The organism is Xanthobacter pseudotagetidis (genome assembly GCF_043194795.2).
In the GTDB taxonomy this organism is placed as follows: domain Bacteria; phylum Pseudomonadota; class Alphaproteobacteria; order Rhizobiales; family Xanthobacteraceae; genus Xanthobacter; species Xanthobacter tagetidis_A.
The window spans coordinates 2,625,928-2,681,501 of sequence record NZ_CM195534.1 but is presented as its reverse complement, the minus strand read 5'-3'; the positions used below and the strand labels follow the sequence as shown (position 1 = coordinate 2,681,501).

55 protein-coding genes and 1 tRNA gene (2 of these 56 only partly in view) are annotated in these 55,574 nt (G+C 68.9%); 18 read left to right on the top strand and 38 right to left on the bottom strand.

Translation table 11 applies throughout. The annotated features are described in order from the left end of the window. The 8 genes from V5F67_RS12235 to V5F67_RS12200 all read right to left on the bottom strand — a co-directional run. A protein-coding gene (locus V5F67_RS12235; protein ID WP_394017588.1) for a porin crosses the window boundary here: on the bottom strand, positions 1-600 show its start. Its footprint begins 876 nt before the window's first position; the window shows 600 of its 1,476 coding nt (coding positions 1-600); its start codon is at positions 598-600; the stop codon falls past the left edge of the window. Positions 601-952: 352 nt separating this feature from the next. Beyond that, positions 953-1,044, bottom strand: a tRNA-Ser gene (locus V5F67_RS12230). Positions 1,045-1,208: 164 nt separating this feature from the next. Then, positions 1,209-1,616, bottom strand: a complete 408-nt coding sequence (locus V5F67_RS12225; protein ID WP_394017589.1) for a DUF6165 family protein — start codon at positions 1,614-1,616, stop codon at positions 1,209-1,211. Next, positions 1,613-3,586 carry a tetratricopeptide repeat protein gene (locus V5F67_RS12220; RefSeq protein WP_394017590.1) on the bottom strand — a complete coding sequence of 658 codons (1,974 nt, stop codon included), beginning with the start codon at positions 3,584-3,586 and terminating at the stop codon, positions 1,613-1,615. Before V5F67_RS12220 ends, V5F67_RS12225 begins: the two co-directional genes overlap by 4 nt. A 30-nt stretch (positions 3,587-3,616) precedes the next feature. Further along, positions 3,617-4,330 carry a glutathione S-transferase N-terminal domain-containing protein gene (locus tag V5F67_RS12215; protein WP_394017591.1) on the bottom strand — a complete coding sequence of 238 codons (714 nt, stop codon included), beginning with the start codon at positions 4,328-4,330 and terminating at the stop codon, positions 3,617-3,619. A 238-nt stretch (positions 4,331-4,568) separates the two neighbouring features. After that, positions 4,569-6,104: a glycosyltransferase family 39 protein gene (locus tag V5F67_RS12210; protein ID WP_394017592.1), complete on the bottom strand. Its 1,536-nt coding sequence runs from the start codon at positions 6,102-6,104 to the stop codon at positions 4,569-4,571. Between the two features lie 67 nt (positions 6,105-6,171). Continuing rightward, positions 6,172-6,480 (bottom strand): acylphosphatase, encoded by a 309-nt coding sequence (locus tag V5F67_RS12205; RefSeq protein WP_394017593.1) that lies wholly within the window; start codon positions 6,478-6,480, stop codon positions 6,172-6,174. Beyond that, positions 6,480-7,313, bottom strand: a complete 834-nt coding sequence (locus V5F67_RS12200) for a cell envelope integrity EipB family protein (protein ID WP_394017594.1) — start codon at positions 7,311-7,313, stop codon at positions 6,480-6,482. Before V5F67_RS12200 ends, V5F67_RS12205 begins: the two co-directional genes overlap by 1 nt. Before the next feature lie 113 nt (positions 7,314-7,426). Here V5F67_RS12200 and V5F67_RS12195 point away from each other — a divergent pair, with 113 nt between their 5' ends. The 4 genes from V5F67_RS12195 to V5F67_RS12180 all read left to right on the top strand — a co-directional run bounded on the left by V5F67_RS12195 (position 7,427) and on the right by V5F67_RS12180 (position 10,826). After that, positions 7,427-7,891, top strand: coding sequence for a RidA family protein (locus V5F67_RS12195; RefSeq protein WP_394017595.1), 465 nt, complete (start codon positions 7,427-7,429; stop codon positions 7,889-7,891). A 28-nt stretch (positions 7,892-7,919) separates the two neighbouring features. After that, positions 7,920-8,663: a glycerophosphodiester phosphodiesterase family protein gene (locus V5F67_RS12190; protein ID WP_394017596.1), complete on the top strand. Its 744-nt coding sequence runs from the start codon at positions 7,920-7,922 to the stop codon at positions 8,661-8,663. Between the two features lie 73 nt (positions 8,664-8,736). Then, positions 8,737-9,909, top strand: a complete 1,173-nt coding sequence (locus V5F67_RS12185; RefSeq protein WP_394017597.1) for a GNAT family N-acetyltransferase — start codon at positions 8,737-8,739, stop codon at positions 9,907-9,909. A gap of 125 nt (positions 9,910-10,034) precedes the next feature. Beyond that, complete coding sequence (locus V5F67_RS12180; protein WP_394017598.1) at positions 10,035-10,826, top strand: proteasome-type protease; 792 nt, start codon at positions 10,035-10,037, stop codon at positions 10,824-10,826. A gap of 6 nt (positions 10,827-10,832) precedes the next feature. On the opposite strand, the gene V5F67_RS12175 is transcribed toward V5F67_RS12180, so the two are convergent. After that, positions 10,833-11,069 (bottom strand): Lrp/AsnC ligand binding domain-containing protein, encoded by a 237-nt coding sequence (locus tag V5F67_RS12175; RefSeq protein WP_394017820.1) that lies wholly within the window; start codon positions 11,067-11,069, stop codon positions 10,833-10,835. Between the two features lie 156 nt (positions 11,070-11,225). Here V5F67_RS12175 and thiD point away from each other — a divergent pair, with 156 nt between their 5' ends. Both thiD and V5F67_RS12165 read left to right on the top strand, forming a co-directional pair. After that, positions 11,226-12,059 (top strand): bifunctional hydroxymethylpyrimidine kinase/phosphomethylpyrimidine kinase, encoded by an 834-nt coding sequence (gene thiD / locus V5F67_RS12170; RefSeq protein WP_394017599.1) that lies wholly within the window; start codon positions 11,226-11,228, stop codon positions 12,057-12,059. Positions 12,060-12,165: 106 nt separating this feature from the next. Further along, on the top strand, positions 12,166-12,780 hold the full coding sequence (locus V5F67_RS12165; RefSeq protein ID WP_394017600.1) for a helix-turn-helix domain-containing protein: 615 nt from the start codon (positions 12,166-12,168) through the stop codon (positions 12,778-12,780). Positions 12,781-13,037: 257 nt separating this feature from the next. Here the strand turns inward: V5F67_RS12165 and V5F67_RS12160 are convergent, their stop codons facing one another. From V5F67_RS12160 to V5F67_RS12100, 13 genes are all read right to left on the bottom strand, one after another. Continuing rightward, entirely contained in the window at positions 13,038-14,180 is a 1,143-nt protein-coding gene (locus V5F67_RS12160) for a hypothetical protein (RefSeq protein ID WP_394017601.1), read from the bottom strand. A gap of 256 nt (positions 14,181-14,436) precedes the next feature. Continuing rightward, complete coding sequence (locus tag V5F67_RS12155) at positions 14,437-14,913, bottom strand: MaoC family dehydratase (protein WP_394017602.1); 477 nt, start codon at positions 14,911-14,913, stop codon at positions 14,437-14,439. Beyond that, positions 14,906-16,120: a CaiB/BaiF CoA transferase family protein gene (locus tag V5F67_RS12150; protein WP_394017603.1), complete on the bottom strand. Its 1,215-nt coding sequence runs from the start codon at positions 16,118-16,120 to the stop codon at positions 14,906-14,908. Before V5F67_RS12150 ends, V5F67_RS12155 begins: the two co-directional genes overlap by 8 nt. Next, positions 16,117-17,016: an HpcH/HpaI aldolase/citrate lyase family protein gene (locus V5F67_RS12145; RefSeq protein ID WP_394017604.1), complete on the bottom strand. Its 900-nt coding sequence runs from the start codon at positions 17,014-17,016 to the stop codon at positions 16,117-16,119. The genes V5F67_RS12150 and V5F67_RS12145 overlap by 4 nt, the downstream gene beginning before the upstream one ends. After that, complete coding sequence (locus V5F67_RS12140; protein ID WP_394017605.1) at positions 17,006-17,476, bottom strand: MaoC family dehydratase; 471 nt, start codon at positions 17,474-17,476, stop codon at positions 17,006-17,008. Before V5F67_RS12140 ends, V5F67_RS12145 begins: the two co-directional genes overlap by 11 nt. A 99-nt stretch (positions 17,477-17,575) precedes the next feature. Beyond that, positions 17,576-18,610 carry a TRAP transporter substrate-binding protein gene (locus tag V5F67_RS12135; protein ID WP_394017606.1) on the bottom strand — a complete coding sequence of 345 codons (1,035 nt, stop codon included), beginning with the start codon at positions 18,608-18,610 and terminating at the stop codon, positions 17,576-17,578. Between the two features lie 36 nt (positions 18,611-18,646). Next, a complete protein-coding gene (locus V5F67_RS12130) occupies positions 18,647-19,018 on the bottom strand; it encodes a cupin domain-containing protein (protein ID WP_394017607.1) in 372 nt (123 codons plus the stop codon). A gap of 18 nt (positions 19,019-19,036) precedes the next feature. Then, on the bottom strand, positions 19,037-20,323 hold the full coding sequence (locus tag V5F67_RS12125; RefSeq protein WP_394017608.1) for a TRAP transporter large permease: 1,287 nt from the start codon (positions 20,321-20,323) through the stop codon (positions 19,037-19,039). Positions 20,324-20,384: 61 nt separating this feature from the next. After that, on the bottom strand, positions 20,385-20,885 hold the full coding sequence (locus V5F67_RS12120; RefSeq protein WP_394017609.1) for a TRAP transporter small permease: 501 nt from the start codon (positions 20,883-20,885) through the stop codon (positions 20,385-20,387). Beyond that, positions 20,882-21,637 (bottom strand): IclR family transcriptional regulator, encoded by a 756-nt coding sequence (locus V5F67_RS12115; RefSeq protein ID WP_394017610.1) that lies wholly within the window; start codon positions 21,635-21,637, stop codon positions 20,882-20,884. The genes V5F67_RS12120 and V5F67_RS12115 overlap by 4 nt, the downstream gene beginning before the upstream one ends. Positions 21,638-22,000: 363 nt before the next feature. Next, positions 22,001-22,435, bottom strand: coding sequence for a DUF1489 family protein (locus V5F67_RS12110; RefSeq protein WP_394017611.1), 435 nt, complete (start codon positions 22,433-22,435; stop codon positions 22,001-22,003). Between the two features lie 151 nt (positions 22,436-22,586). After that, complete coding sequence (locus V5F67_RS12105; protein WP_394017612.1) at positions 22,587-23,567, bottom strand: hypothetical protein; 981 nt, start codon at positions 23,565-23,567, stop codon at positions 22,587-22,589. Between the two features lie 289 nt (positions 23,568-23,856). Further along, a complete protein-coding gene (locus V5F67_RS12100; protein ID WP_394017613.1) occupies positions 23,857-23,982 on the bottom strand; it encodes a hypothetical protein in 126 nt (41 codons plus the stop codon). 358 nt (positions 23,983-24,340) lie between these two features. On the opposite strand from V5F67_RS12100, the gene V5F67_RS12095 reads away from it, so the two are divergent. Further along, a complete protein-coding gene (locus V5F67_RS12095) occupies positions 24,341-24,670 on the top strand; it encodes a DUF3253 domain-containing protein (RefSeq protein ID WP_394017614.1) in 330 nt (109 codons plus the stop codon). 6 nt (positions 24,671-24,676) lie between these two features. Here V5F67_RS12095 and V5F67_RS12090 read toward each other — a convergent pair whose 3' ends face one another. Then, entirely contained in the window at positions 24,677-25,474 is a 798-nt protein-coding gene (locus V5F67_RS12090; protein ID WP_394017615.1) for a YdcF family protein, read from the bottom strand. A 113-nt stretch (positions 25,475-25,587) separates the two neighbouring features. Then, complete coding sequence (locus V5F67_RS12085; RefSeq protein ID WP_394017616.1) at positions 25,588-26,760, bottom strand: isovaleryl-CoA dehydrogenase; 1,173 nt, start codon at positions 26,758-26,760, stop codon at positions 25,588-25,590. Positions 26,761-27,101: 341 nt separating this feature from the next. Here V5F67_RS12085 and V5F67_RS12080 point away from each other — a divergent pair, with 341 nt between their 5' ends. Then, positions 27,102-27,503, top strand: coding sequence for a hypothetical protein (locus V5F67_RS12080; protein WP_394017617.1), 402 nt, complete (start codon positions 27,102-27,104; stop codon positions 27,501-27,503). A 16-nt stretch (positions 27,504-27,519) separates the two neighbouring features. On the opposite strand, the gene V5F67_RS12075 is transcribed toward V5F67_RS12080, so the two are convergent. From V5F67_RS12075 to yajC, 9 genes are all read right to left on the bottom strand, one after another. Continuing rightward, on the bottom strand, positions 27,520-28,458 hold the full coding sequence (locus V5F67_RS12075; protein WP_394017618.1) for an AEC family transporter: 939 nt from the start codon (positions 28,456-28,458) through the stop codon (positions 27,520-27,522). Positions 28,459-28,779: 321 nt separating this feature from the next. After that, entirely contained in the window at positions 28,780-29,328 is a 549-nt protein-coding gene (gene ruvX / locus V5F67_RS12070) for a Holliday junction resolvase RuvX (RefSeq protein WP_394017619.1), read from the bottom strand. 259 nt (positions 29,329-29,587) lie between these two features. Beyond that, on the bottom strand, positions 29,588-31,408 hold the full coding sequence (gene recQ / locus V5F67_RS12065) for a DNA helicase RecQ (protein WP_394017620.1): 1,821 nt from the start codon (positions 31,406-31,408) through the stop codon (positions 29,588-29,590). Positions 31,409-31,552: 144 nt separating this feature from the next. Continuing rightward, entirely contained in the window at positions 31,553-32,266 is a 714-nt protein-coding gene (locus V5F67_RS12060) for a metal-dependent hydrolase (protein ID WP_394017621.1), read from the bottom strand. A 91-nt stretch (positions 32,267-32,357) separates the two neighbouring features. Beyond that, positions 32,358-33,233 carry a phytoene/squalene synthase family protein gene (locus V5F67_RS12055; protein WP_394017622.1) on the bottom strand — a complete coding sequence of 292 codons (876 nt, stop codon included), beginning with the start codon at positions 33,231-33,233 and terminating at the stop codon, positions 32,358-32,360. 5 nt (positions 33,234-33,238) lie between these two features. Next, positions 33,239-33,637, bottom strand: a complete 399-nt coding sequence (locus V5F67_RS12050) for an Mth938-like domain-containing protein (RefSeq protein WP_394017623.1) — start codon at positions 33,635-33,637, stop codon at positions 33,239-33,241. Continuing rightward, positions 33,634-34,911: a protein translocase subunit SecF gene (secF, locus tag V5F67_RS12045; protein WP_394017624.1), complete on the bottom strand. Its 1,278-nt coding sequence runs from the start codon at positions 34,909-34,911 to the stop codon at positions 33,634-33,636. The genes V5F67_RS12050 and secF overlap by 4 nt, the downstream gene beginning before the upstream one ends. An 11-nt stretch (positions 34,912-34,922) precedes the next feature. Further along, complete coding sequence (secD, locus tag V5F67_RS12040; RefSeq protein ID WP_394017625.1) at positions 34,923-36,530, bottom strand: protein translocase subunit SecD; 1,608 nt, start codon at positions 36,528-36,530, stop codon at positions 34,923-34,925. A gap of 39 nt (positions 36,531-36,569) precedes the next feature. Beyond that, complete coding sequence (gene yajC / locus V5F67_RS12035; protein ID WP_121622183.1) at positions 36,570-36,926, bottom strand: preprotein translocase subunit YajC; 357 nt, start codon at positions 36,924-36,926, stop codon at positions 36,570-36,572. Between the two features lie 260 nt (positions 36,927-37,186). On the opposite strand from yajC, the gene cobS reads away from it, so the two are divergent. The 4 genes from cobS to V5F67_RS12015 all read left to right on the top strand — a co-directional run bounded on the left by cobS (position 37,187) and on the right by V5F67_RS12015 (position 40,144). Further along, on the top strand, positions 37,187-37,987 hold the full coding sequence (gene cobS / locus V5F67_RS12030; RefSeq protein WP_394017626.1) for an adenosylcobinamide-GDP ribazoletransferase: 801 nt from the start codon (positions 37,187-37,189) through the stop codon (positions 37,985-37,987). A 30-nt stretch (positions 37,988-38,017) separates the two neighbouring features. Further along, on the top strand, positions 38,018-38,299 hold the full coding sequence (locus V5F67_RS12025; RefSeq protein WP_509210568.1) for a DUF1289 domain-containing protein: 282 nt from the start codon (positions 38,018-38,020) through the stop codon (positions 38,297-38,299). Beyond that, complete coding sequence (locus tag V5F67_RS12020) at positions 38,289-39,011, top strand: TIGR02281 family clan AA aspartic protease (protein WP_394017628.1); 723 nt, start codon at positions 38,289-38,291, stop codon at positions 39,009-39,011. The genes V5F67_RS12025 and V5F67_RS12020 overlap by 11 nt, the downstream gene beginning before the upstream one ends. Before the next feature lie 215 nt (positions 39,012-39,226). After that, positions 39,227-40,144: a cation diffusion facilitator family transporter gene (locus V5F67_RS12015; protein WP_394017629.1), complete on the top strand. Its 918-nt coding sequence runs from the start codon at positions 39,227-39,229 to the stop codon at positions 40,142-40,144. A 6-nt stretch (positions 40,145-40,150) separates the two neighbouring features. Here V5F67_RS12015 and V5F67_RS12010 read toward each other — a convergent pair whose 3' ends face one another. Then, the gene (locus V5F67_RS12010; protein ID WP_394017630.1) at positions 40,151-40,984 is read right to left on the bottom strand and encodes an aldo/keto reductase; all 834 of its coding nucleotides are present in this window, start codon (positions 40,982-40,984) and stop codon (positions 40,151-40,153) included. A 183-nt stretch (positions 40,985-41,167) separates the two neighbouring features. Here V5F67_RS12010 and V5F67_RS12005 point away from each other — a divergent pair, with 183 nt between their 5' ends. The 4 genes from V5F67_RS12005 to V5F67_RS11990 all read left to right on the top strand — a co-directional run bounded on the left by V5F67_RS12005 (position 41,168) and on the right by V5F67_RS11990 (position 45,669). Beyond that, positions 41,168-42,679 (top strand): DUF3300 domain-containing protein, encoded by a 1,512-nt coding sequence (locus V5F67_RS12005; protein ID WP_394017631.1) that lies wholly within the window; start codon positions 41,168-41,170, stop codon positions 42,677-42,679. A 226-nt stretch (positions 42,680-42,905) separates the two neighbouring features. After that, positions 42,906-44,615 carry a thiamine pyrophosphate-binding protein gene (locus V5F67_RS12000; RefSeq protein WP_394017632.1) on the top strand — a complete coding sequence of 570 codons (1,710 nt, stop codon included), beginning with the start codon at positions 42,906-42,908 and terminating at the stop codon, positions 44,613-44,615. Between the two features lie 14 nt (positions 44,616-44,629). Next, positions 44,630-45,178 (top strand): carboxymuconolactone decarboxylase family protein, encoded by a 549-nt coding sequence (locus V5F67_RS11995; RefSeq protein WP_394017633.1) that lies wholly within the window; start codon positions 44,630-44,632, stop codon positions 45,176-45,178. Next, complete coding sequence (locus tag V5F67_RS11990) at positions 45,175-45,669, top strand: DUF2938 family protein (RefSeq protein ID WP_394017634.1); 495 nt, start codon at positions 45,175-45,177, stop codon at positions 45,667-45,669. Before V5F67_RS11995 ends, V5F67_RS11990 begins: the two co-directional genes overlap by 4 nt. Positions 45,670-45,687: 18 nt before the next feature. Here the strand turns inward: V5F67_RS11990 and V5F67_RS11985 are convergent, their stop codons facing one another. From V5F67_RS11985 to V5F67_RS11970, 4 genes are all read right to left on the bottom strand, one after another. Next, the gene (locus tag V5F67_RS11985) at positions 45,688-46,914 is read right to left on the bottom strand and encodes a mechanosensitive ion channel family protein (RefSeq protein ID WP_394017635.1); all 1,227 of its coding nucleotides are present in this window, start codon (positions 46,912-46,914) and stop codon (positions 45,688-45,690) included. Between the two features lie 159 nt (positions 46,915-47,073). Then, complete coding sequence (locus V5F67_RS11980) at positions 47,074-47,220, bottom strand: hypothetical protein (RefSeq protein ID WP_394017636.1); 147 nt, start codon at positions 47,218-47,220, stop codon at positions 47,074-47,076. A 207-nt stretch (positions 47,221-47,427) separates the two neighbouring features. Continuing rightward, on the bottom strand, positions 47,428-49,605 hold the full coding sequence (locus V5F67_RS11975) for a malate synthase G (RefSeq protein WP_394017637.1): 2,178 nt from the start codon (positions 49,603-49,605) through the stop codon (positions 47,428-47,430). A gap of 167 nt (positions 49,606-49,772) precedes the next feature. Next, entirely contained in the window at positions 49,773-50,918 is a 1,146-nt protein-coding gene (locus V5F67_RS11970) for a hypothetical protein (RefSeq protein WP_394017638.1), read from the bottom strand. 761 nt (positions 50,919-51,679) lie between these two features. On the opposite strand from V5F67_RS11970, the gene V5F67_RS11965 reads away from it, so the two are divergent. After that, entirely contained in the window at positions 51,680-53,104 is a 1,425-nt protein-coding gene (locus tag V5F67_RS11965) for a hypothetical protein (RefSeq protein ID WP_394017639.1), read from the top strand. Between the two features lie 416 nt (positions 53,105-53,520). After that, on the top strand, positions 53,521-55,574 hold the 5' portion of the coding sequence (locus V5F67_RS11960; RefSeq protein ID WP_394017821.1) for a TM0106 family RecB-like putative nuclease. Its footprint extends 1,342 nt past the window's final position; 2,054 of the gene's 3,396 nt are visible here — the first part of the coding sequence; it begins with the start codon at positions 53,521-53,523; its stop codon lies beyond the right edge, outside the window.

The window sequence follows — 55,574 nt, the reverse complement described above, 5'->3', positions numbered from 1 at the left end:
GAACTGCGCCGTATAGGCGATCAGCGAGGTCCAGGTGTTCGAGCCCGCGAACGGGGTCGTCATCATGTAGTTCACGCCGATGTCGAAGAACGACTGCGTGTAACCGAAGGTGAAGCCCGCGAACTGGATGAACGCGCGCTCGAAGTAGAAAGCGTTGTTCGGTCCCGAACCAGCGCCGGACTGCGAGTTCCACTCACCGCCGAAGCGGACGTAGGAACGCAGGGTGCCGTAGTCGGTCTGGGTGCGGGCGTCCATGTCGAACACGCCGCGGGCGCGGGTCAGGATGTCAGCGTCATCCTTGTCGCTGAAGGGGAACGCGTAAGCGCCAACACCCGGACCGTTGAAGCCGGCGCCGGCCGTGGTCGCGATGTCGGGACGGAAGGTGCCGACCGCGCCAGCATAGGCGTCGAAGCGGGCATAGCCGCCGATCTTCAGGCAGGTGTCGGTGCCCGGGATATAGAAATAGCCGGCGCCGTAGGCGGAGCACACCTTAACGTACTCCACCGCCTTCGCCTTGACGGGAAGGTCGGCAGCCTGGGCCCCAGCCACCGCGACGAGACCCGCCGCGCTGCCGAGGAGAAGGCTCTTCACCATCTTCATCGTGACCTCCAAGTTTGGTTCCGAGGGAGCGAGTTCCGCTTCGTCGGTGCGACTGCAGCACCTAGAGAGGTTCTTGCCCCGATTCCCATTCACACGCTCAACGCACCGCCGAACATGCGATGGGCGACCGGGGTCTGCCCCCCTTCGTCGCAAAGCCACCATACAAAAGGCCCACCCGGGATCAACGACGTCGGGGCCGTTTCAGCCTCTCTGGAGCTGTTATTCCAGCGACTGTTGCAGGAATGGCACTCACGGGCTTGACCCACCTTAATACCTCAATACGTTGGCGTCACGCCGTCCATTCCGGACGCGTAATTCCTTTGTCTGCAAGCATTCCAAGGATGTGGGAAGGTGGCGGAGACGGAGGGATTCGAACCCTCGAGACCCTTTTGGGGGTCTGCTCATTTAGCAAACGAGTGCCTTCAGCCTCTCGGCCACGTCTCCAGCGCCCCCCTCCTATGCCGGACCCCATTGCCCATTGCAAGCCGGGCAGCTGCGAGCGCTATCCGATCAACCGGCATCGGCCAGATCGGTGAATCACCCTCTAACTCAATGATAGAGCAGGCACTATCGGACCAGCTCTCGGTGCTGGCCGGGCGCCGCGCACGCTAGTGGGAATCGCTCCGGTAGTGTTTTTCCTCGACGATGGCCGAGTTGGAGAGGGCGTTGACCTGCCGCTTCAGGGCTGCGCGCCGGTCGTTCACGGCATAGACCTGCCGCGCCAGGGCGATGAAATCGGCGTCGAAGCACCCTTCCCGCTCCAGGTGGCGCAGCGCGTTCTCGATGTCCCACAGCTGCCGATTCGCCTCGGAGAGGGCATCGGCGATCTCAAGGACCGCGGCCGGCAGGGATTCGCGGTCGCGCAGAGCCCGCAGCGCCTCCAGCTCGCGCTGGACGTTGCCGCGCGCCGACGGCTCCGAGATTCGCTCGTTCTTGATCTCCAAGATGGTGATCTTGTCGATCAGCTCCCCCACGGAAACCGGGGCGAGAATGACGCGGGCCGCTCCTGCGCTCACAGCGATTCCCCCCCCTTCAGCGCTGCCACCTGCCGGGCGATGCGGGCGAACACGCCGGCGAAGTCGCCCGGCGCCTCCTGGCGCACCAAGCGCAGGCTGGGATAGAGCTGCGTGCGATCCCCCCGGCGCCCCCAGCGCCAATCGGGCTCCGCCTTGAGCGCCACCAGCGCCGGCCGGCCGCGCGCGCCCACCAGGTGGGCGAGCGCGGTGTCGGTCGTCACCACCAGATCCAGGTGTTGCAGAATCGCCGCAGTGTCGATGAAGGCCCCATCTGCGTCGCAATCCGGCCCCAGTCGCGCCACCCGGTCGCCGAACGGGCAGCCGTCGAGCTGCGCGACGCCGAAACCCTGCTGGAGGCTCACCAGACAGACGCCGTCGAGCGCCGCCAGCGGCGCGAACAGGTCGAGCGGCGCCGAGCGGCCGACATCCACCGCCGCGGAAGGATCGCCCTGCCAGCAGATGCCGACGGTGAAGCCGCTGCCGAGCTTGCCGGTCCAGCACCCGACCCGCTCGGGATCTGCGGTGAGAAAGGGCGGCTGCGGCCACAGGGCCGGGTCCGGCGCGATCAGGCGGGGCAGGCTCGCCAGCGGCGCCCAGGCGAGGTCCGGCGCAGTCGTGTCGAGGTCGTCGAGGCTCGACACCACGCGCACCCGCGCGTCGATGCGGGACAGGAGGGGCACGAGCCGCGCCTGGGTAAGGAAACGGGTGCGGATGCCCCGGTCGGCGAGAAGGCGCAGCAGGCGGCCGAACATGATCTGGTCGCCGATCCCCTGCTCGCCGACCACCACCAGCTCGCCCGGCACGCTGCGCCCATCCCATTGGGCGAACGGCAGGGGTCGGAAAGGCGGCGGCAGGAACGAGGCGCGGCTCTCATATCCCGCCCAGCCCTCGCTCCAGCGTCCCTCGGCGAGATCGTCCGCCGCGCGCAGATAGCGCGCCATGGGAAAGGCCGGATCGACGGCCAGCGCCGCGTCCGCAAGCGCGCGCGGGGGCTCGCCACGGTCGATGAGCAGGCGGGCCTTGGTGGTGAGCGCGCCGGGCGCCCGGGGGTCCAGGGCGAGGGCTTTTTCCACCGCCTCGAGCGCGCCTTGCGGGTCCTTCAGCTCGCGCCGCAGCTCCGCCAGCTCCTGCCACAAAGCCGGCGCCCCGCCATTGCCGACCGTTGCGGCCTCGGCGAGCCGGAGCGCCGCGTCCAGCCGGCCGCGCTGGCGTTCGGTGCGCACCAGGGCCGCCTGGAAGGTGGGCTGGTCGGGGGCGATGTTCACCGCCGCCGCGAACGCCTCGGCGGCCGCGTCCACGTCGGCTTGTCCCGCCAGGCCCTGCCCCTTGAGGAAATAGGCGTCGGCGAGCTTCGGCGCGAGCACGCGGGCCGCCTCGGCCGCCCGCGTCGCCTCGGCGAAGCGTCCCAGCTCCAGCAGCGTGCCGGCACGGGACAGGTGGCGTTGGGGATCGCGCGGATCGAGCGCCACCAGGCGGTCGCAGTCCGCGAGCGCGGCCTCCGGCCGGCCAAGGCGCGAGAGCGCCACGGCCCGGTTGGCGAGCGCTTCGGAAAGCTGGGGCCGGAGCGCGAGCGCGCGGTCGTAGCGCTCCACCGCCTCAGGCAGTCGGGCGAGCTGCAGCAGAGCGTTGGCCGCCATGTAGTGCGCCTCGACCAGCGCGGGATCGAGCGTTCTCGCCTTCTCGAACGATTCGAGCGCCTTTTCCGGCTTTCCCTCCGCCTGGCGCACCGCGCCCAGGAGCAGATGCGCGTGCGCGTTGCCGCGGTGGGCGTCCCGCGCCTTGCGGGCCGCCGCATGGGCTTCGCCGAGCCGGCCGGACTGGAGCAGCGCCAGCACCAGCAGCCGGGCGACCTCGAAGGCCTCCGGCGCGCCCTTCAGCAGACTGCGATAGAGCGCGATCGCCTCGTCGAGCCGTCCGTCACGATGAAGGGCGCCCGCGCGGGCGAGCTCCAGCCTGATGTCCTTCGCCATGCCAACGGCCCTCGCCCCCAAAAAGGCCGCTCACGTGCGGGCGCGCTGCCCGAACAGGATGGCCTGGACGTCCTTGTCCTTGGCGATGTCCACGCTGGCCCGCTCCTCGGCGTTCACCGCGAGGCCGCGCTTGACCGCGGGTCGCTCCATAACACGCTCGAGCCAGGCCTTGAAGTGCGGGAACTCCTCGATCTTGATGCCCTGCCGCTCCCACAGCTTGCACCAGCCGACACAGGCCATGTCGGCGATGGAGTAGTCGCCGGCGAGATAGTCGCGGTCGGCCAGGCGCTTGTTCATGACGCCGTAGAGCCGGTGCACCTCGTTGGTGTAGCGCTCGATGGCATAGGGCACCTTCTCCGGCGCGTAGATGCGGAAATGATGCGCCTGCCCGGCCATGGGGCCGAGGCCGCCCATCTGCCAGAACAGCCACTGCTCCACCTCCACCCGCTGGCGCTCGTTGGCGGGGTAGAAGCGGCCGGTCTTGCGGCCGAGATACTGGAGGATCGCGCCGCTCTCGAACACCGAGATGGGCGCCCCGTCCGGCCCCTCGGGATCGACGATGGCCGGCATCTTGTTGTTCGGCGAGATGGCGAGGAAGTCCGGCTTGAACTGGTCGCCCTTGCCGATGTTGATGAGCTTCACCTCATAGGGAAGCCCGCACTCCTCGAGCATGATGGAAATCTTCCAGCCATTAGGCGTCGGCCAATAGTACAACGCGATGGGCTGGGCCTGGACCTGAGCCATGAAACGCTCCCTCACACGCGCGAGGCCGCCCGCTGCGGCCCCGTGCCTTAAGCATTGGAACGGCCGGCATTGGACCGATCAGGCCGGGACGAACCGTTCGACGCCGCAGCCTCCCGGCTGCCATACCTCGTGCACCAGCGCGCATCGCGCCGACCGTCGGCGGCCGCCCGACTAGAGGTAGCGGTCCCTCCCGGCGCAAGCAAGCGAGCGGGCGGGCACCGGAGAGGACGCGCGCGGCTCACCGGCACAGCGGGTCATCGTCGCGAAGCGGCGTCAGCTGGAGATCGCTCCACCGGTGCGGCTCCATCAGCGGCGACCACCACTTCAGCGAAATCTCGACGGTGTTCGCCTTCGGCGGCGGGAGCAGGACCGGCAGACCGTTGACGATGCCCGTCACGCGGGCGCAGCCGGTGGCGGGCCGCGGCGGCGGACGGTACTGGTACTCATTGACGATCACCACCCGCGCGCCCGGCAGCGCGGCGCGCAGGCGCCCCGCCGAAGTGCGGTCGTCCGCCACCAGCGTCGGGCTGTCGCCCAGCCGGGCCTGGACCGCGGTCTGGATCTTGTAGATCGGCTCGGCGGCCATGCAGCGCCCGCACAGGCGCGGGTCGGGCCACAACGGCACCGCCGCGCGCACGCCGGCGATGGCGACGTTCATGGCCAGCAGCAGGCCGAGATAGATGGCGAGCCGGTCGCGCCAGCCGCCGAGCCGCTCCAGCTCCGCGAACACATAGACCGGCAGCAGCAGCAGGAAGACGTGGAAATAGCGGTCGCGCAGGCTCTCGGTTCCAGCCGCGAGGGTGAAGACGAGCGTCGCCACGACGCCGACGGCCATCACGGTGCGCAGGACCCGGCGCGGCGGGCCATGCTCCTCGTCGCTCGGCCGCGCGCCCTCGCCGCGATTGTAGGGCAGGAACACCACCGCCACGAGCGCCAGGAACGGCAGCGCGTAGCCGGCCAGCGACGAGACGAACGCGTTCAACACGTCGTCCCAGCCGGCATTGGTGGCGCCGATGGTCTGGGCCGCGGCCGCGACCACGCTCTGGCGGCCGATATAGAGCGCGGCGGCATAGATGCCGAGCGGGACGGCCGCCGTCAGCACAGTCACCAGCATGCGGCGGTCGAGCAGCGCCCGCCGGTAGGTGGGCTCCAGCAGGCTCGCAAGCACCAGGGCGGCGAGAAAGGCGACGAAGCCGAACTTGCCGAGGATGCCCAGCGCGATCCAGCCCCCGAGCCCGGCATAGAGCGCCGCGCTGGGCCGGCGGGTGATGGCGGTCAGCGTGAGGAAGGTGCCGGCGATGCCGACGATCATCACGTTGGAATGGGTGAGGATGCGGTGGCTGTGATAGCCGATCACCCAGATCGCGGTGAGCGAATAAACCGCGAGCGCTTGAAGGCGCGGGTCGGCGATCATCTGCCGGGCGATCCGCCAGACCAGCAGCGCGCAGCCCGCCAGGAGCGCATAGCGCAGCAGGGCAAACGACAGCAGGCCGGTGCCGACGATCTGCTGGAGGCCCCACAGAAGCCAGTCGAAAAACGGCGGATTGCGCGGAACGTAGGAAAGCTCCAGGGACTGGACCATGTAGCTCTCGATGGCGTCGTCCGCATTGACCGCCACTTCCAGAAGGGTGGCGATGAGCACGTGCACCAGCGCCCAGACGAGCACGATGGTAACGACACCCCGCGGGCGGGCCCACCACGGCACCGCGGTCGCAGGCTCCGCGCCCGCGGGCGCATCCAGATGGCGCGGATCGAGATGCTCGATATGGGTCACGGGGGTCTCGTCAGGTCTTGGTCGGCGCCTCTATAGACCTGTGCCGGCTGCTCCGCCACCGGTAGGGTCAGAGGGTCGGGAGGACGGCGAATCCCGCGCGCCCGCCTGCCGCAAGGGCAGATTCGCCGACCTCATGCAGCAGCAGGTCATCGACCCTGGCACCCGGCGGGCCGGCGCGGCAGGCCTCGACCATCGCCGCGACCGCCTCCGGCGGGCCGCAGATGACGGCCTCCACCGCGCCGCTGCTGCGGTTGCGCACCCAGCCCAGAAGCCCGCGCCCCCCCGCCTCGTGGGCGCACCAGGCACGATAGCCGACGCCCTGGACCCGCCCGCGCACGGTGACATGGACGACCCGATCCGCCGTGGTCCCCGGCATCACCTGGCGCAGCCCTCGGTGGGCTTCAGCGCCTTGAACTCCGCCATGGTGCCGATGAGGGCGAACTTGCCGTAGTCGATCTTCATGTCGCCCACCACGCCGTTGTCGTAGAGCGAGAAGGTCATCACATATTCCGGAGAGCCGCCGCTCGACCCGGGCTCGTAATAGCTCACCGTGACCGGGAAATAGGTGCTGGCGCCGAGCGCGTCGCGCGCCACCGCGGGCGCGCGCTCGGCGTTGGTGGTGGGGCGGCCGATCACGGTCAGCGTGTCGTAGATGCGCGCGGGGTCGCTCGACCCGTCATAGACCTTGGCCTGGAGGACCCGCTCCCCGGCGGCCCCGGCGGCGATCACCTTCGCCACGTGCTCGGTCGGCATCAGCACCTTGCCGGGGATGGAGAGGGTGGCCGGCTTCGGCTTCGTCACCTGCACCTTCAGCGCGTCCGGCCCGTCGCGGGTCACGTCGGCCTCGACCTCCCTGGTGCCGTCGCCGGCGGAGCGGGTGGTGGAGTTGAAGCGGTAGGACTTGCCCTCCCCGTCCTCCCAGGCCTTGGAGGTCACCTCCTGGCTGAGATTTTCGCCATCCCCGGTGGTGCTCTTGCTGGTCTGGCGGGTGAGCGTGGTGAAGCCCGCGCAGGCGTCGCCGGTGATCTCGTACTCGATCTCGCCGCGCATGTCCTCCAGCTGCCCGGTGGGCTTGGAGCCGTCGAGCACCAGGCGGTAGGTCGCCTTGTGGGCCATCAGCGGCACCGCCGCGAGCGCCGGGGCGCAGGCGAGCGCCAGGGTGCCGAGGCCGGCGAGGCCGGAGGCGATGATGCGTGAGGGAACCGGCATGTCTTGTCTCCCCGCCCCGCGCCGCCCGCCCCCGCGCGGGACGGCTTGCGCCGCGGCGGCGCTTCGGCCAAGAGGAAGGCCCAATTGCGCAAACCTTGTGGCAGGAGCGGCCAATGACCACCACGATCGAACAGAAGCTCGCGAGCCTCGGCATCACCCTGCCGACCCCGACGCCGCCGCTCGCCAATTATGTGCCCGTGGTGCGCACCGGCAACCTGCTGTTCGTCTCGGGCCAGGTCTCCATCGACGGCGCCGGCAAGATCACCACCGGCAAGCTCGGCGGCGGGGTCTCCATCGAGGCCGGCCAGGCGGCGGCGCGGCTGTGCGCCATCAACATCCTGGCCCAGGTGAAGGCCAATATCGGCGACCTGGAGAAGGTCGTGCGGGTGGTGAAGCTGGTGGCGTTCGTGAACTCGGCGCCCGAATTCACCGACCAGCCCAAGGTGGTGAACGGCTGCTCCGACCTGCTGGTCGAGGTGCTGGGCGACAAGGGCCGCCACGCCCGCTCGGCGGTCGGCATCGCGGCCCTGCCGTTCGACGCCGCGGTGGAAGTCGAGGCGGTGGTGGAAATCGCCTGAGAACCGACCTGACAGGGGCGCGCCGGACATGGCCGATCTTGGCTTCCTGACGGCGCGTCCCGTGGCCCATCGCGGGCTGCACGACGCCGCGCGCGGCGTCATCGAGAACAGCCCTTCGGCCGTCGACGCGGCGCTGGCCGGTCGATTCGCCATCGAGGTGGACCTCCAGGCGAGCGCCGACGGCGAGGCCATGGTGTTCCACGATTTCACCCTCGACCGGTTGACCGAGCGGGCAGGCCCGGTCCGCGCACTCACGGCTGCGGCGCTGCGCGAGGTGCCCTTCAAGGGCACGGGCGACCGCATGATGCGCCTTGGCGACCTGCTGGAGCGGGTCGCGAGACGGGCGCCGCTCCTGATCGAGATCAAGAGCGACTTTTCCGGCGATACCCGCCTCGCCGCGCGCGCCGCGCGCGTGATTGCCGCCTATGACGGGCCGGCGGCGCTGATGTCGTTCGACCCGGAGCTGATCGAGACCGTGCGGCGGGTGGCGCCATCGGTGCCACGCGGCGTTGTCGCCGAGCGCCGTTACGACCACCGCGATTGGTCCGCCCTCTCCGCCCGCAGGCGCTTCTGCCTCGGCCACCTGCTGCACTGGCCGCGCTCGCGTTTCCAGTTCGTCGCCTACCGCGTCGCCGACCTCGACGCCCCGGCGCCGCGCCTTGCACGCAGCCTTGGCCTGCCGCTGCTCGCCTGGACCGTGCGCACGCCGCAGGACCGCGCCCAGGCCGGACAGCGCGCGGACCAGATGATCTTCGAGGGCTTCGTTCCCTGATCGGCGGAAATGGGCCATGCTGCGACGCACCGTCGCGCTCCCCTGCCGGCGCCGGCTGGCCCACGTTTAGGACATGCCCGAAGCTTCCATCCGCGTTCTCACTGCCCTGTCGCAGATCGCGCCCGAGGATTGGGATGCCTGCGCCGCCGGCGGTGCGGCGCGACCCGAGCCGTTCCTGTCCCACGCCTTCCTTTCGGCACTGGAGGAGGCCGGCTGCGCCAGCGCGCGCACCGGCTGGATGCCGCAGCACCTGGTGGTCGACGGCGCGGACGGCATCGCCGCCGTGGCGCCCTGCTATCTGAAGTCGCATTCCCAAGGGGAATATGTCTTCGACCACGGCTGGGCCGATGCCTTCGAGCGCGCAGGCGGCGACTATTACCCGAAGCTCCAGCTGGCGGTGCCGTTCACGCCCGTCACCGGCCGGCGCCTGCTGACGCGCGATCCGGGCGATGAAGGCTCCCGCGCCGCGCTCGCCGCCGGCATCGCCGAGCTCATGCGCCTGCGCGAGGCGTCCTCCGCCCATGTCACCTTCGCCACCGAGGGCGAGTGGGAGGAGCTGGCGCGACAGGGCTTCCTCCAGCGCACCGACCGCCAGTTCCAGTGGCTGAACCAGGGCTATGGCAGCTACGACGACTTCCTCGCCGCGCTCGCCTCGCGCAAGCGCAAGACGCTGAGGAAGGAGCGGCGCGAAGCGCTGGAGGGCGGCATCACCATCGAATGGCTCACCGGCGCCGACATCACGCAAGCAGCGTGGGACGCCTTCTTCGCCTTCTACCAGGACACCGGCGCGCGCAAATGGGGCCGGCCCTATCTCAACCGCCGCTTCTTCTCCCTCGTCGGCGCGCGCATGGCGGACGCGGTGCTGCTGGTGATGGCGAAGCGGGCCGGGCGCTACATCGCCGGGGCGCTCAACTTCATCGGCCCGGACGCGCTCTATGGCCGCTACTGGGGCGCCATCGAGGAGCACCCGTTCCTGCACTTCGAGGTCTGCTACCACCAGGCCATCGACTTCGCGATCGCCAGGGGCCTCGCCAGGGTCGAGGCGGGGGCGCAGGGCGAGCACAAGCTGGCGCGCGGCTATCTGCCCGCCACCACGTTTTCCGCCCACCTGATCGCCCATCCCGGCCTGAGGCGCGCGGTGGCGCAGTTCCTGGAGCAGGAGCGGACGGCGGTGGCCGAGGACGCCGCCATCCTGACAGACCTCGGCCCGTTCCGCCGCGGCCCGGCGGTGCAGGAGTGCGAATAGCAGCCTTGCCACGCGCGCGCATTGCGGCGGCGCGGTACCCCTCGCTATAGTTCGCGCCGACCGGAGAGGGAGCGGGGCGGAACGCCGGCACGGCGCCGGTATTTCGAGGCTCCAGGGGGAAGGCGATGACCTATTGTTGCGGCGTTTTGGTGCGGGACGGCCTCGTGATGATCGCCGACACCAGGACCAATGCCGGGCTCGACAACATCTCCACCTTCCGCAAGCTCCACATCTTCGAGGAGCCGGGCCACCACGTGCTCGCCATCGCCTGCGCCGGCAACCTGTCGGTGTCGCAGTCGGTCATCAGCCTGCTCCACGAGGGGGTCGAGGACCACGAGGCCGGCGAGCGCCACCAGCTGCGCGACGCGCGCACCATGTTCCAGGCCGCCCAGCTCGTGGGCACCGCCATCCGCCAGGTGCACCGGGTCAACGGCGACGTCATGGAGCAGAGCTCGGTGAACTTCGACGTCTCGTTCCTCCTGGGCGGGCAGATCGCCGGCGGGCCGCTGCGCCTGTTCATGATCTACAATGCCGGCAACTTCATCGAGTGCACGCCGGACACGCCCTTCCTCCAGATCGGCGAGCACAAGTACGGCAAGCCGGTGCTGGACCGCGCCGTGAGCTTCGACATGGAGATCGCCGACGCGCTCAAGACCAGCCTGATCTCCATGGATTCCACCATGCGCTCGAACCTCGGCGTCGGCCTGCCCATCGACGTGCTGGTGGTGTGCCCGGACAAGCTGCATTCCGAGCTGAAGTACCGGATCGAGCCCGGCGAGCCCTATTTCCACGATCTGCGCGAGCGCTGGTCGGCGGCGCTGAGGGCCGCGCACACCTCGATCCCGCGCCCGCCTTACATGAAGGAGGTGCGGTGCCTTGCCCAGGAGATGGCCGAGCGCCAGCGCGAGGAGACCTGAGGCGCCTCAGAACGCCTTGAAGGTGAGGATGGTGCGGGTGTCCTGGATGCCGGGGACGGTCTGAACCTTCTCGTTCACGAAGTGGCCGATGTCGGTGCCCGGCTCCACGTAGAACTTCACCATGAGGTCGAAGTCGCCGGCGGTGGAGTAGATTTCCGAGGCGATCTCGGCATTGGCGAGGGCGGTGGCCACGTCGTAGGACTTGCCGAGCTGGCACTTGATCTGAACGAAGAACGGGATCACGGCGCACTCCCTGAGCGTGGGCGGCGCCACGTTGGACAATTCGCGCCGCGCTGGCAAGGCCGCCACCGTCGGGCCCGCCCTCCCCTTCAATCCGACCCGCCGGCGGGCTAAGCCCTGCCGATGAGCACAGCGACGAAGCCGCCGCGGAGGAACGCCATGCCCGCCACGCCTGCCCGCCCCGAGACCGCGCCGCCCATCGCCATCACCATGGCCGGCTCCGATTCGAGCGGCGGCGCGGGCATCCAGGCGGACCTGAAGACGTTCTCCGCGCTCGGCGTCTACGGCGCCAGCGTCATCACCGCCCTCACCGCCCAGAACACGCGCGGCGTCACCGCCATCCACGACGTGCCCGACGACTTCATCGCCGCGCAGGCGGACGCGGTGTTCACCGATCTCGACGTGAGGGCGGTGAAGATCGGCATGCTCTCGCGCCCCGGCGCCATCCGCGCGGTCGCCGACGCGCTGGCGCGCCATCAGGCGCGGCCGGTGGTGCTGGACCCGGTGATGGTCGCCGCCTCCGGCGCCAAGCTGCTCGCCGACGCGGCGGTCGAGACCCTTAAGGAGGTGCTGATTCCGCGCTGCGACCTCCTCACCCCGAACCTGCCCGAGGCGGCGGTGCTGCTCGGCCGCCCGGTGGCTGAGGACGAGGGCGAGATGCTGCGCCAGGGCGAGGCGCTGCTGGCGCTCGGCGCCGGGGCGGTGCTCATGAAGGGTGGCCACGGCTCCGGGCCCGAGAGCGTCGACCTCCTGGTGGAGCCGGCCGGCGCCACCCGCCTCGTCGCGCCGCGCCATGCCACCCGCAACACCCACGGCACCGGCTGCACCCTCTCCTCGGCCGTCGCCGCCGGCCTCGCGAAGGGTGAGGACCTCGCCTCCGCGGTGCGGGAGGCCAAGGCCTACATCACCGGCGCGATCGCCGCCGCCGACACGCTCGCGGTGGGGCACGGCCATGGGCCGGTGCACCATTTCTGGGCCCTCTGGCGAAGCTGAGGCGGCCGCGGCAGCCGCGAATTGTCCGGGAAAGTCTTGCCGCGCGGGATTTCGGCGCTATCGTCCGCCCCAACGAACGTTCGTTCGTAGGAAAGGATGAGGTTTCATGGCGGGCAAGGAGCGCGGCGGCACGGCTCTGGAGACGGGCGCGCAGGCCCTGACCGGGCAGCTGGGCAAGACCATCCAGCGCCTGCGCAAGGCCTACAACCTCTCGCTCTCCGATCTCGCCGAGCAGTCCGGGGTCGCGAAGTCCATCATCAGCCAGATCGAGCGCAACGAGACCAACCCGACGCTCGCCACGGTCTGGCGCCTGTCCCAGGCGCTCGACATGTCGGTGGAGCGGGTGCTGGCCTCCTCCGACGACGCCCCGTTCCTGGAGAAGCTCTCGCGCGCCGACACGCCGATCCTGGTCTCCGAGGACGGGCTGTGCCGCCTGTCCATCATCGGCTGGATCAAGACCGTGGAGTGGCTGCAATATTACGACTTCCGCGCCGAGCCCGGCGGCGAGCTCGATTCAGAAGGCCACCAGCGCGGCTCCGTGGAATGCCTCTCCGTGCTCTCGGGCACGCTGGAGGTGGAGGTGGCCGGCGAGGTGGAGACGGTGAAGGAAGGCGAGACGCTGCGCTATCGCTGCGACCGCCGCCACGTCATCCGCAACCGCTCGGGCGCGCCCGCCCATGCGGTGATGGTCTGCCTGCTGAAGGCCGCGGTGCTGGACTGAGCCGCGCGCAATCGCCCCGCCCCCTGCGCGCCGCAGGGCTTGCCGATTCGGGCGCGGCTCCCCTCCCCCTTGTGGGGAGGGGCGAAGGGGACGGGGGTCGCGCCGCCTTTGAATGGGCACCGGCACGCCATGTGCCGCCGGTCCTGCCCCCCTCTTCGCCATCGTTGGGACACCCCCCACCCCTGTCCCCTCCCCACAAGGGGGAGGGGGATTCGGGCACATACGGGGTGGGTCGAAGGACGCCGCTGCGCCCATGCTCACTCGTCGGTGAGCGGACCGAGGATGAGCAGCTCCAGCTTCACCCAGTTGGAGAGCTGGGCATAGGTGAGCTTCTCGGCCTTCAGGTCGTAGGTGATCTCCGAGCGGGTCGGGCCGACGCACGAGAACTTGCCGTCCTCGCCCTTCACCCTTTTGCAGCCGTCCTCGCTGTCATTGTAGTAGACGCGCCCGTAGAGGCCCGGCTTGGTCTGGTCGGCGTTGGAGAAGAACGCATCGGCCTGCGCCTGCGCGGCGGAGGCGTCGAAGAAGCTCTGGTCGTTCTGCACCGCCTGCTCGTTCCAGCGCAGATTGTACTCGTAATAGCCGGTATAGGGCTTCTTCTTGCCGGCCTTGTCGGTGAAGCTGCCCTCTTCCTCCACGTAGCGGATCGAGCCGCCGACGCGGTCGGTGATGGAGCGGTCCGCCACGGTGTAGGTGAAGGTAACCCCGTTCTGGTCGGTCAGCCAGTTGCCGAGCTCGTAGTCGTAGTCGAGATTGCCGGAGACCCGCACCTCGGGCAGGAACGAGAACGGACCGGACGGCAGCTGCGCGCGCTCGAAGCGCAGCGGGTCGGGATTCTTCACCTGGATCGAGACGACCTTGCCGTCCACGTAGCGGGAATAGACCTTGTCGGCCTCCTTCTGCGCCTTGCGGAACTGCTCGCCCACTTCCCACCAGCGGGTGACGTTGCGGCCCTGGATCGCGCCGCCGACGGCCGAGGTGGTCTGGTTGCCCTTGACGATGTCGAGCCGCAGGCGCCCGGCATCCGGCGTGTAGCGGCCATTGTTGTCGATCGGCAGGTCGCCGCGCAGGATCGCGACCTCGCGTGCGATCTGGCTCGGGTTCGAGGGGTTCACCACGTCGAACTTCACCGAATAGGTGAGGCTCTTGCCCGGCGTGCGCTGGACCTGACCCTTGAGTATCATCAGGTCGGCGACGGCGAGATCGCCGATCTCATAGATGTCGGTGCCGGTGGAGGGCCGCGCGAGGCGCGAATTGTAGTCCACCGTCATGGTGCCGGCGAGCCTCGCCTTGTCGGCCGGGATTTCCTTGAGGGCCTGGCTCGGCTGCTGGGCGAAGGCCGGGACGGCCACGAGAAGGCTGGCCGCGCAGAGCGCGGCGGACGGGGTGCGCAAGGTCATCTCGATCTCCCAAAGGATGACATGCCGCGCGCCGGCTCGCCCGGCGCCCGGCGGGAGGGGGCGCCCACCCCGCCAGGCGACGCCCTTCCCACCCGCCCCTGCCGAAACGGCAGGCGCGCGCGGGCCGCACAAGGGGGCTGAAAGGTGGCAGAAGCGTGGCGCCGCACCCGGCGGGCGCAAACGCTTGAGCCGGCAAGGCCTTATGGCCTAGCCGTGGAACGGCGGGAGACTGGACCTCTGGGGAGTGCCGCCGGGATCAGGCGCCCCGCACCTTGATCATGCGCAGGGGATTGTAAGTCAGCACCTCCTTGCCGTCGGCGCGGCGCACCGTGTTGAACGTCCGCAACAGGCCCCGGTCGCCGCGCGAGGTGAGGCGCGCCTCCACCACCTCGCAGAATACCGTGATGGTATCGCCCACCACGGTCGGCCCCTTCACCTTCACGTCCGCTTCCAGGAAGGCGAGGCCGGTGTCCTGCATCATCGGCAGCATCAGCCCCTCGGCGAAGGAATAGACCAGCGAGCCCGGCACCACGGCTGCGGGCAGCGTCATCCCCTCCCGGTGGGCGGCGTTGGTGAACAGCTCCTCGGTGAGCCAGGTGAGGTTACAGAAGGCGGCCAGGTCCGCCTCCAGGATGGTGCGCCCGGCGGTGCGGAACCGCATGCCCAGCGACAGGTCCTCGAAATGGAAGCCGGTGCCGATCTTGGGCCAGCCCGCGTCCGCGCCATCACTCATCGTCGCCCTCCCCTGCCCGGCCCACGGCGCCCGACGCCGCCAGGGCCGCGATGTCGTCCTTGGAGTAGCCGAGACCGGCGAGCACCGCGTCGGTATCGGCACCAACGCGCGCAGCCGGCTGGTCCGGCGCGCTCGGCGCGCCCCGGAACACCACCGGCTGGCGCAGCGTGCGGGCGATGCCCGCCTCGGCCAGCGCCCCGGGCTCGAAGAAGCCGACCGCGTTCAAATGCGGGTCGGCGAGCAGATCGTCGAGGTCGTTGACCTTGGAGAAGGGAACGTCGAGCCGCGCGAAGGTCTCCAGCCAGTCGGCGGTGCTGCGCTCGGCCACCGCGGCGCCGAGCACCGCGTAAAGCTCGCTCACGCGGCGGCTGCGCTCGCCGGCATTCTGGAACCACGGCTCGGCGGCGACGTCGTCGCGGCCGATCTCGGCCAGCAGCCGGCGCCACTGGTCGCCGGTATAAGGCAGCGCCGCCACCCAGCCGTCCTTGGTGCGGTAGGGCTTGCGGTCGGGCGAGAACAGGCGGTGATAGCCCGCGCCCTTCGGCTCGGCCGAGAAGGTGGCGGCGGCGAGGTGCTCGTTGAGCAGGAAGCCGACCAGGCTCTCGAACATGGGCACCTCCACGTCCACCGCCTCGATCAGCCCGCGCGCCTGGGCGGCCACCGCCGCCAAGACGCCATAGACCGCATAGAGGGAGGCCACCTTGTCGGCGACCACGCTCGGCACATAGGCCGGCGTGCCGCCCACATGGGCCGGCAGCATGGCAAGCCCGCTCGCAGCCTGGATCACGTCGTCATAAGCCGGCCGGTCGCGATAGGGCCCGTCCTGGCCGAAGCCGATGGCCGAGCAGTAGATGATGCGCGGATTGATCGCCTTCACCGCCTCGAAGCCGAAGCCGAGGCGGGTGATGGCATCGACACGCATGTTGTGCAGCAGCACGTTGGCGGAGGCGACCAGCTTGCGCAGCACCTCCTTGCCGGCCTCGGACTTCAGGTTGAGCGCCAGCGTCTTCTTATTGCGGTTGTTGTTGGCGAACATGGCGCCCATGCCGTCCGGCGATACCGGATAGACCGCGCGGGCAAGCTCGCCTTCCAGCGGCTCCACCTTGATGACGTCGGCGCCGAGGTCGGCGAGCACCTGTCCTGCGAACGGCCCGAGCACGATGGAGGTGATGTCGACGACGCGGACGCCGGTAAGCAGAGGGGTCATTGCGCCTTGATCCGAGAAAGGATGGCCTGTGCGGTCTTGATGTGGGGCCGGTCCACCATGCGCCCGTCGAGCTTGAAGGCGGAGGCGCCGGGATTTTCCGCCGCCAGCGCCAGCACCCGGCGCGCCCAGTCGAGCGTCGCCGCATCCGGGGCAAGGCCGTCATGGATCGGCGCGATCTGCGCCGGATGGATCGCCATGCGGGAGCGGAAGCCGAGCTCGGCGGCGCGGCGCGTGTCCGCCTCCAGCGCCGGCAGGTCGCGGAAGTTCGCGTCCACCGCGTCGATGGGGGTGATGCCGGCGGCGGTGGCGGTGAGGAGGCAGAACAGCTGCGCGTGGGTCGCCAGCACCTTCTGCGCGTCGGTGCGGCCCGGCAGCGGCGCGCGGCCGAGATCGGCGGACAGATCCTCCATGCCCCAGGTATAGCCGGAAAGGCGCGGGTGGCCCCTGCCGAGGTCGGCGCCGTTGAGCAGCGCGGCGGCGTTCTCCGTGACGATGCCGACGATGCCCACATGGCCAGGGGCGAGCCCGTCCCGCACCTCCAGCGCGTCGAGCGCGCTGGCGACAGGCGCAAGCTGGCCGATGGCGGACAGCTTCGGCCAGACAATGCCGGCGAGCGGCGCCAGCGGCAGCGCCGCCACCTCGGCAAGGGCGCGCGCGGGCTCGGTGCCGTTGAGGCGAACGAAGAGAAGCGGCCCGCCACCCTCGCCACGGCCGGCGAGGAAGTCGCGCACCGTGCCGACGGCGGCGTCCTTGCGCTCCGGCGCGACCGAATCCTCAAGGTCGAGGATGAGCGCATCGGCGGCGCCGGCGGCGGCCTTCGACATCTTCTCCGGGGCATCGCCGGGAACGAAGAGATAGGAGCGCGGCTCGGCCCGCGCGGCGCGCTCAGGCGACATGGCTCTCACCGGACGGGCGGCGGCGCATGAACGCCTGGCGGCGGCACACCGCCACCTCGACGCCGTCCTGGTTGAACGCCTTGTGCTCGAACTCCACCAGCCCGGCATCGGGGCGCGAGCGGCTGGCGCGGGTCGACACGACGGTGGTCTCGACGCGGATCGAGTCGCCCTGGAACACGGGCTTGGGGAAGCGCACGTCGCTCATGCCGAGATTGGCGATGGTGGTGCCGAGCGTGGTGTCGGCGACCGTGATGCCGATCATCACGCCCAGCGTGAAGAGGCTGTTCACCAGCGGCTGTCCGAACTCGGTCTTGGCGGCGAAGTGCCGGTCGATGTGCAGCGGCTGCGGGTTCATGGTCAGGCAGCTGAACATCATGTTGTCGGATTCGGTGATGGTGCGCGTGATCGCGTGCGCGAACACCCGGCCCTCGACGAAGTCTTCGAAATAGAGGCCCGCCATGGGTCTGCTCCTGGGCGTGCGTGGTGCTGGTCCGGCGCGGCGGCCGGCTCCGGGAGACATGCCGGGGCGGGTCTTGCGGCCCCCGCCCCGGCGGACGGCTCAGCGCTGCGCGGCGATGGCGGCGCGGAACGCCTCGAGCACCTTGTCGGCCGGCTTGCCGCGCTTCTGCAGGTTGGCGGCCCAGTCCTTGGAGACCTCGTCGAAATTCTTGGCCAGGATCTTCTCCTGCTCGGGCGTGAACTTGACCATCAGCACGCCGTCGCCCTGCAATTTCTTGGCAAGCTCGCCCTCCTCGGTGTCGAACTTGGCGCAGGCGTGGCCGACCGTCTCGTCGCCCGCTTTGGTGAGCGCGTCCTGCACGTCCTTGGGCAGCGCGTTCCACTTGTTGAGGTTGATCGAGTAGGTGATGCCGACGGTGCCGAAGTTCTGGCCGATGGTGGCCGACTTCACCACCTTGTCGAGGCTGTAGGAGAACGTGGAGGTGAAGGGCAGCAGCGCGCCGTCGATGGTGCCCTTGGTCATGGCGTCGAAGATTTCCGGCGGCGTCATGCGGATGGGCACCGCGCCGAGATTGCGCAGGCCGAGCTCCATCGGGCCCGGATTGGAGCGGATCTTGCGGCCCTTGAAATCGTCGAAGCTCTTGAAGCCGGCCTTCTCGGAGAAGATCGCCTGATAGGGCGAGAGCGCCACCACATAGAGCACCCGCACGCCGTTGGGCTTGAATTCCAGGGTATCGAGCAGGCCGCCGGGCTTGGCGAGACTCCAGAACGCCTTCGCGCCCTCGCAGGACGAGCTGAAGCCACCGGGCAGCTCGGCCACCGCGCCGAGCGGCATCTTCTCCGAGGCATAGCTCGGGACGATGTAGCCGATGTCGGCGAGCCCGGTCTGGGTCACGGAGAGCAGGTCCTTCGCCTTGCCGAGCTGCTCGGCCGGGAAGTGCTGGAATTCCACCTTGCCGCCCGAGAATTCCTTCACGCGATCGAAGAAGAAATGGGTGGCGTTCTTGGTGATGGAGTGGCTGGCCGGCAGCGAGTCGGCGAGCTTCAGCGTCACGTCGGCGGCCGCGGCGGGCAGCGTCGCGAAGAGAGCGGCGGCGCCGGCGAGAAGGCCGAGGCGTTGGGTAAGGGTCGACATGGGATGATCCTCCTTGGAGTGGGGTGGGGTCGTTGGTCAGACCTTCTCGGCGTAGGGCGGGGCGTAGATCACGAGCACGCGCACCGGCTCCTCGCTGGTGGCGACGAACACGTGCTCCATGCCGGCGGGAAAGAAGCAGGTATCCCCGGGTCCCATCTCCAGCACCTGGCCGTCGATTTCGGCGCGCGCGGTGCCGGACAGGATGTAGCAGGCCTGCTCGATGCCATCGTGGTGGTGCGGATGGGCGCCCTGCCCCTGGTCGATGGTGCCGAGCACGATCTCGAGCTGGCCGGCACCCACCGTCTCGCGGCTGATGAGGCGACGGTTGACGGTTCCGGAATGATTGGCCGGCGAATAGGTGCGCACATCCTTTTCGCGCACCAGGTAATTGCGGGGGGTATCCGACATGGCTTCCTCCAGGAGCTTCTAGTTCATGGTGCTGGGCAGCCAGAGCACGAGCCCGGGCCAGGCGATGAGCGCGGCGATGACGAGAAGGTGGGCGATCACGTGCGGCGCGATGCCGGCGAAGATCTCCTCCAGCGGCCGGCCGCTGTAGCGGGAAACGACGAACACGTTGAGCCCGAGCGGCGGCGTCACCATGCCGACCTCGGCGGTGACCACCACGATCACGCCGAACCACACCGGGTCGAAGCCCAGCGCCTTGATCGCCGGCACCACGATCGGCACGGTGAGGATCAGGATCGCCAGCTGGTCCATGAAGCAGCCGAGGATGATGTAGACGAACACGATCATCGCCATCACCACATAGGGCGACACGTCGAGGCTGGTGATGAAGGCCACGGTCATCTGCGTGACCTGGGTCAGCGTCAGGAAGAAGCCGAAGATGTGCGCGCCGATGACGATCATCAGGATCATGCAGGTGGCGCGGGCCGAACGCGCCAGCACGTGGCGCAGCGTCGGGTAGGTCAGCTTGCCGACCGCCGCGGTGAGCACCAGCGCGCCGAACGCACCGAGCGCCGCCGCCTCGGTGGGCGTGGCGATGCCCACATAGATCACACCCGTGACCAGGAACAGCAGGAGCAGCATGGGGCCGACCTGCTTCAGCGCGACCAGCTTCTCCGACCAGGAATAGGAACGGCCCGCGGGGGCGATGGACGGATCGTGCCAGATCAGCGCGTAGACCGTGGCGATAATCGCGAAGGTCACGAGGATGCCGGGGATCACCCCGCCGATCAGCAGGTCCGCGATCGAGACCTCGGCGATGATGCCGTAGAGCACCAGGGCGATGGAGGGCGGGATCAGCATGGCGAGCGTGCCGGAGATCGCCACCACGCCGCACGAGAAGCGCGGCTCGTAGCCGGCGCGGGTCATGGCGGGGATCGAGGTGGCGGAGAGCGCCGCGGCGGAGGCGGTGCTCGATCCCGAGATCGCGCCGAAGCCTGCGCCCGCGAGCGCGGTCGCCACAGCGAGGCCGCCTCTCACCCGGCCGATCCAGACCGCCATGGCATGGAACAGCCCATCGGCGATGCCGCTCGCCACCACCAGCTCAGCCATCAGGATGAACATGGGGATGGCGATGAGCTCGTAGGAATTGGTGACCGAGAACGGCGTCGTCTCCAGCACGCCGATTGTGGCCACCGTGCCGGCGGTGAAGAGCAGGCCGAGCGCGCCTGCGACCGCCATGGCGAAGCCCACCGGCATGCCGATGGCGAGCAGCGCGAACAGCAGGCCGATGATCGCTAACGACGTCATGACGTCTCCCTGGAAGGCAGGTTCGTTTGGTTGGGCGTCGAGCGCCGGAAGCCGATGGCGCTCAGGCCGGGTGCTGGGCCTTGCCGGGCGGGTTGATGAAGCGCAGCAGGCACAGGAGGACGATGGGCGCGGTGCCGATGGGCACGATCCAGTAGGCGACCCAGATCGGCCACGGGATCAGCGTCGCCATCACCTCGCCCTGCTGGGTGCTGGCGATGGCGCGCAGGATGCCGGTCCACAGGATCACCGCGAACAGCACCGCGCTCAGCCCGTAGGAGATGCGGTCGCACAGCCGGCGCAGGCCCTCGGACATGCGCAGATAGAGGATGTCGACGCGCACGTGCTCGTCGTGGCGCAGCGTGTCGGAAAGCGCGAAGAAGAACACGCCCACCATGAGGTAGAGCGAGATCAGGTCGTAGGAAAAGCCGAGTGGGCTGTTGAAGAGATAGCGCATGGCCACGTCGACGAAGACGATCACCATCATCGCGAACAGGCAGATGGCGCCGAGCGCGAGGAGCGCCGTCTCGTAGCGGGCAAGCGCGAGGGAGATGCGTCGGATCATCGGGCGTCGGCCCCCTTGTCGAAGAGCTGCTGGATGCGCTGGACCGCGTCCGCGAGATGGGCGGCGGCCTCCGCCCGGTGATCGAGCAGGCGAAAGTTCGGACCGGCCACCGAGACGCCGAGCCGCTCGCCGTCGAGCACCAGCGGCATGCCCACCGCGAGCACGTCGGGCGTGAATTCGGACAGGTTCTCGTACCAGCCGCGCGTGGCGGAGCCCTGAATGTCGGCCTCGACCGCGGCGGCATCCGGCAAGGTCGCGTCGCGGAACTTGGTGAAGGCGATGGTCTCGAACAGGCGGCCGCGCTCGGCGGGTGTGTAGAGGCTGAGGATCGCCTTGCCGACGGAGGTCGCCTGCACGGGGCGGCGGTCGCCCACCTGAGCGAAGTAGCGCACCGGATGCTGGCTCTCGATCACTTCGAGATAGACGATCTCGGCATCCATCCGGTGGCCGAGGAGCACGGTCTCGCCGGTCTGCTCCTGAAGACGGACCAGCTCGGGACGGATGCGATCCACGAACGGATCGTTGCGGGCGATGTCCTGGGCGATCACCAGCAGGCGGCGGGTCGGATAGTAGCCGCCCCAGGCCCGCATCTCGTGGATCAGCCCCTTCGCCTCCAGCGTCTCCAGCAGGTTGAAGGTCGAGGATTTCGGCAGCCCCAGCGTCTCGCTGATCTGCGACAGCGTGCGCGGCCGGCGCACGGCTGCGAACAGCTCCAGGATGGCGAGGATGTTTTCTGCCTGTTTCACAATCATGAACTTTTTTTCAGATATCCGAACGAAAGAGTCAAGATAGGGAGTATATTGCGGCGCAAACACGTCACGCTGCGACGCATGATCCGACGGTCGCCACAGGATCATGCGGCTGTCGGCGCGGATCGGTTGTGGAGCGAACGCTTGGTCGCCAAAGGCCTTGCAGGTATCGCCGCCCCCTTACTGAAGCACCTCTTGGCGAGAGACATGCGGCGACCGTGCCGCGCGCCCGGGCGCAGGATCGGTCCGGCGGAGGTGGCGCTGCCCGCCCCCGCGCTGCGATGCAGCGACGATTTTGAGATGCAAGAGAGCTGGCCAGACGACCCTCGCGGCCGGGCCGCTCACGCCCTCAGCGGCGGATGCCGGTCACAGCAGGCCGAGCTGGCTCAGCTCCCGCCGCAGGGCTTCCGGCAGATCGGCGCCGGTGTCTCCCCCGCCAAGGTCCGTCGGCGCGTCCTTGACGGCGAGGTAGCGCCAGCCCTGGAAGGCGCGCGAAGGGCGCGGCAGCACCGGCACCACCTCCGGCTCCAACACCAGATGGCAGCGGCGGATGCCCTCGCCGTCCACGAACGGGCGGATGTCCAGGAGCTTCTGGCGCGCGCTCAGCTGGCCCTTGATCACCCAGTACAGCGAGCCGCCGTCGAGCAGCTCCGCGGCTCGGGTGGGCACCATGCGGGTGGTGTGGGTCTGCTCGTAGGTCCGCCCGGCCGCCTCGGCGGCAGCGCGCCGCTCGGCGATCCAGGACGAGAGGTCCGCGATGGACTCCGCGCCGACGCACAGCTTGAGAAGATGAAGCGCCATGGCTCCTCTTAGATGGCTCCTCTTAGAACGCGATCCGCGCAAACTGATGCAGTTCGCGCGGCGAATGATGCTGCCGTTCCGCTGGGAAGGCCGGGGCCGGGTTCCCTTTGGTCTCGTCCCGAGCGCGGCGCCCGCTTTCTCCGACGCGCTCCTATTGCGCCGCCGGCGGCGCGGGCTCCGGCGCCGTTTCCGGCGCGGCGCGCGGCGCCTGGGCGGAGGGTCGCGGCCGGGCAGCGGCTGGCGCGGTGGAAATCGCCGGACGCGGCGGCGGCAGCGGCGCGGCGGTGGCGGGGGGCGGCTGTGCCGGCACCGGCTCCCTCGGCTCGACGGGCAGGTTCACGGACGGCGCCGGCTCGCTGGCCGATGCGCCTTCACCCATGGCTGGCCCATTGCCGTGGGACCGGGGGTCGACCACGGTGAGGCCGAAGGGTCCGGTTCGGCTAGGCGCGGCGAGGGTGCCGCGATTGCGCGCGTTGCGCTCCCACATGGGCGCATACTTCGCGACCATCGCCGCATAGCGCCCTGACGCCATGTTCGCGTTCACCTGCTGAACGTCGCCAAGAAACGCCACCTGCGGGCAGGACGTGGTCGAGCAGTTGCGCATGTCCAGCAGCATGGCGGCGGTGAGGCCGTAGGGATCGCGCTCCAGGGGACGCCTCCAGACGGCGATTCGCTCCAGGAGAATCGGGCTCTTGCGCCGGCGCACGAACTCGAACCCGTCCTCCACCAGCGCGAAGCGCGCCCGCAGGAGCGCGCGGGCGGCGGCGATGTTCTCCGGGTTCTCGAACAGGAGCGTCTCGCAAAATGCGGTGAGCACCTCGTCGGCATTGAGGCAGCCGAGATTGGCGGCAGCCGCCGCGGCATCGAGCTCGGCCGCCCGCACCTCGAGAGCACGCGCCTCGGAGACCACGTGGCTGGCCTGCACCTCCCTGAACATGGCTGTCCCCACCGCCATGCCCCCCAGCAGGATGCCGGCAAGCACGAGCAAGGTTAGCGGGCGCTCGATCGGCTCCGCGCGCGCCAGCAGCAGGAAGGCGAAGAACGCTCCCACCGCGGCGCCGGCGACCACGACCCATCCCGGCAAGGTGACGCTCTGCGTCAAGATACCGAGGATGTCGGCAATCCAATTCATCAGTTCGACCTCTCGGACGCTTGAACACCACCAACGTCCGGGCGGCGATCATGGTTCGCGTGGCCTCAAGAGGCAATGGCGCGCTTTGGTTGCACGCGCGGGCGATTCCGAAACCGCACGCGCGGCGGCAGCCGAAGTGTCCGGCTCGGCTGCGGACCGGCGCTCGCGCCGCGAGGCCGCCAGTACCGGCAAGGGTCTGGGAAACGGGTCTGGCCGCCGAAACGGGGCTGCGGGCTCCTGCCCCTTGTCACCGGGAGGGGCGGCGGCGCGCGGTCGGCGCGCCGCTCCTTCAGCTCGCCCGGACCGCCGCCGGATCGAATCCGCCGAACAGGTACACCAGAAGGATGCACAGGAGAAACAGGGCGAGCGCCGTGCGCGCAACGCCCCAGCAGGTGCGCTCTTGGGAAAGATTCATGATTGAGATCGGTCGGCCCGCATTTTGGATGCCCCAGCCTCGAACCGTGGATTCGGGGCGCAGGGGACGGGACCTTTAGGGCTTTGTTAACCGCACTGCAAGAGCCGCGCGGGCATTGCTGTCAAACCTTGGTCGAATGCTGGGCCGCGGCCGTGATGCACCGCACCATCCCGTCCCATCCCCGGCGCTCCCGGCAGGATCAGAGTGGGGGATATTGCCCAGGAAAGGCGCAGCGAAAGCCGCGCCCTTTTGCGCACCCTTTTTTCGCACCCTCTTGGCCGGGTGCCTGGCATTGGCTACCCATGCGTCCCTGTCCCGGTCCCTCGGGGCCCCCTTCCCGCCCGAGCGATCCTTGCCCATGACCGAAGCTTCAGACACCGGCGCACCCCAGGCTCCCGCCACGGCGGCGCGCGACGAAAAGCCGGCACGCCTGCCGGATGAGGCGGCGATGGAGGCGGCCATTCTGGAATTGGCGGCCAAGGCCGGTCCTGGCAGGACCATCGGTCCGGAGGAGGCGGCCCGCGCCCTCATGCCGGCTTCCGAATGGCAGCGCGCGCTGCCAGTGGTCCGGCGTGTGGCGGTGCGCCTCGCCCGCGCCGGACGGCTGATGATCCTGCGCAAGGGCAAGCCGGTGGACCCGGACACGCTGCGCGGCGTGTTCCGCCTCGGCCTCCCGCACGACGACTGAGCCGCCTCAGGGCGCTGGAAACAGCGCGTTGGTCTTGCCGGTCAGGTAATATACCACCAGTCCCACCCATTCCTTCAACCCGGTGTCGGTGAAGTCCAGCCCCACGGCGGCGCGGGAGAAGTTGCCCCAGAGCCCGTCCGGGCCGGCGGTGCGGAAATCCACCGGGTAGGCGGTCACAAAGAAGCCGGCCTGGCGGAAGCAGCCCATGGCGCGCGGCATGTGCGCGGCGCTGGTCACCAGCAGCCAGCGCTCGCCCGGCTTCGGCTGAAGCAGCGCCTTGGCGAAGCGCGCATTCTCCTCGGTGTTGCGCGACTTGTCCTCGAACGTCACGCGCGAGGCCTCGATGCCGAGGTCGGGCAGGCTGGCGCGGATCATCTTCGCCTCCGCCCCCTCCTCGCCCCCGAGCTTGCCGGAGCCGCCGACGAAGGCGAGCCGCGCCTGGGGATAGCGCCGGGCGAGGTCGGCGAAGGCGATGGCGCGCTCGCCCGCGTCGGCGAACGCGGGAATGCCGCGCGCAAGGCCCACCTCCGGCACCTCCGCCCCGCCGAGCATGATGACGCCGTCCACCGGACGCCCGTCGTCCTTGAACAGCGGGAAGCGCTCCTCCAGCGGGAAATAGATGTAGTTGCCCGCCGGCGAGAAGCCGAACACCAGGAGGCCGAGCACGCTCACCGCGAACAGGATGCGCGACAGCCGGGCGGCGCCGAAGGCGATCAGCACCAGCGCCACCGCGGCCAGGATGACCAGCAGGTTCGACGGCGCCACGAGGAACCAGAAGATCTTCGAGACCGCGAAGAAGTCCATCGGGCGCGCCTCCATGTTCCGGCGCGTCCGGCGCCCTGGGAAGGCGGCCATCATTAGCCGGCCCCTTCGCATTTGCGAAGGGGCGCGGTCCTCACGATGTCATGGGCGCGCCCTCAGGCGGTCTTCTCGAACAGCTGGCGGCCGATCAGCATGCGGCGGATCTCGCTGGTGCCGGCGCCGATCTCGTAGAGCTTGGCGTCGCGCAGCAGGCGCCCCGTGGGATAGTCGTTGATGTAGCCGTTGCCGCCCAGGGTCTGGATCGCCTCCAGCGCCATCCAGGTGGCCTTCTCCGCCGAATAGAGGATGGCGCCGGCGGCATCCTCGCGGGTGGTGGCGCCGCGGTCGCAGGCCTGGGCCACGGAATAGACGTAGGCCTTGGTGGCGTTCATGGTCACGTACATGTCGGCGATCTTGCCCTGCATCAGCTGGAAGGTGCCGATGGGCTGGCCGAACTGCTTGCGCTCGTGGACGTACGGCAGCACCACGTCCATGCAGGCCTGCATGATGCCGGTGCACCCTCCGGCGAGCACCGCGCGCTCATAGTCGAGGCCGCTCATGAGGATGTTGACGCCCCTGCCCTCGCCGCCGAGCACGTTCTCCTCCGGCACCTCGCAATCCTCGAACACCAATTCGCCGGTGTCCGAGCCGCGCATGCCGAGCTTGTCGAGCTTCTGGGCGGTGGAGAAGCCCTTGAAGCCCTTCTCGATCAGGAACGCGGTCATCCCGCGCGGGCCGGCGGCGGGGTTGGTCTTGGCATAGACCACCAGCGTTTCGGCACAGGGGCCGTTGGTGATCCACATCTTCGAGCCGTTGAGGATGTAGCGGTCGCCCTTCTTCTCGGCCCGGGTGCGCATGGACACCACGTCCGATCCGGCGCCCGGCTCGGACATGGCGAGCGCGCCCACCTGCTCGCCGGAAATCAGCTTCGGCAGGTATTTCCTCTTCTGCGCGTCCGAGCCGTTGCGGCGGATCTGGTTGACGCACAGGTTCGAGTGCGCGCCGTAGGACAGGCCCACCGACGCCGAGGCACGGGAGACCTCCTCCATGGCGACCACGTGCTCCAGATAGCCGAGCCCGGAGCCGCCGAACTCCTCCTCCACCGTGATGCCGAGCAGGCCGAGCGCGCCGAGCTTGGGCCACAGGTCGCGCGGGAATTCGTTGGTCCGGTCGATCTCCGCCGCGCGCGGGGCGATCTCGGCCTGGGAGAAGTCGCGCACCGTGTCGCGCAGCATGTCGGCGGTCTCGCCGAGATTGAAATCGAACATCGGCTGGCTGTTGGGCAGCATTTTCGTCTCTCCTCCCTCACCCTTTATGGCGCGCACGCAGAGGCGACGCGATCCACTCTTGACCCGGAACCGGACACCGCGCGTCGGCCGTCGCGACGGCACGGCCAAAGAATAAAACGAATGTACGTTTTTTCAACGGGGCGAAGCGCGGCTTTTGCGCCAGCGCCGCGGACGCGCTGCCACCACGGAAGAACCTCGGATGCGCCACGATCCCGCAAGAAGCGATTCACGGTTTGCCGCCAAACTCGAAGGGAAGACCGCTGAACCCCGCCATGGTGGCGCGACACCACCGGGCAGGTCCTGGACCCGTCGTGTTGGGAGTATGCTCCATGGCGCACCTGATGAAACTGTCGAAGACCGGCGTTCTCGCCGCCAGCCTCGCGGCAGCGGCCTTGGCCGGCGCGGCGACGCCCGCGCTTTCTGCCGGCGTGAGTACCGGCACGGCAATCCTGGCGCCGGCACAGGCCGGGGCGACGCCGGTCGGCTACTGGTATCGCGGCCGTTGGTACGGCGGTTGCTGGAATTGCGGACCGAGCAACGGCGCCGCGGTGGGCGCGGGGATCGCGCTCGGCCTCCTCGGCGGCGCGGCCATCGCCGGAGCCGTCGCGGCGCCGCCTCCGCCGCCCACAGTCTATTACCGCGAGCCGCCCGTGGTCTATCTGGAGCCGGCGGCCGGTCCCGCCCCGCGCCAGTGCTGGGTGCAGACGGACGCGCGCGGCTACGGCTACTGGTCGCCCTGCTGAGGAAGAGCGCAGGCGCTCAGTGCGAGAGCGACTGCGCCAGCCCCACCATGAGCGGCATGGTGACGGCGGCGGCGAGAATCTGCACCGTCAGCATCTCCGCCAGCAGCGCCGCATCGCCCCCCATCTGACGCGCCAGCACGTAGCCGGCGGGCGCCGACGGCACGGACGCGGTCACCACGACCACCGCCAGCTCGATCGGCGTCAGCCCCGCCCACAGCCCGATGCCGATGGCGATGGCCGGCTTCACCAGCAGCTTCAGCACGCTGGCGAGATAGACCGCAGCCTTCGGGCGGGCGAGCTGGGAGATGGAGAGGCCGCCGCCCACCACCAGCAATCCCACCGCCAGCGAGGCGCGCCCGAGCACGTCGCCGAATTCCAGCACCACCGCCGGGATGGGAATGGCGGCGTAGTTGATGAACGCGCCGACGAGGCAGGCGGAGATATAGGGGTTCTGCGCCAGCTGGCGCAGGACGCCCGCCACCGTGGGCGGCTCGCGGCCGGCGAAATGGGCCAGCACCACCACGGCGATCACGTTCAGGAACGGGATCATCGCCACCAGCGCCACGGCGGCGACGGTGATGCCCTCGGCGCCGTAGAGGCCGCCCGCCACCGCCAGGGCGATGTAGGTGTTCCAGCGGAACGAGCCCTGATAGAGCGAGGTGAAGGCCGGCCCGTCGAGCTTGAAGGCGGCCATGATCGGCCGGTTCAGCGCCACCAGGGTGATGGAGAGGACCAGCACCGCGCCGAGCAGCGTGCCCGTGACCGCCAGCACGTTGACCTTGGAAAGGTCCGCCTTCACCGCCGAGACCACCAGCAGCGCCGGGAACAGAACGAAATAGGTCAGCCGCTCCAGCCCCGCCCAGTGCGCCGGGTCCTTGAGCAGGATGCGCCGCAGGACGGTGCCAAGGGCGATGATGAGGAAGACCGGAACGAGGGCGGTGAGGATGACGGACATGGCAGGCACGCAGGGCCGAGGCGCGGAAGGCTCCCGGAGCGCCCCGTCATAGAGGCCGCGGCGACGGAAGGAAACCGTCCTGTTTCCTCTTTAGGCCGCGCCGGCCGCGCGTACCCCCTTGTCCCGTTTCGGCACGACGGTCGCGGCCGGCCGGAACGGGAGCGGTACGGAGCGTGAGCGAATCACGGACCGCCTGAAGATCGCTCTTCGTTCAGCTGCGCACCGCGCGCGGGCACCCGTGTCCCGTTCCGGGACGCCGGCCGTGCCGGCTGCGGAACACCAGCGGCACGAAGCAGGACCGAATCGGGCGCCTCGCCGCGATCACCCTTCGTTCGGCGGCGACTCGTCCGGCAACTTGGCCGCGCGCACGCGGGCGAGAAAATCGAGCGCGCCTTCCAGGATGAACAGGGCGGCATGCTGATCCACCACGGCCGCGCGCTTGGCCCGGCTCATGTCGGCGGCGATCAGCGCGCGCTCGACGGCGACGGTGGAGAGCCGCTCGTCCCACAGGGCGATCGGTCGGCCGGAAAGCCGTGCGAAGTTGCGGGCGAAGGCGCGGCTCGCCTGGGCGCGCGGGCCCTCGCTGCCGTCCATGTTCAGCGGCAGGCCGAGCACGAACGCCACCGCCCGCCGCTCGTCGGCGAGCGCGACCAGCCGCAGGGCGTCGGCGGTGAACTTGGTGCGCCTCACCGTCTCCACCGTGGTGGCGACGCGCCGGTCGGGATCGCAGGAGGAGACGCCGATGGTCTTGGTGCCCAGGTCGAGCCCGATCAGCGCCCCGCGCTCCGGCAGCAGGGCCGCGGCCTCGGCGAGCGGAAGGACGGGAGCGGGCGTGGGTGTTTCGGGCGTGGGTGTTTCGGGCGTGGTCATGGGGTTCCTGGCTCGGAGCACCCTCGCCTGTTTCGCGGCGCGGCGCCAGCCCGACCGACGGCGGCATGCCCCGTCCAACCGCCGTCATGCGCCGGCTCGACCGGAGCATTCATGCCCCGCGGCCAGGCACGCCGCAGTCGTTGATCAGCCCTCAGCGCAAGCCGGAGAGCGACGGCGGGGAGAAGCCGACGGGGATGGAGGCGCGACGGTCGGAGCAAAGGAAGGCGACGGGAGGAGGCAAACGGGCGCCGCCCTTCCCTCACCCCTCGTCCACCACCGCCAGGAAGGCGTTGCCGTAGCGCTCCAGCTTCGCCTCGCCGACGCCGGAGATGTCGCCGAGGGCGGCGAGCGAGCGCGGGCGCACCCGCGCCACCTCCATGAGCGTGGTGTCGTGGAAGATCACATAAGGCGGCACGCCCTGGGCGCGGGCGATCTCCAGCCGCAGCGCCTTCAGGCGGCGGAACAGCGCCTCGTCCTCGGGATCGGAAAGCTGGGCGCGGGGCGCCCGCTCGCCGCCGCCGGTGCGCGCCGGCCGGGCGCGGGCCTCGGCCTTGAGCTCCACCTTCTCCTCGCCGCGCAACACCGGGCGGCACTTCTCGGCGAGGCCGAGCGCGCCGTGCCCCTCCACGTCCACCACGAGCAGGCCCATGGCCACCAGCTGGCGCACGATGGCGCGCCATTCGTCGCGCGAGAAGTCCTTGCCGATGCCGAAGGTGGAGATCTTGTCGTGGCCGAACTTCACCACCTTCTCGGTGGCCTGCCCGAGCAGCACGTCGATCACGTGGCCCGCCCCGAAGCGCTCGCCGGTGCGGTAGACGCAGGACAGGAGCTTGCGCGCCGCCTCCGTGCCGTCGAAGGTCTTGGGCGGATTGAGGCAGGTGTCGCAATTGCCGCACGGCTGCGGCAGCTCCTCCTCGAAATAGGAGAGCAGCACCTGCCGGCGGCATTGCGCGGTCTCGCAGAGCCCCAGCAAGGCGTCGAGCTTGGCGCGCTCCACGCGCTTGCGCGCATCGGGCGCGTCGGAGCCGTCCACGAACTGGATCAGCTTCGCCACGTCCTCCAGGCCGTAGAGCATCAGCGCCTCGGAGGGCAGGCCGTCGCGGCCGGCGCGGCCGGTCTCCTGGTAATAGGCCTCGATGCTCTTCGGCAGATCCAGATGGGCGACGAAGCGCACGTCCGGCTTGTCGATGCCCATGCCGAAGGCGATGGTCGCGACCATGACGATCCCCTCCTCCTTGAGGAAGCGGTCCTGATGGCGGGCGCGGGTCTCGCCATCGAGGCCGGCATGGTAGGGCAGCGCCGTGCGCCCCTCCGTCGCCAGCATCTGCGCGGTCGCCTCCACCTTCGCCCGGCTCATGCAGTAGACGATGCCGGCCTCGCCCTCGTGCTCGTCGAGGAAGGCGCGCAGCTGGGCCCGCGGATTGTTCTTCGGCGCGATGCGGTAGCGGATGTTGGGCCGGTCGAACGAGGACAGGAACACCCTGCCCTCCTCGAGAGCCAGCCGCTCGACGATCTCGCGCCGGGTCGGTCCGTCGGCGGTGGCGGTGAGCGCGATGCGCGGCACGCCGGGGAAGCGCGCGTGCAGCACCGTGAGCTGCCGGTATTCGGGCCGGAAGTCGTGGCCCCATTGGGAGACGCAGTGCGCCTCGTCGATGGCGAACAGCGCGATGCGCGCGCCGTCGAGCAGGTGCAGGAAGCTCTCGGTGAGCAGGCGCTCGGGGGCGACATAGAGCAGGTCCAGCTCGCCCATGGCGAGCTGGCGCTCCACCTGCCGCGCCTCGGCAGGCGCCAGCGAGGAATTCAGCATCGCCGCCTTCACGCCCAACTGGCGCAGCGCCTGCACCTGGTCGTGCATCAGCGCGATCAGCGGCGAGACGACGATGCCGGTGCCCGGCCGCACCAGCGCCGGCACCTGGTAGCACAGCGACTTGCCGCCGCCGGTGGGCATGAGCACCAGCGCGTCGCCGCCGCCGCAGACATGGGTGACGATCTCCTCCTGCCGGCCGCGGAATCGCTCGAAGCCGAAAACGTGGCGCAGCACGTCCGTGGGCGCGCGGGCGGAGGAGGCGAGAGAGGTCATGGGGCCTTATAGCCGCGCGTCGGATGCGGGCAATGGGGAGATGCGAAGGCGCGTCTCTTCAGGGGGACCTGCCGTTCCCGCCGTCCCCCTTCCGGCTTGTCCGGAGGGTCCACCCCTCCGGACCAGCCGGGGCATGACGGGCGATCACACCTCGAAGCTGCCGCCCACGGCGGGGGCCTCGATCTTCACCGGATGGCCCTTCAGCGCCGCGATGAAGCCGGAGGGGTCCTGTACCAGCAGCGGGAAGGTGGCGTAGTGGCAGGGCACGACGGTCTCCACCCCCGGCAGGAAGCGCTTCACGGCGATGGCGGCGGTGGCCGGGCTCATGGTGAAGCGGTCGCCGATGGGCAGGATCACGACCTTCGGCGCGTGGATCTCGCAGATCAGCGCCATGTCCGAGAAGATGTCGGTGTCGCCCATGTGCCACACGGTGGGCTCGCCCGGCGCCTTGACGATCAGGCCGGTTGGATTGCCGAGATATTCCGCCGGGCTCGAATTGCCGCCCGAGGAATGGTCGGCGCGCACCATGGTGACGGTAAAGCCGCCCATGTCGACGGTGCCGCCGGTGTTCATGAAGGCGGTCGAGCCTACCCCCTGTCCGGCGAGATAGGTGCAGATCTCGGGGTTCGCCACCACGGGGATCTCGCGCGCGGCGTCGGCTGCCTCCTCGACGATGGCTACCGTGTCGCCGATATGGTCACCGTGGCCGTGGGTGAGCAGGATGTGGGTGCAGCCGCGCGCGGCCTCCTCGCGCGTGCCCTTGAACACCGGATTGCCGGTGAAGAAGGGGTCGATGAGCACCGCCTTGCCCGGGAAGTCCAGACGGAATGCAGCGTGGCCGAGCCAGGTGATCTTCATGGAATTCAAACCCCGTGGAGCCGGAGAAAGGGATGGGAAGGCGGGCGGAGTATCGAAGAAGGCGCCTGTCCGCGCAATCGGCGATGCGCGCTCAGCCGGGGATGAAGGCCCTGCCGGAAGCGGCGCGCCGGGCCGCGCGCCAGAGGCCGAACTGGCGGCGCAGCGGCGAGAGGCCAGCCACCTCGCGGAACGGATCGCGCACCTTGCCGAGCGCCCTCAGGTCGCCCTCGACCAGGGCCAGCGGCAGGAACGGGGCGGCGATGGCGGCGCGGTCGGCGACGACGCCGAAGGCGGCGCCGGCGGCGGCGAGGTGCCGCCGGGCCTCGGCGCGCAGGTCGGCGAGCGCGGCGAGAAGCGCGGGCGTCGGCGTGCCGGACACCGCCTCTGCCCGGCCGATGCCGTGCCGCGCGAGCACGTCGAGCGGCAGGAAGCACTGGCCGCGCGCGGCATGGATGGGGAAGGCGCGCATCAGCCCGGCGAGGGCGAGCGCGACGCCGCCATGGCCGGAGGCATCTCCCGCCTGCGCGGCGGCCGAGGGCGCGAGCACCAGGGCCGAAAGCTGGAGCAGGGCCGAGGCGGTCTCCCCCGCATAGCCTTCGAGATCGCCCAGCGTCGGCATGGCATCGTCATAGAGGTCGAAGATGCGCGCGTCCGCGAGCGCCGCGAGGCTGGCGCGCGGCAGCGAGAACCGGGCGGCGGTGTCGAGCAAGGCGGCGGCGACGGGATGGCCTTCCACATCTCCCCTGCCCTCGCCCTCGATCACCTCGCGCCACCAGGCGATGCGCACCTCGCCCGGCAGCGCCTCGCGCGCCACCTCGCGCACCCGCGCCACCTCCAGATTGAAGGCGGCGAGCGCGTTGAGATGGCGCCGCGCGGCCTCAGGCGCGAACAGCGCGGCGAGGAACCGGTCGCGGTCCCGCGCCCGCACCAGATCGGCGCAATAAGCATAGGCGGCATCGAGCGACATGGCGCTTAGAGCGCGATCAGGGCGGCGCCCACCGGCCGGCCCTCGGCGAGCAGCACGTTGTAGGTGGCCGCGGCGGCCGGCGTCGGCATCAGCTCGAACCTGAGGCCGGCTGCGCGCAAGAGCGCCTTCAACGGCTCCTTCAGGTGCGCCGGATCACGCCCGGTGCCGAGGAACAGGAGCTCGACCGCCGGCGCCTCGGCGAGGATCGGCGCGAGCGACTGCGCATCCACCTCCTGGAACGCCACCACCGCCCAGGGACGGACCCCCGAGGGCAGCGCCAGGATCGAGCCGGCATGGGACATGCCGCCGAAGTGGAAGAAATTGTCCCGGTAGCCGTCGATGGGCACCTGCCGGGGCAGGAAGGGCGCGCCGACGGGCTGGTCCTGCCGGCCCGCCACGCTCACGCCTTTCCAGGGCTGTCGGGCGCCTTCGGAGTCTCGCCCGCCGGGGTCTCGCCCGCATCGGGCGCGTCGGCGGCTTTGGGCGCCTCCGGCGCCGGCACCGCGCCGGGGGGGACGACGACCGTCACCGGCCCGGCGGCCGGCTTCGGGGCGGAAGCCTTGGCGGCCGAAGCCTTGGCCGCGGCCGCCTTGGTCGCCTTCGCGCCTTTGGCGGACGCCTTGCCTGCGGCGCCCTTGCCCGCAACCGGCTTCGCCGGGGCAGGCTTGGCTGCGGCGGGCTGCGGCGGGGCCGCCTGGGCAGCTTCCTCGGCCTCGATCAGCTCGGCGTTCTCCTCCACGTCCAGCACATCCTCGGCCTTGGGCTTCTCCACATTGCCCACGGTGGAGGCGCGCAGGCCGAGATGGATCAGGATCGGCGCCGCCACGAAGATCGTGGAATAGGTGCCGATGACGACGCCCACGGTCATGGCGAGCGAGAAGCCACGCAGCACCTCGCCGCCGAAGAAATAGAGCGCCAGCGTCGCGAAGAAGGTGGTGGTGGAGACGATGATGGTGCGTGAGAAGGTGGCGTTGACCGCCGTGTCGAGCAGTTCGGGCAGCGGCATCTTCTTGTAGCGCCGCAGCATCTCGCGGATGCGGTCGTACACCACCACCGTGTCGTTGAGCGAATAGCCCATGATGGTGAGGATGGCGGCGATCGAGGTCAGGTCGAAGTCGATCCCGAACGCCGAATAGACCATCAGCGTGACGAAGATGTCGTGCATCGTCGTGACGATGGCGCCGATCGCGAACTGCCACTCGAAGCGGAACCACAGATAGGCCAGCACCGCGAAGGCGCCGAGGACCATGGCGACGATGGACTGGCGCACCAGCTCGCCCGACACCGAAGGGCCGACCGTCTCCACGCGGCGCACGGAATAGTCCGCGCCCAGCGTCTCGCGCACCTTGGCCACCATGGCCTGCTGCGCCTCGTCGGATTCGCCCAGGTGGCCGATGCGGATCAGCACGTCGCGCGGCGAGCCGAACTCCTGAATCTGCACCTCGCCGATATCGAGATCGGTTAGGTGCTCGCGCAGGCCGCCGAGGTCCGCCTGCTGCTGGGACGACTGGACCTCGATCAGCGTGCCGCCGCGGAAGTCGATGCCGAGGTTGAAGCCGACGGTGGCGAACAGGATCACCGCCACCAGGGACATCGCCGCAGAGAGCGGGAACGTCCAGTGGCGCAGGCGCATGAAGTGGATGTTGGTCTGCGCCGGAATGTAGTCGATCAAGGGCATGTTCGGCGCCTTCAGATGGGCAGCTTCGCCGGCCGCCGCCACTTCACCCAGTAGGCGATCATGAGCCGCGTCAGGGTGTAGGCGGTGAACACGGTGGTCAGAAGGCCGAGGATGTAGGTGACCGCGAAGCCGCGCACCGGGCCGGACCCGCCCATCAGGAACAGGATCACGGCGGTGGCGAGCGAGGTGATGTTGGCGTCGAGGATGGTGCCGAGCGCGTTCACGAAGCCTTTGTCGATGGCGGAGATGGCGGAACGTCCCTCGCGCGCCTCGTCGCGGATGCGCTCGAAGATCACAACGTTGGAATCCACCGCCATGCCGATGGTGAGGATGACGCCGGCGATGCCGGGCAGCGTCAGCGTCGCCCCGAGGATCGACTGGAGCGAGAACATCAGCGTAATGTGCACCACGAGCGCGATCAGCGCGAACACGCCGAACAGGCCGTAGACCGCGATCATGAACACGGCGACGAGGCCGGCCGCCACATAGGCCGCCACCTTGCCGCTCTCGATGGAATCGGCGCCGAGGCTCGGGCCGACGGTGCGCTCCTCCACCACCTTGAGCGGCGCCGGCAGCGCGCCGGCGCGCAGCAGGATGGCGAGGTCGTTCGCCTGCTGCACGGTGAAGCCGCCGGAAATCTGGCCGGAGCCGCCGAGAATCGGCTCGCGGATCACCGGGGCCGAGATCACGTGGTTGTCGAGCACGATGGCGAAGGGCCGGCCCACCGCCTCCTGCGACACCACCGCGAAGCGCCGGGCGCCGTTGGAGTTGAAGCGGAACGAGACGATCGGCTCGCGGGTCTGCTGGTCGAAGCCGGGCTGGGCGTCCACCAGGTCCTCGCCGGAGACACGCACCTGCTTCTCGACCAGATAGGGCTCGCCGTTCGGGCCTTCGAGCACCTCCGAATCCACCGGCGGACGCCCTTCCAGCGCCTGCTGCGGCGACATGGACATGTCGACCATGCGGAACGACAGCTTGGCGGTCTGGCCCAAAAGGCTCTTCAGGCGCTGCGGGTCCTGCAGGCCCGGCACCTGGACCAGGATGCGATCGGCGCCCTGGCGCTGGATGTTGGGCTCCACCGTGCCGAGCTGGTCGATGCGGCGGCGGATGATCTCGATCGACTGGTCCACCGCGGAGCGGATGCGGGCATTGAGGCCGACCTGGGTCAGCGTCACGCTCACCGCGCCGTCAGCGCTGGAGGCTACGGTGAGATCCATCTCGCCGGTGGAGTTGCCGAACAGGCTGTCGGTGACCGGCGCCGCGAGCTTCCTGAGCTCGGTCACCGCCTTCTGGGTGTCGGCGGGATCGCGCACCCTGACGCTCACGGTGGTGTCGCGCACGGCGAGATTGGAATAGCCGATCTTGGCGTCGCGCAGCACCCGCCGCACCTCGTCGCGCACCTGCTCGGCGCGCTCCTTGATCAGCGCCGGCCCGTCCACCTCCAGGAGGATGTGCGAGCCGCCCTGGAGGTCGAGCCCGAGCGTGACGTGGCTGGAGGCCAGCCACGACGGCAGCCGGGCCAGCACGCTCGCCGGCAGCACGTTGGGCAGGGCGAACAGGATGCCCAGCCCCGTGATGACGAGGATGGCAATGGTCTTGAAGCGGGAGAAGTGCAGCATCGGGCGCGCAGTCTTATGAAAGGTTCACTCGTCGCCGGATCACACGTTCGGGGGCGGAATGACCTCGTCCTTGGCCGGCTCGCCCTTGGCTCGCACCGAGGAGATGTGGGCGCGCAGCTGGCGCACCTTCACATTGTCGGCGACCTGGAGCTCGACCTCGTTCTCGTCGATCACGCGGCTGACCTTGCCGATGAGCCCGCCGGCGGTCACCACCACGTCGCCGCGACGCAGCGCGTTCACCATTTCCTGATGCGCCTTGGCCCGCTTCTGCTGGGGACGCAGGATCAGGAAGTACATCACCACGAAGATCAGCAGGAACGGGGCGAGCTGAATGAGCATGTCGGCACCGCCGCCGGCGGCCGGAGCGCCCTGGGCGAAAGCGGGCGAGATGAACATGAGCATCCTCGTTGTGGTTCGTGGAAATTCGATATGCCGCGCCCCAAGGCGGGGTCCGGCGAAGCGGCCGGACTATACCGGGCGGCCCGTCGAATGCAAACGCACGCGCTGATGCGGCCTCGCGGCCACATTCCCCAACGGCATATCGCAGGCTGCGGCAGGTCGCCCTCGCCGTCCCGCGCACTTGACCGGAGCGTCGAATAAGGCTCCCAAGAAGGGCCGGCGGCGGGCCGGCGCCCATCGCCGACGCGGAACGCCTGATGCAGCTCAACCGGATCGCCGAAGACCTCCTGGTCGCCCTGCGCTTCTATTCCCGCCTTCCGGTGGCCCCCAAGGCCGGCGCCGCGGACGGCTACGGGCCGCCGGACCTCGACCGCATCGCCTATGCCATCCCGCTGGCAGGCGCGGTGATCGGCCTCATCGGCGCGGCGGCGTTCCTCATCGGCCATGCGGCGGGCTTCGGCGCCGATCCATCGGCGGTGCTGGCGGTAGCGGCCATGGTGCTCGCCACCGGCGCGGTGCACGAGGACGGGCTCGCCGACACCGCGGACGGATTCGGCGGCGGCCGCGACCCGGCGCGACGCCTTGAAATCATGCGCGACAGCCGCATCGGCACCTATGGCGCCACCGCGCTCGGCCTCGCGCTCCTGCTGCGCGTCACCACGCTGACGACGCTGCTCGCGGTCGCCGGGCCGGTGCGGGCCGCGCTGACCCTCGCCGCCGCGGCGGCCGTCTCCCGCGCCGCCGGCATCCTGCTGCTGCGCGCCCTGCCGCCGGCGCGCGCGGACGGCGCCTCGGCCGGTGTGGGCCAGCCGTCCCCCGAGGCGGCCACCTCCTGCGCGCTGGTGGCGGCTCTGGTGGCGGCCCTCGTGCTGGTGCCGAGCTTCGGCGTCGGCGCCACCTTCGCCGGCATCCTCGCGCCGCTGCTGGCGCTGTTCGCCATGGCGCGCCTGTCGCGGCACATGATCGGGGGCCAGACCGGCGACGTGGCGGGCGCCACCCAGCAGATGGCGGAGATTGCGTTTCTCCTTGGCGTTCTTATCTTCGCCCGAAACGCCTGAGCGCCGTCCCGGCGCCGTGGCGGTTCCCGAATGCGAGCCCGAGCCGCGAGAGACCCGGTCGCCGAAGCGATGCCGCAAGCCACCCCCGCCCCCATCGCGACGCCCTGCGTGCGGATCTGCACGCTGGAGCCCATGAGCAGCATGTGCCTCGGCTGTGGGCGCACCATGCGCGAGATCGGCGCCTGGCCCTCCCTCTCCCCGCAGGCGCGCGCCGCCATCATGGAGGCGCTGCCCGCCCGCCTCGACCGACTCCGCGCGGCGCAGCCGGGCCTGTTCCTCGACGGCCCGCCGGACGACGACGATGCGCGGTGACAGGCTCCTCTGGCTGCTGCTGCTCGGCCTGTTCGGCGGGGTGGTGGTGCTCGCCGTCCACCACGAGCAGGGCTCGGTGGCGGGACTCGACCTCGACCAGTTCGGCAGCCTCGTCGCCAAGCTCTCCATCGCCATCTTCATCGGCGCGTTCGCCTGGTCCATGTTCCGGGGGCGGGTGGCCGAATCGCTGATCGCGGCGGCGTTCTGGGTGGTGCTCGCGGCCGCCCTCGCCATCGCCTACACCTATCGCGACCCGCTGCAGGCGGTGGCCCAGCGCGTCATCGGCCAGCTGGTGCCGGGCTACGTGGTGCCGCGCCTGGAGGGCGCCCGCGTGACGGTGGAGGTGACGCGCGGGGCGGCCGGCGACTTCGCGGTGCGCGCCTCGGTGAACGGCGCCGGCGTGCCGATGCTGGTGGACACCGGCGCCACCTCCGTGGTGCTCACCCATGCCGCGGCGCAGGCCGCCGGCCTTCCGGTGGATTTCCTGACCTACGACGTGGCGGTGGAGACCGCCAACGGCCGCACCAAGGCGGCGGCGGTGACCATCGACAACATCATCGTCGGCGGCATCGTCGAGCGGCACGTGCCGGCGCTGGTCTCGCCACCCGGCGTCCTGCGCACCAGCCTGCTCGGCATGACCTTCCTCCAGAGGCTCGACGGGTTCGAGTTCCGCGGCGACCAGCTGACGATGCGCGGCCCCAAGGCGCCCTGAGGCGCGGCGGCGCCTCCTCTAATCAGATGATCCCGCCCGGCAGCATGGAACCCTAGAGTAGGCGCCGCTCGGCCCGTGCCGGGCGCGGAGCGGAAAACGCGTTCTCTTTCTTGAGGTTGGAGGGCGCCTCACCAATCAAACCGATTCAATTTGATTGGATCGCGCACTAGTCTTGCAGGCTTCAGCCCCTGCGGTCGTCGTCGAGGGACCGATCCATGCGAGATGCGAGCGACAGCGACCGCCAGAAGGAGCACGCCGTTCTCATCGGCGTCCTGCTCGACCTCAGCGTGTTCTTCCCCTATCTGCTGACCGTCGCCAAAATCGGCTCGCTCGCCATGCTGGCCGAGCTGCTGCGCGGCGGCCTGCTTCTGGTCGTCGAGGCCATGGCGCTCCTGACGCTGCGCTCGGTGCACCGCAGCCGGACCTATTACTACGAGTACGGCGTCGGCAAGCTCGAGCGCATGTTCTCGGTGAGCATCGGCGGCCTGCTGCTGCTCTCGGCCGCCTTCATCGTCATCAAGGTGGTGAACTCCACCCAGCAGCCGTTGCTGCCGCCCTTCTGGGCGAGCGTCGCCATGGTGCTCGTGGTCTACAACCTGTTCGCCAACGCGGCGCCGCTCTGGCCGCTGTGGCGCGCCACGCGCTCGGGCACCTCCATCATCCTGCGCTCGCAGTTCCGCGCCCGCATCGCCAAGGCCGCCGCTTCGGTGACGGTGGTGGTCTGCGTCGCCATCGACGCGCTCTCGCCGGACCGGGAGCTGGCGCGCATCGCCGACGACGCGGGCGGGGTGGTGGGCGCCGCCTTCATGACGGTGATCGGCGCGCAGATGATCTACGAGGCGCTGCCGGACCTGCTCGACCGCGCGCTGGAGGAGCCGCTCCAGATGAAGGTGAACGCGGCGCTGGCGGCGTCGTACGACTCCTACGAGCAGCTGGTGGGCGTGCGCACCCGCCGCTCGGGCGCGGTGTCCCATGTGGAGATCACGGTGGCGTTCGATCCCGCCCGAACCATCGCCGACGTGGGCGCCGTCACCCTGAGGTTACGCGAGGCCCTGCGCCAGGCCATCCCCGAGGCGGACGTCGTCGTGATCGCCGTGCCGCTGAGGGATGAGCCACCATCCGGCGCGGCCTGACGCGCTTCAGAGCATCTCCAGCGACGTCTTGCGCCGGGGCGGCGGGAAGTCCGCGTCGATGGCGGCGAGGTCCTCGGCATCGAGCACAAGATCGCGGGCCGCGGCGTTGGCCTTCACATGGGCGATGCGGATCGCCTTGGGGATGGCGATCACGTCGCCGCGCCGCATGGCCCAGGCGAGCGCGACCTGGAACGGATCGGCCCCGTGCTTCTTCGCCACCGCGCCAAGAGCGCCGCCCCGCGGCAGGCGCGCCTGCTCGATGGGACTGTAGGCCATGGCCGGAATGCCGGCCTTCTCCATGAGCGGGAACAGATCGAATTCCGGTCCCCGCCGGGCGGGATTGTAGAGCACCTGGTTGGCGGCGCAGGCCCGCCCGCCGGCGGCGAGCAGCTCCTCCATGTCGCCGGCGTCGAGGTTGCTGACGCCCCAGTGGCGGATCTTGCCCGCCTGCTGGAGGGCCTCGAACCCGGCGATGGTCTCGGCCAGCGGGTGGCTGCCGCGCCAGTGCAGCAGATAGAGGTCGATGCGGTCGGTGCCGAGCCGCTTCAGCGAGCGCGCGCAGGCGGCGGCGACCCCGCTCCGGCCGGCATTGTGTGGATAGACCTTGCTGACCAGGAACACCTCGTCGCGCCGGCCCTTCACCGCCTCGCCCACCACCTCTTCCGCCCCGCCTTCGGCGTACATCTCGGCGGTGTCGATGAGGGTGAGGCCGAGGTCCAGGCCGGCCCGGAGCGCCGCCACCTCGTCGGCCCGGCGCCGAGGCTCCTCGCCCATGTACCAAGTGCCCTGCCCCAGAGCCGGCACGCGCTCTCCTCCCGGCAGGGCCACGGTGTTCGACAATCGGCTCTCCCCTCGTGCGGATCCAAGGGAACCATAGCGAAGCAGGGGCGCCGTACCAAGGCCGCGGCGCGGCCGACCGGGCGCGCCGGGATCATGCGCGGCGCCGGCGTGGATTTGCGCCCACCGCTTGCAGCGAAGCAAAAAATCGCGTCTGGTCGGCGGGTCATCTGGTTGGAGGACAAAGTGGCAGCCCCGTATTCCCAGCGGCATTCCCGCATCCAGGCCGGAAACATCGCCCGCGTCCTGACGGCCTCGGTGTTCGCCTGGTCGACGGTCGCCTGGCCGGCGGTGGCGCAGCAGCCTCCCGCCACACCTTCGGAGCAGCCCGCGCCGCCGGCACGGCCATCGGAGCCCCCGCCCGCGGCCCCTTCAGGCGCGCCCATCGACGCCGCCCCCGCCGCCCCCGGCGGCACGGTCTCCGGCGGTGCCCTGCCGCAGGCGCCGGCCCAGGCGGCAAGCCCGATCCCGGCGGATGCGCCCACCTATTCGGTGAGCGACCTCGAATACATCTTCGGCCCGATCGCGCTCTATCCCGATCCGCTGCTGGCGGTGCTGATGCCGGCCTCGGCCTTTCCCGAGCAGATCGTTGCGGCCAACCAGTGGATCACCGCCAATCCGGCGGCGGTGAAGGCGTCCGACTTCTCGGCCATCGACAAGATGGACTGGGACAGCTCGGTGAAGGCGCTGGTGCGCTTCCCCGACGTGGTCTCCATGCTGGCGACCCACATGGAGTGGACCGAATCCATCGGCTACGCCTTCGTGCGCCAGCCGCAGGACGTCTCGACGGTGGTCCAGATGCTGCGCGCCAAGGCGCAGGAGGTGGGCAACCTCAAGAGCACGCCGCAGCAGCAGGTCTCGACCCGGCAGGAAAGCGGGAAGCAGGTGATCTACATCACCCCCACTAATCCCGAGACCATCTACGTCCCCACCTATGACAGCTCCAGCATCTTCACCACCGCCGCGGTGGGGGCGCTGGCGTTCGGCACCGGCGTGCTGGTGGGCTCGGCCTGGAACAACAACTGGGGCTGGAACAACCGCTACTGGAACAATGTGTGGGTTACGCCGCCGGCCTGGCGCCGGCCGCCCCACTGGGGGTGGGGCCCGGCGGCGCCGCGTCCGCCGGCCTGGGGTCCGGGACCGTGGCGGCCCGGCCGTCCCGGCGTCCCGCCGCCGCCCCGTCCCGGCCGTCCGGGCGGTCCCGGCGGACCCGGCGGACCGATCGTTGGTCCCGGTGGTCCTGGCGGCCCGGGTGGGCCTGGTCGTCCTGGACTGCCCGGTGGTCCGGGCGGACCTGGTCGTCCCGGCATGCCAAGTGGTCCTGGTGGTCCTGGTGGTCCTGGCGGCCCGGGAGCTCCCGGTCGCCCCGGCGTCGCCCCGCCGGCGCGCCCCGACCGTCCGGCCGCCGTTCCGCCGGCGCGTCCCGGCACGCCGGGCCAGCCCGGCGGCCCGAACCGTCCCGGACAGGGCGCAGCTCCTAATCAGCCCGGACAGGGCGCGGGGCAGAACCGGCCGAGCACGGGCCAGAACCGCCCCAGCGCCAACCGGCCGAGCACCCAGCGGCCGAGCCAGAACGCCCGTCCCCGGCCGCAGCAGGCCAGGCCCAAGCAGGCACGGCCGCAGAACGCGCGGCCGCGCCCGCAGCAAGCCCGGCCGCAAGGGCGCGCCGCGCAGGGACACGCGCGCCCGCGGCGCTGAGCCCGCGCCGATCCGGCGCGGCGGGCTTCGCCGCGCCGCACCGTGCCCGATGCCGGCGGGAAGGCGCGATCCGAGCGACGGTCCGCTCACGGACCGACGCGCCGGCAAGGAAATCCGGTCGGCCCGCAGTCATGGCGGCCCGGCTGTGCCCCGGCAGGTGCCACCGGCGCCGGTTCATCCCGGCATCGTCGCGGTCCCGGCCGCCGGCAGCACCTGAGGACGCGACATGGCCCCCGGCACGGATTTCATCCTCGGCGCGTTGGCAGCGGAAGGCCTCGACCACCTGTTCATGGTCCCCGGAGGGCTCGTCGATCCCTTCATGCCGGCGCTCGGCCGGCAGACGCAGCTCACCCCCATCGTCGCCGCCCATGAGGGCGGGGCCGCCTACATGGCGGACGGCTACGCCCGCGCCTGCGGGCGCTTCGGCGCCGTGCTCGGCATCGGCGGGCCGGGCCTTGCCAACATGACCACCGCGATCGCCGCCGCCAAGACCGATTGCTCGCCGGTCCTGGTGCTCTCGGGCGAGATCCCGGTGGCGATGGAGGGGCTCGGCGCGTTCCAGGACGCGAGCCAGTTCACCCTCGACGACACCGCCCTCATGCGTCCGGTGACGCGCCTTTCGCTGACGGCCGCGAGCGCGGGCAATCTCGGCCACGCGCTGCGCCATGCCCTGGCCGAGGCCCTCTCCCAGCCGCGCGGGCCGGTGCACCTCTCGCTCGCCCATGACGTGCTCACCGGCGACTGCGACGCCGCCCACAGCCCGGTCTCGCCCTTCTTCACCGCCGCGCCGCTGGACACGGCGGCGGCCGAGCGCGCCATGCCGCTGCTGGCCGGGGCGCCGCGCCTCGCCATCCTCGCCGGCGCCGGCGTCGAGGAGGGCGCCGCGCCCGAAGCGCTGAAGGCGTTCGCCGAGCGCTTCTCGATCCCGGTCGCGACCACCCTGCGCGCCAAGGGCGTGTTCCCCGAGGACCATGCGCTCTCGCTCGGCGTGTTCGGCTATGCCGGCACCCGCCACGCCACCGCGGCGCTGCTCTCCGACGGCATCGACGTGCTTCTGGTGCTCGGCTCGGGCCTCAACGAGCGCGACACCATGCACTGGACCCTGCGCGAACGCTCGAAGGCGATGTTCGTGCATGTGAACACGTCGCTCGCCGAGCTGTCCGCCGTCGGCGAGGCGGACCACGTGGTCGCCGGCCACGCCCGCGCCTTCCTCGACCGCCTGTCGCGCCTCGGCGACCTGGAGGCCGCGGCCTTCGCCAAGGGCAAGAGCGCGCGGGAGGACTGGATCGCCGGCATCAAGGCAGGACCGCGGCTCTACGATACCGAGAACTGCCACCGGCCGGGCAAGCCGATCCACCCCGCGAGCGCCATCGTCGCGCTGCGCGACGCCTTCCCGCGCGACGGCATCGTGCTGGTGGATTCCGGCGCCCACCGCGCCTTCGCCGGCCACTACTGGACCGCGTACGTGCCCCGCAGCTACGTCTCGGCCACCAATCTCGGCCCCATGGGCTGGGCCATCCCGGCGGCCGTCGGCGTGCAGTGCGCGCGGCCGGACCGCCGCGTCGCCGTCATCACCGGCGACGGCTGCATGCAGATGCACGGCATGGAGGTGCAGACCGCCGCCCGCTACAAGCTGCCGGTGATCTACCTGGTGCTGAACAACGGCGCGCTCGGCAATGTCTGGCTGCGCGCCCACCAGTACGGCGCCCTGCCCTCGGAGCTGACCAGCGTGGTGGACCACGACTGGGCCGGATTCGGCCGGTCGCTCGGCGCCCACGGCATCACCGTGACCGACCCGGCCGGCCTGCCCAAGGCCATGGCCGAGGCGGTCTCGGCCGGCACCACGGTGGTGATCGACGTGAAGGCGGACAAGGACTGCCCGACCCCGGTCTACGACTTCGCCGCCGGCGCCCACGCCTGGTCCTACCACGAATAGCGGGACGAAGAGCCATGGCCGCCCTGCCCGATCCCACTGCGACCCTCACCGGCGAAGGCCGGGCCATCTACGAGGACATCCTCGCCCGGCGCGCCGCCAAGGGGGTGCACCATCTCGGCCCCTACATCCCGCTGCTCAACCACCCGGAGCTGGCGAAGCTGATCGAGCAGCTCGGCTGGTACTACAAATACGAGAGCAGGCTGCCGCGCGACGTCTACCAGTTCGTGGTGCTGATCCTCGCCAAGCGCGCCAAGGTGGAGTTCGTGTGGGAGGACCATGTCGCCGCCGCCCGCGCCGCCGGCCTGCCGGAGGCGGTGACGCAGACGGTGGCGGACAACGGCCGGGCCTTTCCCGCCCCGTTCGACCTCGTGGACCAGATCACCGACTGCGCCTTCGCGTTCAAGTCCATCCCGCAGGCGCTCCAGGACCGCGCCGTCGCCGCTTTCGGCATCGACGGCCTGCTGGAGATCGTCACGCTCTGCGGCTTCTATTCCATGATGGCGATGGTGAACGGCTGCTTCGACGTCGCCCTGCCCAGCCCCGAAGCCCGCCGGGGGACATGATGACGGCAGCCCTCTACGTTCTGGTCGTCGGGGTGGTGGCGACGGCGGCGCTGGACCTGTGGCAGCAGGCGTGCCGCCTCCTCTTCGGGCTGCCGATCACCGACTGGGGCCTGATCGGGCGCTGGGTCGGCCACTTCAAGGACGGCGCGTTCACCCAGCCCGACATCGGCAAGGCGCCCCCGGTTCCCAACGAGCGGCCGCTGGGCTGGCTGGTCCACTATGTGGTCGGCATCGGCTACGCCGTGGTCTATCTCGGCCTCATGTGGCTGGTGCTCGGCGCGCCGCCCTCGCTGGTCTCGGCCCTGGTTTTCGCGGCGCTTTCGGTCTGCGTGACCTGGTTCTTCATGGAGCCGGTGCTCGGCGCCGGCGTGATGGCGGCCAAAGTGCCGAACCGCCCCGTGGCGATGGCGCACGACCTTTCCAGCCACCTGGCCATGGGCTTCGGCCTGTGGGCGGGCGACCTCGTCGCGCGGCCGCTGATCGGCCTCTGACCGCCCGCCCCCGCCGCTTCAGGACGCCGGGCCGCCGCCCGCCTCCGCCATGGGCTTGACCTGCGGCTTGCCCGCCTCGGGGGGCAGGAACACCTCGGGCCGGTCGGCCGGCAGGCTCTCCACATAGAGCGAGGTGGACGGGAAGGCGAAGGAGGACCCCGCGCCGGTCACGATGTCCATGAGCTTGTACGCGAGGCGCTCCTTCACCGTGAGCCATTCGCCCCAGTGGGTCGTCTTGGTGAAGCAGTACACCATGATATTGATGGAAGAGGCGCCGAAGGAATCGATGCGCACAAAGGTGGACGCCAGCTTGTACGAGACGAAGTCCTCCTCGGTGTGGATGTAGTCCTCGATCTTCTGGCGAATGTCGCGCAGCTGCTCCACCGTCGTCGAGTAGGGCACGCCGATGATCCAATAGATGCGGCGGCGGCGCATCTGCGTGTAGTTGATGACGGCATTGTCGGCGAGGTCGGAGTTCGGCACCTCGACCGCCGCATCGTCGAACTGGCGGATGCGCGTCGAGCGGAAGCCGATGCTCTCGACCGTGCCCTCGACCACGTTCTGCACCTTCACCCAGTCACCGTACTGGAACCGGCGCTCCAGCAGGATCAGGACGCCGGAGATCAGGTTCTTGAACAATTCCTGCGCGCCGAGGGCAACCGCCGCCCCGGCGATGCCCATGCCGGCGAGCAAGGGGCCGATCCGCACCCCCCACTGCTGGAGCAGGGCAACGATGGCGAAGAAGAGCACGATGCACTTCAGGGACTTGCGGATCCAGTCGATGACCGTCTCCGTCAGCCGGGCGGAGCGGGGCGCCACCTGCTCCGTCAATGGATCGATCAGCGCGATGATGGTCCAGTAGGCGGCGGCGACCAGAAGCGTCTGCACCACGTGGCTGGAGAACTGGGAGGCCGTGCTGTCCTCCGTGACCTTCAGCACCTCGAACGCGAGGAACGTGCCGACCGCCACGAACATGAGCTCGACCGGGCCCCTCAGGGATCGGCCGAGATTGTCACGGAACGACTGCATGTTGAGCGTGAACAGCTTGCCGACGATGGTGAAAAACACATGCCGGAACAGCCGGCGCAATAGAAAGAAAAGAACGAACACAAAAAGCGCGAACAGGATCCTGCCATAGTCGAACTCGGACAGGTTTCCGAACACACGCTCGATACCGGAAAGGAGTCCGGCGGCAAAAGAGTCCGCGGACCCGAGAAAATCGTACATCCCGGCATTCATCGACATCCGCCCTTCTCCGGAGGAGCCACGAGGTATCCCCCGAGTCGGGCAACTGTATCAAACTCGTTCCGTGAACGCCTCCGGATGCCGGACGGGACCGCCCGGCGGCGCGCGTTCATCTCCTGTGGGAGGTCTGAGGCGGACGCGGCCGCGCGGTCACGGCCGTCAGCGCGCGGGCGGATCGATCTTCACCCCGTTCGGGCCGATCTCGATCTGCATGGTATTGCGGTCGCGCTCATAGGCGTCATAGGCAAAATAACCCGCCACGACGGCAAGAACAGCGATGACGGAATACAGCACCGGACGCGACATCTTGAAACTCCATTGGCTCCGGTGACGCAACGCTCGCGCTTGCCAATGGTTCCGCTTCACCCATCTCCCACCTTCACCTGCCGAAATGTGGCTGCGGGACGCGCGGCGGGCGCGCGGCCGCACGCCATCTCGCAAATGCGCCGAGGGAATGCGGATCGGCGGAGCGGAGCGCGGCGGCGACGCCGCGCTCCCGATGGGCGCGCCGGGTCAGCCCCGGCCGGCGCCCGCGGCCTTCAGCTCCAGCCGGCGCTGGTGCAGCAGCGGCTCGGTGTAGCCGCTCGGCTGCTCGCGCCCCTTGAACACGAGGTCGCAGGCGGCCTTGAAGGCGATGGAGCCGTCGAAGTCCGGCGCCATGGGATGGTAGAGCGGATCGCCGGCATTCTGGCGGTCCACCACCGCCGCCATGCGCTTCATGGTCTCCATCACCTGCGCCTCGGTGCACACGCCGTGGCGCAGCCAGTTGGCGATGTGCTGGGAGGAGATGCGCAGCGTCGCGCGGTCCTCCATCAGGCCGACATCGTGGATGTCCGGCACCTTGGAGCAGCCCACCCCCTGGTCGACCCAGCGCACCACGTAGCCGAGAATGCCCTGGGCGTTGTTGTCGAGCTCCTGCTGGATGTCCTCGCGCGTCCAGTTCGGCCGCACCGCCACCGGGATGGTGAGCAGGTCGTCCAGCTTCGCCTTCGGGCGGCTGCGCAGCGCCGCCTGCACCTGATGCACGTCGACCTTGTGGTAGTGGGTGGCGTGGAGGGTGGCGGCGGTGGGAGACGGCACCCAGGCGGTGTTCGCCCCCGCCTTGGGATGGGCGATCTTCTGCTCCAGCATGGCGGCCATCATGTCCGGCATCGCCCACATGCCCTTGCCGATCTGGGCATGGCCCACGAGCCCGCACTCGAGGCCCGTGTCCACGTTCCAGTTCTCGTAGGCGCCGATCCAGGCCGCCTGCTTCATGTCGGCCTTGCGCACCATGGGGCCGGCTTCCATGGAGGTGTGGATCTCGTCGCCGGTGCGGTCGAGGAAGCCGGTATTGATGAACGCGACCCGGCTCGCGGCGGCGCGGATGCACTCCTTGAGGTTCACCGTGGTGCGGCGCTCCTCGTCCATGATGCCGACCTTGATGGTGTCGCGCGGCAGGCCGAGCAGGTCCTCGACCCGGGCGAACATCTCCACCGCGAACGCCACCTCGTCCGGACCGTGCATCTTCGGCTTCACCACATACATGGAGCCGGCGCGGCTGTTGGCCCGGCGCCCGTTCGGGCCGATGTCGCGCAAGGCGATGAGCGCCGTCACGGCGGCGTCCAGGATGCCCTCGGGGATCTCCGAGCCGTCCTTCAGCAGGATGGCCGGGTTGGTCATGAGGTGGCCGACATTGCGCACCAGCATGAGCGAGCGGCCGGGCAGCGCCAGCGTGCCGCCGTCCGGGCGGGTGTACGCGCGGTCGGGATTGAGGGCGCGGATGAAGGTGCGCCCGCCCTTGGCGATTTCCTCCTTCAGGTCGCCCGCCATGAGGCCGAGCCAGTTGCGGTAGACGGCGACCTTGTCGGCGGCATCCACCGCCGCGACGGAATCCTCGCAGTCCTGGATGGTGGTGAGCGCCGCCTCCAGCACGATGTCGGAGATGCCGGCGGCATCGTCCCTGCCGATGACGCTGGCGCGGTCGATGACGATCTCCACATGGAGGCCGTTCTTCTTCAGGAGCACGGCGGAGGGCGCGGATGCCTCGCCGCGATAGCCGGCGAACTGGGCCGGGTCCTTGAGCGCGGTGGCGCCCACCACCAGCGCGCCGTCCTTCACCGAGAGGGCGCCGGCCGCGGCCCAGGAGCCGTCCTTCAGCGGCGCGCTCTCGTCGAGGAAGGCGCGGCCCCAGGCGATGACCTTCGCCCCGCGCGCGGGATTGTAGGACGTGCCCTTCTCGGCGCCGTCGGCCTCGGGGATGGCGTCGGTGCCGTAGAGCGCGTCATAGAGTGAGCCCCACCGGGCGTTGGCGGCGTTGAGGGCATAGCGCGCATTCATCACCGGCACGACCAGCTGCGGCCCGGCCACCTGGGCGATCTCCGGGTCCACATTCGTGGTGGTCACGGCGAAGGCCGGCCCCTCCGGCGCGAGATAGCCGATCTCGGCGAGAAAGGCCTTGTAGGCTTCGAGATCGAGCGGCGCGCCGTTGTCGCGGTACCACTGGTCGAGCTTCTGCTGGAGCTCTTCGCGCCGCGCGAGCAGCGCGCGATTGCGCGGCGCCATGTCGTGGGCGATGGCGGACAGGCCGGCCCAGAATGCGGGCCCGTCGATGCCGCTGCCGGGAAGCGCCTCCGTTTCGATGAAATCGTGCAAAACACACGCGATTTGCAGCCCGGCGCGTTCCACCCGGGCTTCGGTCCCACTTTCCATCTTCACCGTTCGTCACCCTTTTTCTTAGGCGAGGCGCCTCCTGAGGAGCGCTGGCCACGGCCGCGGCCAGCGCGCTCGCCATCTTATTCTACTCCGTAACGGCACATGACCCGAGAGCAGCGGAGGGCAACACTGTTTCGCTGCACCACGAAAGATGGGATGCCCGGCTATTCGTAGAGATAGCCCACGGGGCTCCCTGCCAGCCGGTCGCTGCGCAGGTCGGAACGGGTGATGATCTGGCCCGCCAGCGCGTCGATCTCGTCGCGCTGGGTCGGCGTCCACATCCTGAGGTCCTCCATCCCCTTGAGCAGGCCAAGCCGCAGGATCTGCGTGTCCTCCCCCACTTCCGCCAGCCTGATGGCGTCCTTGCCGGCGGTCACGGTGTCGCCCGCGGCCAGCTCCAGGCGCTTGCCCGCGCCATCGGTGAAGGCGGCGGTGCCGCGGATGACGCGGAAGACCACGACCTCGCCCTTGGCGAGGCCCTCGGCGTCGGTGGCGGCGCCGGACTTGGGCAGCACCGACCCGCCACGCGGATCGGTGGCGATGATGTGCCCCGTCACCAGATTGCCGCTCGGCGCCTCGATGCCGATGTCGCGCACATAGACCGGCATGGGCGAGGCCAGCGGCCCGATGGCATCGGCGGGATAGGCGCGGAACACCGCGTCGAGCGCCAGCGGGTCCTGGAACCAGAAGCCGGCGCCGGCCGGACGGTTGTGCAGCGGATGCTTCCACGCGGTGCGGGGCGTCTCGTCCTCCCGGATCTGGTCGGGCCCCACCACGGTGGGGTTCGGGAAGGTGGACGGATCGGCGATGAACGCCTCCAGGAACTTGCCCGAATAACCCATGCACAGGGGCTCGGGCACCACCGTCTGCGGCGTCTTCAGGTTCTCCTCCGTCGCCAGCCCCGACCAGGTGTAGAACAGCTGGCGGTGCACGATGGCGCTCTGCAGCATCACCGCGCCGGGGCCGACATAGAACAGCTTGCCGTCATAGTCGAAGGTGAACATCCCCGAGGTGACGAGGACGAGCTGGAACCCGCCGGGCGGCAGATGGAGGTGGAAGTCGGTCGGCCCGGTGTCCTCCCGATAGATGGGAAGGTTGGTCGCCACCTCCTGCAGCAGGAAGGCGCCGTTGTTGGCGTGAAGGCCTTCGAGCGCGCGGTGGTAGAGGGCCTGCGGCCGATAGACCGGGTCGTAGGTGATGTCCCGGTGGCGATCGACGGCGACGAAGGCGCTGCGGTTGAGACGGAGGTGGTCGCCGTGGGGCCGCCTGAGACCCGGCCACTTGAAGTCGACCATGGACTGCATTCCCATAGCGATCTCCCGGCTGACATGCTGCGTTAAATCTAAGCTGTAATAATCATATTCGAGTACTTTAGAGATACGTCAATAGAATATTCCAACTGCCTGCCAGGCGAGCATTGCGCCCTGCCGCGACGGCGCCGACTCCGATATCATGATCATGATTTGATCTTATGCTTATATTTTGGCGGACTCGTGCCGAAGTTGAAGGCAGGCGCGCCACGACCGGGCGGCGAGGCCGGATGCTGAGCCGCCGCCCGGGTCACGCCGCCCCGGTTGCTGCGCGCCGATCTCCCGCACGGGGCCAACCGGCGCGGGGGCGCGTGCCGATTTGCGCTCTCCCTGCGCCCGCGTTTGGGCTAGTAATGGCAGCGAGCCTGCATGGCCCGCATGCGCATTGATACCGATGCCGCGCGGAGGCGCATGCGGAATGCCCGCTTGAGGTGAGACCCGAACGCGCGGAACGCGCCCGGCGAAGTTTATATAATGCAGAAAAATCAAAACTTTACATTTTCAGTCGCGCCGATGATGGATTGGACAGAGAGTTTATTGAAATCAAATAGTTAGACGTGGGTCGTGTGCAATTTCTGTGCACGCATGTTCTACGATTTTTTACTATTCGTTCTCGCAAAGTTGCCCTCTGCTGCTTTCGCTTTTGCGCCCCAGCACACTAAGCAACGTCAGCCATTTCAGATCTTACCGCGAACGCTCGCACGCGCGATGATCTCTTAGGTCGCGTTGAAGGACACTTGGCCACAATGGAGTAGCGGACGATGCTCTTCAAACGTTCCGAGGGGCTGACACCATCCGAGCGGCTTCTGGCCGAGCTTTGTGATCGTTCATTCCTGAAACTCTGGACCTATCCCAATCTTTTCAAGAAGCCGAGCAAGGAGCTCACGGACCTCTTGGTCGTCTTTGGCAACGACGTGCTTGTGTTCTCGGACAAATCCTGTGCCTTTCCCTTGACCGGCGACTCGATGCTTGATTGGTCTCGTTGGTTTCGGCGGTCCGTCGCCCGCTCGGCTCATCAGGTCGACCAGGCGGAACGCTGGCTTCGCACCTATCCTGATCAGGTCTTCCTCGACACCAGATGCGCGGAGCCTCTTCCGATCCGTTTGCCGCCACTTACGGAGATGCGTGTTCACCGCATTTGCGTGGCACTGGGCGCGTTGGATCGAGCCAAGGCGGAAACCGGAGTGCGTGCGCTCAGGATCAATCCAAGAATTGTCGACGATGCCGAACCGTTCACGGTCGGCACAATAAGCCAAGCCCGCGGCTGGGTTCATGTATTCGACGAAGACAGTATCAAGGTCGTGCTGACGGAGCTCTCAACGACGTCCGACCTAATCCATTACCTGAACAGCAAGATGGCGCTCTTTGAAAACGGGAAATTTGTATACGCGGAATCTGAACTGGACATCTTGGCCTACTACCTGTGGAACGGCCGCAAGTTTCCGCAACATGACAAGGAATATCGGCTCGAACCGGATTTGTGGGCGAAAGCGCAGGCGTCTCCCGAATTCCAGGCTGGGCGAGAGCGGAACAAGATAGGGCAGTTCTGGGACGGTTTGATCGAATACGTCACCGGCCATTATTTGGCGCAGACGCTTGAGTTCGGGAACGAAATACAGATGTCCGATCACGAGCGACTGGTTAGAGCAATGGCCGGTGAGACACGTTTCTCAAGACGCATCCTGTCAAAACTCATTCTGGAGCGCGCCGAGATTGCCCGCAATAACGCGGTAAGCACATTGCTTCCCTCCGACCAGGCAGACATCAACTACGTCCTGTTCATCGGTCGCGGCGATCAAGGGAAGGATTACGCGGCGTACCGCGCCGATCGCATGCTTCACCTGAGGTCGCGATGCATCGCTGCAAAAGCGGTAAGACCGGAAAGGCGCTTCATCGTCGGGATTGCACTCGATGCACGTGGGATACGCGGCTCGTCTGAGGATTTCATTTTCTGGGACACAGCGGATTGGGCGGAGGAGTCCATCTTAAGAGCGCAAAAGCTGCGTGAGGAACTTGGATACTTCCAGCCCGGCCAGGTCATTGAAAGCCAGATGATTGAGGATGAATATCCGGCCGTGCGGACAACCAAGAATCTCGCGGCACTTGCGGACGAACTCTCCAGTCTTACGCTTGCTGAATCAGCGCAGCTTGCCGAGATGCTGCGGGACAGGTGGGCGCTGGTTTGAATTCCCTGACGTTTGACCTCGATTGAAGGCAATGGTCAGGTAGACACTGCGTGCCAGACACCTTCGTTGACTCGTCCTGCGTCAGAATAAGTAAGGCACGTAAGATTCGGCTTGAGATCCGAACAAAAATTGCTCGATCCGGTGGCCCAGCCTCGGCCAGCGAGCGTGCCATTGCAACTCCGCCCGTGTGCGATGGTAGTCGTCAAGCGTGATCGGTGTCGGACTTCCGCCGGATCGACGCGCAGGACGTCGTCTTTTCCACGAGCAAATAGGCTGACCGAGCGCGTCCAAAGATTGTACGGGCATGGCGGTGGCCGCAGTGAATACGTCGCGTATTGCGACGCAGGAACATGAATTAGCCGAAAAGTTCAATGCCGTGTTGCGGAGCACGCCCCGGTTGCACTAGCGTGGCGTTCATGCGCAAGGACGGGGAAACGGTCCATCTTACGGCGAGCGACCTGGTGGGGCATCTCAACTGCCGCTACCTGACAGCGCTCGATCTCTCTACCGCGCGCGGCGAGATCGCGAAGCCGTCCGTTTGGGATCCTGTCCTGGAAGTCCTGGCAGAACGCGGTGCGCAGCATGAAAAGGCTTACATCGATCATCTCAAAGGGAAGGGAGATGAGATACGCCTGATCGGCGGAATCGGCGTCGAAAAGGATGCCGTCAATAAGACCGTCGCCGCCATGAAGGGCGGTGCATCCATCGTTGTCCAGGCCGCCCTTCAGGATGGCGTATGGAGCGGGCGGGCTGACGTGCTTCGCCGCGTCGAGAAGCCAAGCGTCTTTGGCGCCTGGTCTTATGAAGTCGTTGACACCAAGCTTGCCAAGGAGACGAAGGGCGGCACAGTCTTGCAGCTTTCATTGTATTCGGAGCTGCTCGCATCGATGCAGAAGAAACTGCCCGAATTCAGCTACGTCGTTACCCCGGAGACAGGCTTCGAGCCGGAAATCTATCGGACGACAGATTATTCGGCTTATTACCGGCGCGTGCGCCGCAGTCTTGAACAGTCGGTCGACAATGGCACGGCCGACGATCTCTATCCCGAACCGAACCCGCACTGCGACATCTGCCGATGGCGGCGACATTGCGATGAGAAGCGACGAAAGGACGATCACCTCTCGCTCGTCGCCGGAATCTCGAAAAGCCAGATTGGCGAATTGAGACGCCATGATGTCGGCACGACCGCGACGCTGGCGGAAGTTGTTCTGCCCTGGCCGTGGAAGCCGGATCGTGGCGCCGCTCAGAGCTACGAGAAAATTCGCGAGCAGGCGCGACTGCAGGTCAAGGGACGGACGGAAGGCAAGGTCATCCATGAGGCCTTGCCGATTCAGCCCGGGTTCGGGCTTTGTTGTCTGCCCGAACCGTCGCCGGGAGACATCTTCTTCGACCTCGAAGGCGATCCCTTCGTGCGGGGCGGCGGGCTCGAATTCTTGTTCGGCTATGCCTATCAGGACGAAAGCGGACAAGCGCAGCATCGCGCGGAATGGTCGTTCACCCGGGCCGATGAAAAAGCTGCTTTTGAACGCTTCGTCGATTTCGTCTTTGAGAGCCTCAAAACATATCCGGGCCTGCACATCTATCACTTCGCGCCGTACGAACCGGCCGCCTTGAAGCGCCTTATGGGCCGATACGCAGCGCGGGAAGAGGAAATCGATCGCTTGCTGCGCGGCGGCGTGCTTGTCGATCTGTTCGCCGTGATCCGCCACAGCATTCGCGCCAGCGTCGAGAGCTATTCCATCAAGAAGCTGGAGCCGCTTTACGAATACAAGCGCGCGCAAGATTTGTCCGACGCCGGAAAGATACTTGCCAAGGTCCAGGCCTGCCTTGAGCTCGGCGATGTGCAGGGCATAGAAGATGCCGATCGCAAGGTCGTCGACGCTTACAACAAGGATGATTGTTTATCGGCATGGGCATTGCGTGATTGGCTCGAAGGATTGCGCGCCGAGCTCCTCACGGGAGGCGCGACAATAGACCGTCCCGAGCCCAAGAGCGGAGACGCAAGCGAAAAGCTCACCGCATGGCAGCAGCGTATTGCTCCGCTCGTCCAAAGCCTGACGCAAGTGGCTCCGGTCGATGTGACGGACCGGACACCGGATGAACATGCACGCTGGCTTCTGGGCAATGTTCTGGATTTCCACGGCCGCGAGATAAAGGCGACCTGGTGGGAGTATTTCCGCTTGTCGGCTCTGTCCGCAGAGGAGTTGCTCGACGAGCGTGCTGCGATCTCCGGCCTGACGTTCGCCGGCAATGTTGGAGGAACAGCAAAAGCGCCTATTCACCGCTACAGCTTCCCGGCGCAGGAAACGGAGCTGCGCGGCGATGAAGATCTGCGTGCGGTCGGAGGGAAGCCGTTTGGCAAAGTTAACGCGATCTCTCTTGACGACCGTACGGTGGACATCAAGAAGCGGCAGGATTCGGCTTCACTGCACCCGGAGGCAATTTTCTCGCATAAGGTGATTGGAACAGA

Excerpts from the sequence above, each read along its gene's own strand:
- V5F67_RS12220 (WP_394017590.1), bottom strand. The coding sequence starts at position 3,586 with ATGGCGAAGGACATCAGGCTGGAGCTCGCCCGCGCGGGCGCCCTTCAT.
- V5F67_RS12215 (WP_394017591.1), bottom strand. The coding sequence starts at position 4,330 with ATGGCTCAGGTCCAGGCCCAGCCCATCGCGTTGTACTATTGGCCGACG.
- V5F67_RS12205 (WP_394017593.1), bottom strand. The coding sequence starts at position 6,480 with ATGCCGGGGACCACGGCGGATCGGGTCGTCCATGTCACCGTGCGCGGG.
- V5F67_RS12200 (WP_394017594.1), bottom strand. The coding sequence starts at position 7,313 with ATGCCGGTTCCCTCACGCATCATCGCCTCCGGCCTCGCCGGCCTCGGC.
- V5F67_RS12195 (WP_394017595.1), top strand. The coding sequence starts at position 7,427 with ATGACCACCACGATCGAACAGAAGCTCGCGAGCCTCGGCATCACCCTG.
- V5F67_RS12190 (WP_394017596.1), top strand. The coding sequence starts at position 7,920 with ATGGCCGATCTTGGCTTCCTGACGGCGCGTCCCGTGGCCCATCGCGGG.
- V5F67_RS12185 (WP_394017597.1), top strand. The coding sequence starts at position 8,737 with ATGCCCGAAGCTTCCATCCGCGTTCTCACTGCCCTGTCGCAGATCGCG.
- V5F67_RS12180 (WP_394017598.1), top strand. The coding sequence starts at position 10,035 with ATGACCTATTGTTGCGGCGTTTTGGTGCGGGACGGCCTCGTGATGATC.
- thiD (WP_394017599.1), top strand. The coding sequence starts at position 11,226 with ATGCCCGCCACGCCTGCCCGCCCCGAGACCGCGCCGCCCATCGCCATC.
- V5F67_RS12165 (WP_394017600.1), top strand. The coding sequence starts at position 12,166 with ATGGCGGGCAAGGAGCGCGGCGGCACGGCTCTGGAGACGGGCGCGCAG.
- V5F67_RS12160 (WP_394017601.1), bottom strand. The coding sequence starts at position 14,180 with ATGACCTTGCGCACCCCGTCCGCCGCGCTCTGCGCGGCCAGCCTTCTC.
- V5F67_RS12155 (WP_394017602.1), bottom strand. The coding sequence starts at position 14,913 with ATGAGTGATGGCGCGGACGCGGGCTGGCCCAAGATCGGCACCGGCTTC.
- V5F67_RS12150 (WP_394017603.1), bottom strand. The coding sequence starts at position 16,120 with ATGACCCCTCTGCTTACCGGCGTCCGCGTCGTCGACATCACCTCCATC.
- V5F67_RS12145 (WP_394017604.1), bottom strand. The coding sequence starts at position 17,016 with ATGTCGCCTGAGCGCGCCGCGCGGGCCGAGCCGCGCTCCTATCTCTTC.
- V5F67_RS12140 (WP_394017605.1), bottom strand. The coding sequence starts at position 17,476 with ATGGCGGGCCTCTATTTCGAAGACTTCGTCGAGGGCCGGGTGTTCGCG.
- V5F67_RS12135 (WP_394017606.1), bottom strand. The coding sequence starts at position 18,610 with ATGTCGACCCTTACCCAACGCCTCGGCCTTCTCGCCGGCGCCGCCGCT.
- V5F67_RS12130 (WP_394017607.1), bottom strand. The coding sequence starts at position 19,018 with ATGTCGGATACCCCCCGCAATTACCTGGTGCGCGAAAAGGATGTGCGC.
- V5F67_RS12125 (WP_394017608.1), bottom strand. The coding sequence starts at position 20,323 with ATGACGTCGTTAGCGATCATCGGCCTGCTGTTCGCGCTGCTCGCCATC.
- V5F67_RS12120 (WP_394017609.1), bottom strand. The coding sequence starts at position 20,885 with ATGATCCGACGCATCTCCCTCGCGCTTGCCCGCTACGAGACGGCGCTC.
- V5F67_RS12115 (WP_394017610.1), bottom strand. The coding sequence starts at position 21,637 with ATGATTGTGAAACAGGCAGAAAACATCCTCGCCATCCTGGAGCTGTTC.
- V5F67_RS12110 (WP_394017611.1), bottom strand. The coding sequence starts at position 22,435 with ATGGCGCTTCATCTTCTCAAGCTGTGCGTCGGCGCGGAGTCCATCGCG.
- V5F67_RS12105 (WP_394017612.1), bottom strand. The coding sequence starts at position 23,567 with ATGAATTGGATTGCCGACATCCTCGGTATCTTGACGCAGAGCGTCACC.
- V5F67_RS12100 (WP_394017613.1), bottom strand. The coding sequence starts at position 23,982 with ATGAATCTTTCCCAAGAGCGCACCTGCTGGGGCGTTGCGCGCACGGCG.
- V5F67_RS12095 (WP_394017614.1), top strand. The coding sequence starts at position 24,341 with ATGACCGAAGCTTCAGACACCGGCGCACCCCAGGCTCCCGCCACGGCG.
- V5F67_RS12090 (WP_394017615.1), bottom strand. The coding sequence starts at position 25,474 with ATGGACTTCTTCGCGGTCTCGAAGATCTTCTGGTTCCTCGTGGCGCCG.
- V5F67_RS12085 (WP_394017616.1), bottom strand. The coding sequence starts at position 26,760 with ATGCTGCCCAACAGCCAGCCGATGTTCGATTTCAATCTCGGCGAGACC.
- V5F67_RS12080 (WP_394017617.1), top strand. The coding sequence starts at position 27,102 with ATGAAACTGTCGAAGACCGGCGTTCTCGCCGCCAGCCTCGCGGCAGCG.
- V5F67_RS12075 (WP_394017618.1), bottom strand. The coding sequence starts at position 28,458 with ATGTCCGTCATCCTCACCGCCCTCGTTCCGGTCTTCCTCATCATCGCC.
- ruvX (WP_394017619.1), bottom strand. The coding sequence starts at position 29,328 with ATGACCACGCCCGAAACACCCACGCCCGAAACACCCACGCCCGCTCCC.
- recQ (WP_394017620.1), bottom strand. The coding sequence starts at position 31,408 with ATGACCTCTCTCGCCTCCTCCGCCCGCGCGCCCACGGACGTGCTGCGC.
- V5F67_RS12060 (WP_394017621.1), bottom strand. The coding sequence starts at position 32,266 with ATGAAGATCACCTGGCTCGGCCACGCTGCATTCCGTCTGGACTTCCCG.
- V5F67_RS12055 (WP_394017622.1), bottom strand. The coding sequence starts at position 33,233 with ATGTCGCTCGATGCCGCCTATGCTTATTGCGCCGATCTGGTGCGGGCG.
- secF (WP_394017624.1), bottom strand. The coding sequence starts at position 34,911 with ATGCCCTTGATCGACTACATTCCGGCGCAGACCAACATCCACTTCATG.
- secD (WP_394017625.1), bottom strand. The coding sequence starts at position 36,530 with ATGCTGCACTTCTCCCGCTTCAAGACCATTGCCATCCTCGTCATCACG.
- yajC (WP_121622183.1), bottom strand. The coding sequence starts at position 36,926 with ATGTTCATCTCGCCCGCTTTCGCCCAGGGCGCTCCGGCCGCCGGCGGC.
- cobS (WP_394017626.1), top strand. The coding sequence starts at position 37,187 with ATGCAGCTCAACCGGATCGCCGAAGACCTCCTGGTCGCCCTGCGCTTC.
- V5F67_RS12025 (WP_509210568.1), top strand. The coding sequence starts at position 38,018 with ATGCGAGCCCGAGCCGCGAGAGACCCGGTCGCCGAAGCGATGCCGCAA.
- V5F67_RS12020 (WP_394017628.1), top strand. The coding sequence starts at position 38,289 with ATGCGCGGTGACAGGCTCCTCTGGCTGCTGCTGCTCGGCCTGTTCGGC.
- V5F67_RS12015 (WP_394017629.1), top strand. The coding sequence starts at position 39,227 with ATGCGAGATGCGAGCGACAGCGACCGCCAGAAGGAGCACGCCGTTCTC.
- V5F67_RS12000 (WP_394017632.1), top strand. The coding sequence starts at position 42,906 with ATGGCCCCCGGCACGGATTTCATCCTCGGCGCGTTGGCAGCGGAAGGC.
- V5F67_RS11995 (WP_394017633.1), top strand. The coding sequence starts at position 44,630 with ATGGCCGCCCTGCCCGATCCCACTGCGACCCTCACCGGCGAAGGCCGG.
- V5F67_RS11990 (WP_394017634.1), top strand. The coding sequence starts at position 45,175 with ATGATGACGGCAGCCCTCTACGTTCTGGTCGTCGGGGTGGTGGCGACG.
- V5F67_RS11985 (WP_394017635.1), bottom strand. The coding sequence starts at position 46,914 with ATGTCGATGAATGCCGGGATGTACGATTTTCTCGGGTCCGCGGACTCT.
- V5F67_RS11980 (WP_394017636.1), bottom strand. The coding sequence starts at position 47,220 with ATGTCGCGTCCGGTGCTGTATTCCGTCATCGCTGTTCTTGCCGTCGTG.
- V5F67_RS11975 (WP_394017637.1), bottom strand. The coding sequence starts at position 49,605 with ATGGAAAGTGGGACCGAAGCCCGGGTGGAACGCGCCGGGCTGCAAATC.
- V5F67_RS11970 (WP_394017638.1), bottom strand. The coding sequence starts at position 50,918 with ATGGGAATGCAGTCCATGGTCGACTTCAAGTGGCCGGGTCTCAGGCGG.
- V5F67_RS11965 (WP_394017639.1), top strand. The coding sequence starts at position 51,680 with ATGCTCTTCAAACGTTCCGAGGGGCTGACACCATCCGAGCGGCTTCTG.